The organism is Variovorax sp. 05L425 (genome assembly GCF_056397705.1).
On the sequence record NZ_JBFTNY010000029.1, the window covers coordinates 1 to 57,553 of the forward strand.

Genomic DNA, 57,553 nt, shown 5'->3' on the forward strand with positions numbered 1-57,553 from the left:
CCGCCGAAGCGCGCAGCCTCAGGCGGATCAGGGCCGCGTGTGTCTGAGCGAAGCGAGTTTCACGCGGACCCCGCCTGAGGCGAGCACTGCAGGGAAGCCCGAAGGGCCGGCGCAGCGGGGTCGCACAGCCCGCACCGCATACCGGGCGGCCCCCCACCGGAACAACTCACCATCAAGCCTCGCGCCGCACCGCCGCGGGCTGCGCGTCCTGCACGGGCAAGGTCAACACCACGTGCTTCTCGCGCGACCGCGCCAGCACCGGCGCAAGCGCAACCCCCGTGTGCGTGCCCAGCCGCACCACTTCTTCCGGCGGTGCGGCAGCCACCACACGCCCACCGGAATTGCCACCTTCGGGACCGAGATCGATCAGCCAATCAGCTTCGGCGATCACGTCCAGGTCATGCTCGATCACGACCACACTGTGACCGCCGTTCACCAACCGGTGCAGCACATGGATCAGCTTCTCCACATCCGCCATGTGCAACCCCACCGTCGGCTCGTCGAGCACATACAGCGTATGCGGCGCCTTGTTGCCGCGCCGCGTGACATCGTCCCGAACCTTGCTGAGTTCGGTCACCAGCTTGATACGCTGCGCCTCTCCTCCGGAGAGCGTCGGTGAAGGCTGACCCAGGGTGAGATAGCCCAGCCCCACATCCTTGAGCAACTGCAGCGGATGGCTGATGTTGGGCATCGACGCGAAGAACTCGACCGCCTCATCCACCTCCATCTGCAACACATCGCCAATGCTCTTTCCGCGCCAGCTCACCGCCAGCGTCTCGGGATTGAAGCGCGCGCCATGGCAGACCTCGCACGGCACCTTCACGTCCGGAAGGAAGCTCATCTCGATGGTGCGCACGCCCGCGCCGTCGCAGCCGGGGCAGCGGCCCTCGCCCGTGTTGAAGCTGAAGCGCGCCGGCCCGTAGCCGCGCGCCTTGGCTTCGAGCGTGTCGGCAAACAGCTTGCGGATCGTGTCCCAGAAGCCAATGTAGGTCGCCGGGCAACTGCGCGGCGTCTTGCCGATGGGCGTCTGGTCGACCTCCAGCACGCGGTCGATCGTCTCGTAGCCTTCGACCGCACTGCACCCGGCCCAGGCAGGGTGCTTGCCGGCGGCGTCAGCATCGCGGCCCGCCTTGGTCATGCGTTGAACCACCACCGCATACACGTTGGCCAGCAGCACGTCACGCGCCAGCGTCGACTTGCCGGAGCCGCTGACGCCAGTCACCGCCACAAGCCGATGCAAGGGCAATGACACCGTCACGTCCTGCAGGTTGTGAAGATCGGCGCCGCCCACCGTGAGCCAGCCCGGCGCTCCCGGTTCAGGCGCAGGCACCGGACGCCGCGCCTGCAAAGGATGCTTGATCGCATCGCGCAGATAGCGGCCCGTCTGTGAATCGATCGCACCCTGAATATCGGAAACCGTGCCCTCCGCCACCAGTCGCCCGCCGCGCTTGCCCGCGCTCGGACCGATGTCGATGATGTGATCGGCACGGCGGATGGTGTCCTCGTCATGCTCCACCACCACCAGCGTGTTGCCCTTGTCGCCCAGCTTGTGGAGCGCGTCCAGCAGGATCTGGTTGTCCCGCGCATGCAGGCCAATGGTCGGTTCGTCCAGCACGTAGCAGACGCCTTGCAGGTTGCTGCCGAGTTGCGCGGCAAGTCGAATGCGCTGGGCCTCGCCACCGCTCAGGGTCGGCGCGCCACGGTCCAGCGTGAGATAGCCCAGCCCAACCTCTTCGAGGAATTCGAGACGACTCTTGATCTCGGGCACAAGGTCGCGCGCGATCTCGGCTTCGCGGCCAACCAACCGCAAGCCTTCGAACCACACGCGGATGTCGCTCACGCTCATGCGCGCCAGTTCGGTGATGCCGATGCCGCCGTTGCCGCCCGCATCCGATGTCCCGAAACTCACGGCGCGCGCCGTCGCATTGAGCCGCGTGCCTTGGCAGGTCGGGCACACCACGTCGCCGACATCCTCGGCCTCCGGCTCGGCGAAGGTCTGCTCGCGCCCCTTCTGGTCATCGGCCATCACCGAATCGTCGTAGACCTTGCGCTGCTCCTTCGTGAGCTTGACGCCGGTGCCCACGCAGTCGGGACACCAGCCATGCTTGCTGTTGTACGAGAACAGGCGCGGATCGAGCTCCGCATAGCTGGTGCTGCACACCGGGCACGCGCGCAGCGTCGAGAACACATGCGCACGCCCGATGCCGACGGTCGGCGCGCCGGCCATCATCGCGCCGCGCAGACCGGTGAGATCGCTCAGCACATGCACCACGCCCTTGCCGTGTTCCAGCGCGCGCGTCAGCGCTTGCCTCAGCTCGGTTTCCTGCGCGGGCAGCACATCGAGGCTCGCCACCGGCAGCTCGATGCTGTGCTCCTTGAAGCGATCGATGCGCGGGAAATTCGTCGTCGGCAAGAACTCGCCGTCGACCCGCAGGTGGGTGTAGCCGCGCGGCCGCGCCCAGTCGGCCAGTTCGGTGTAGACACCCTTGCGGTTGCTTACCAGCGGCGCCAGCAGGCCGATGTGCTGGCCCTTGAAGTTCTTCAGAAGTTGCGCCGCGATGCTGTCGGGCGTCTGCGGCTGAACGGCAGCGCCTTCGTGGATGCAATGCTGGATACCGAGCTTGACGTACAGCAGCCGCAGGAAATGCCACACCTCGGTGGTCGTGCCCACCGTGCTCTTGCGGCCACCGCGCGACAGCCGCTGTTCGATCGCAACGGTCGGCGGAATGCCGTACACCGCATCCACTTCCGGCCGGCCGGCCGGCTGCACGATGCTGCGCGCATAGGCGTTCAGAGATTCGAGGTAACGCCGCTGCCCCTCATTGAAAAGGATGTCGAAGGCCAGGGTGGACTTGCCCGAGCCGCTCACGCCGGTCACCACGCTGAACTTGCCGCGCGGGATGTCGACCGAAAGATGCTTGAGGTTGTGCTCGCGCGCATTGACGATCTGGATCGCGTCGCGCCCCGCCGTCGGTTGCGCACGTGCAGCGTAGGACCGCGCCGCGCGTTCCGCCACCTTGTAGGCACCGGGGCCGATTGCGAGTTCGTAGTCCGCCAACGCTGCGCCGGTGAGGGACGCGCGGTTCTCGCGCACCTGCTCCGGCGTGCCGACAGCCACGATCTGCCCGCCACCCTCCCCGCCTTCGGGGCCCAGGTCGATCAGCCAGTCGCTGGCGCGGATCACGTCGAGGTTGTGCTCGATCACGACGAGCGAATGCCCGGCATCGAGCAGCTTGCGCAACGCGCGCATCAGCCGCGCAATGTCGTCGAAGTGCAGGCCGGTGGTCGGTTCGTCGAAGAGGAACAGCGTGCCCTTGCGCGCCAGCGGTTGCTTGCTGGCGCTGCCGTTCTTTGCCGCCTCGGCCAGGAAGCCCGCCAGCTTGAGGCGCTGCGCCTCGCCGCCGCTGAGCGTGGGCACCGGCTGGCCGAGCTTCACGTAGTCGAGCCCCACGTCGACGATGGGTTGCAGCATGCGCAGCACGTCGCGATCGGCCTCGAAAGCCGCTGTAGCTTCGGCGACAGTGAGGTCGAGCACGTCCGCCACGTTGACGCTGCGGCCCGCGCGCTCGATCTTCACTTCGAGAATCTCGGGGCGATAACGCTTGCCGTCGCAATCGGGGCAGCGCAGGTAGACGTCGGAGAGAAACTGCATCTCGACGTGCTCGAAACCCGAGCCGCCGCAGGTCGGGCAACGCCCGTCACCGCTGTTGAAGCTGAACTTGGACGCGGTGTAGCCACGCTGCCGCGACAGCGCAGCCGTGGCGAAGATTTCGCGAATCGCGTCCCACGCGCCCACGTAGCTCGCAGGATTGGAACGCGCGGTCTTGCCGATCGGCGACTGGTCGACGAAGACCACATCGCTCAGGTGATCGGCGCCCAGCAGACGGTCATGCGCGCCCGGCGATTCAGTCGCCCTGCCGAAATGCCGCATCAGCGCCGGTGCGAGCACATCCTGCACCAGCGTCGACTTGCCCGATCCGCTCACGCCGGTGATGCACACCAGCCGCGACAGCGGCAACTCGACCGTCACGTTCTGCAGGTTGTGCTCGCGCACGCCTTCCAGGATGAGGCGCGGCGTGTTCTCGCTCACCATGCGGCGGAAACCCATGCCGATCTGCTTGCGTCCGCCGAGGTACTGGCCGGTCAGCGTCTCGGCGTCGCGCAGCGCGTCGGTGCTGCCGTCGAACACCACCTGTCCGCCGCGCACGCCGGGGCCGGGGCCCATGTCGATCACGCGGTCGGCGGCCAGCATGACGGCCGGGTCGTGCTCGACCACCACCAGCGTGTTGCCCGCGTCGCGCAAGCGCAGCATGGCTTCGGTGATGCGGTTCATGTCGCGCGGATGCAGCCCGATACTGGGCTCGTCGAGCACGAAGAGTGTGTTGACCAGCGACGTGCCGAGCGCGGTCGTGAGGTTGATGCGCTGCACCTCGCCGCCGCTCAGCGTGCGGCTTTGCCGGTCGAGCGTGAGATAGCCGATGCCGACATCGTGCAGGTAGCGCAGCCGCGTCGTGATCTCTTCGAACAGCAGCTTGAGCGCCTGCACATCGCCTTCGTTCGCGGTGGCTCCGCTGCCGTGGCTCTCGATCCCGTCGAAGAAGCGCCGCAGCCGCTCGATGGGCAGCAGCATCAGGTCGTGCAGGCAGAGGCCGGGCAGCGCTTCCAGCTGCTCCCGCGACCATTTGGCGCCCACCGGCATGAAGCGCTTCGCCGGGTCGAGCACGGCGTCGGCATCCTGCTTGCTGCCGATGCGCCACAGCAGGCTTTCGAGCTTGAGCCGCGCGCCCGCGCAGGTCGGACATGGCGTGTAGCTGCGGTACTTCGACAAGAGCACGCGGATGTGCATCTTGTAGGCCTTGCTCTCCAGGTAGGCGAAGAAGCGGCGCACGCCATACCACTGCTTGTTCCAGTTGCCTTCCTTGTAGTTGGGGGTGCCTTCGATCACCCAATGCTTCTGCTCGTCGGTCAGCTTGTTCCACGGCGTGTCGCGTGGAATGCCGGCGACTTCGGCGTGGCGCATGAGGTCGTCCTGTGCTTCTTTCCAGGCGGGGGTCTGGATGGTCTTGATCGCACCGGCGCGCAGCGTGAGCTTGTCGTTCGGGATCACGAGGCCGAGATCGACACCGATCACCCGGCCGAAGCCACGGCAGGTCTCGCACGCGCCCACTGCGGAGTTGAAAGAGAATTTCGACGGGATCGGGTCGGTGTAGCGGATGTCGCTCTCGGGGCAATGCAGGCCGGTCGAGAACTTCCAGATGTCCGGGTCCGCACCCTCTTCCGCCGACAGCGCGTAGACCGTCAGCCGTCCGCTGCCGCGCTTGAGCGCCACCTCGATCGCTTCCACCACGCGCGCCCTTTCGGCGCCGGCCACGCGGAAGCGATCGGCCACCACGTCGAGCACCTTGCGCGGCCCGGTCGGTGTCGCGACGTCCCGCTCGGCCTGCACCCGCGTGAAGCCGCTGGCGGACAGCCATTGCGTCACTTCGTCCGCGCTGGTGCCGGCCGGCAGTTCGACCGGAAAAGTCAGCACCACGCGCGGATCGCCCGCTGCGGTGGCGCGCGAGACCAGTTCGACGTAGATCGAATCAGGTGAATCGTGCCGCACCGGCAACGCGGTCTGACGGTCGAAAAGCTGCGCCGCGCGCGCGAAGAGCAGCTTCAGGTGGTCGTTGAGTTCCGTCATCGTGCCGACGGTCGAGCGCGAGGAACGCACCGGATTCGTCTGGTCGATCGCAATGGCGGGCGGCACGCCTTCGACCTTGTCGACGGCCGGCTTGTCCATGCGGTCGAGGAACTGCCGCGCGTAGGCCGAGAAAGTCTCCACGTAGCGGCGCTGGCCCTCGGCGTAAAGCGTGTCGAACACCAGGCTCGACTTGCCCGAACCGCTCGGGCCGGTGACCACCGTCATCTCGCCGGTGCGGATGTCGAGGTCGAGATTCTGGAGATTGTGCTGACGTGCACCGCGAATCCGGATGGAGCCCTGTGTCATGAATGCCTTGCGGGATAGGGCAGACATTCTAGGAAGACCGGCCAACTTGCGTTGGCCCCGGCGCATGGTTGTCGGCTTTGCAGGGGATTACGAGGCGGACTCCCCGCAATCGGCGTTTACGCGTGGATACATTGGCCGGAAAGGCTCAAGTTGCGCCGGGTTGTCGGTCGCGCGACCACCGCATCCTTGGCGGTTCAGACGCCCAGATGGCGCTGCAGAATCGCGGGTTGGGCCTTCAGATCCTGCGCGGAGCCTTCATAGGCCATGTGGCCGTTGTTGATGATGTACACGCGCTGGGCGAGGGCGAGCGTGGCGGCGAGGTTCTGCTCGACGAGGACGATGGTCTGCCCCGCAGCGGCAAGTTCCCGGCAGGCCTCCATGAGATCGCGCACGATGACCGGGGCCAAACCTTCGAACGGCTCATCCAGCAGGATGATCTTCGGATCGCGGATCAGGGCTCGCCCGATGGCGAGCATCTGCTGCTCCCCGCCGGAGAGATCGGTGCCGCGGCTTTCCCGCCTTTCCTTCAGGCGCGGAAACATCTCGTAGATGCGCGCGAGCGGCCAGCGGCCCTTTGCCGTCAATCCCGCAAGGATGAGGTTTTCCTCGACGTTCAAGCTACCGAAGATCCGTCGCTCTTCATGCACGAGCTGCATGCCGCAGCGCGCGATGGCGTGGCTCTTCCGGCCTGCGAGCTCGATACCGTCGAGCTTCACCGAGCCCGCGCGCGGCGTGACGACACCCATCAGGCTCTTGAGGGTGGTGCTCTTGCCAGCGCCATTGCGCCCGAGCAAGGCGACGACCTCGTTCTTCTCGACGCGAAGCGCCACGTCGAAGAGGATGTGCGAATCCCCGTAGTAGCTGTTGAGGCCGTGGACTTCGAGAAGACTCACTGAAGAACCCCTGCGCTGCGCTCTACGGACCCACCACCCTGAGGAGCGATCCTCCGGCTCATGCTGCAACCGCCTCGTGGACACCGCCCAGATAGGCCTCCTGGACCCGCCCATTGCCCTTGACCTCTTCGGGCGTGCCCTCGACGAGCAGTTTGCCTTCCTGCAAGACGGTGATGCGCTCGGCAAGCTCGAACAGCGCATCCATGTCGTGATCGATGATCACCAGCGTGCGGCCCTTGGCGATCGACTTGAGCAGCGACACGGTCTCGAGGCGCTCGCTCGGACTCATGCCTGCAAGCGGCTCGTCGAGAAGCAGCAGACTGGGTGAGGAGGCGAGCGCCAGCCCGATCTCCAGCCGGCGTTTCTCGCCGTAGGCGAGCTGTGAAACCGAGGCATCCGCGCGGCCTTCGAGCCTGATCAGGCGCAGCGTGCGCTCGACCTGTTCCTGCAGGCCTTGCACCTTCCCGACGGGGCGCAGCAGATCCAGCTTGAACTTCCCGCGCAGCTCGGCGAGCGCGGCGATCGTCACGTTCTCGCGCACGGTGAGGCGATTGAACAGCTGATTGACCTGGTAGCTCTTCGTCAAGCCGAGTTGGCATACCTCGGTCACGCGCATGCCCGTGATGTCGCGCCCTTCGAACATGATCCGGCCAGCGGTGGGCGGCACTTCGCAGGTGAGCATCTTGAAGAAGGTCGATTTGCCGGCGCCATTCGGACCGATGATTCCACGCAGCTCGCCGGCATTCACGGTGAAGTCGATTCCCTCGTTGGCGATCACGCCGCCGTAGTGCTTGGTCAGACCTATCACTTGCAATACGGGACCGGAGTGGGCCGCATCGGCGTGATGCGTGGCATGCTCCGCCGCATCGGCGGGATCGGCGTTCGATGGGAGCGACGTTTCAATCATCGGCGCGTGAGCCTCCGCGGCGCGGCCACCGGTCGCCCTCCGGTACACCTCCCGCAGTCCGCCAATGATCCCTTGGCGCAGGAAGCACACCAGAAGAACAAAGACCAGGCCCAGCACGAGTTTCCATGCGGCGCCGAGGTTCAACGTGGCTTGCAGGAAGTCCTGCAGGAACAGCCACACGGCAGCGCCCACGAGCGGACCGATCAAGGTGCCGCTCCCGCCGATGGCCGTCTGGATGATGAGCTGGCCGGAAGTGGCGAACATGAAAGCGTCGGGCGGCATGAAGCCTTGCAGCGCACCGAGCAGACCACCCGCAAACCCTGCGTATGCGGCCGCGATGACGAAGGCCGTGAGCTTGTATGCCTGCACGTTGTGCCCGACTGCTGCCGCGCGCAGGGGGTTCTCGCGGATCGCCGCGAGAACGGCGCCGACCGGTGAGCGCACGATGCGCAGCGCCAGCACGAGACCGACGAAGTAGCAGAACGCGAGGAACGGGTACAGCGACCAGCCCGAGGTGAAGTTCAAGGTCGTGAAGCCGAGATCGATGCTCGGCGTCGGTACACCAGGCAGGCCGTTCTCACCGCCGGTCCAGTCGGCAAGCGGGTTGAATTCCACGAAGAAAAAGATCTCCCCGATCGCCACCGTGATCATCGCGAAGTAGATGCCCGTGCGCCGCAAGGCGAGCATGCCGACGAGCCATCCGACGATCGCTGCTACCACCATGCCGATCACGAGCGCCGTGATCACATGTGGAAACCCCGCGCGCGTGAGCAGGTAGGCTGCGACGAAGCCGCCCGTGCCATAGAACGCCGATTGCCCGAACGACAGCAGGCCTGTGAAACCGAAGAGGATGTCGAAGCCAAGCCCGAACAGACCCCACACCAGGATGCGGTTGACCGTGTTCGGCGCGGCGTTGAGGTACGGAAGGACAAAGGGAGCGGCGATGAGGCAAGCCGCCGCCAGAAGCAGGAACCGGAGGCGGCGGATGCGGGCCATCACACGCGCCCCTGAACGCCGAGCAGGCCCCGGGGACGCACGAGCAGCACGAGCGTCATCGCGACAAACAGCATCACGTACGCGTAACCCGGATTGACCATCGATGTGAGGCTGATGATCTGGCCCGCGATGAGCCCGCCGAGCACTGCCCCCGGAAAGGAGCCGACCCCGCCAATGACGACAACCACAAAGGTTTGCACGAGGATCGCTTCGCCCACTTCCGGCGTCAGCGAGACCACGGGCGCATTGACGATGCCGGCGAAACCCGCGGCCATCGCGCCGATGCCGAAGACGACCATGAAGACGCGATAGACGTTGATGCCGAGCGAGTCGACCATCACGGCGTCGTCGATGCCGGCGCGCACGATCATCCCGAGGCGCGTGCGATAGAGCAGCACGTAGAGTGCGAGCAGCGCGAGGGCGCAGATGCCGACCACCGCCAGGCGGTACGTGGGATACATCATCACGCCGAGCGAAGTGATGCCGGTGAGCGCAAGCGGAGGCGGCACGGTGAGCGACTGGCTGGAAAAGATGAGCCGCACGGCTTCCACCAGGCAGATCGACAGGCCGAAGGTCACCAGCAGTTGATCCTCATCGGGCCGAGCGTAGAAGTGGCGGATGATCACGCGCTCCATCACGAGGCCAAGCAGTCCGACAGCCAAGGTGCCGGCCGCAAGTGCCACGAGAAAGGAGCCCGTGGCCTGGAACGCCGCATAGCCCGCGTAGCCACCCAACATGAACATCGCGCCGTGCGCGAGATTCAGCACGCCAAGCGTCCCGTAGATGATGGTGAGGCCCGAACTGATCAGCGCCAGCAGGGCCCCCAGGGCGAGCCCGTTGAAAAGCTGTGAGAGGAAGTTCGTCCAGGTGATCACTGATCAGCTGTATGAGCCAAGGTTGCAACCGAAGGCGTCGGGCTTCTGCATCAGCCCCGCGCCCGGCACCACTTCAACGACTTCCCAGAAATCTTCCTTGTTGCGCATCGCGCTGGGCTTCTTGCCGCGCACGATGACCACCGGTCGCACCAACTGGTGGTCTTCGGGCCGCCAGCTCACCTCGCCCACCAAAGACTGAAGCTTGCGCGGGGTTTCGTACGACTTGATGACATCCGGCGGGTAGAACGTGCCTGCATGCTCCACGGCCTCGGCCCACAGGGCGAACTCCATGTACGCGTTCTCGGCGCCCCACTCGGGCTTGTAGCCGTACTTCTTCTCGAACTCCTGCACGAACATCTTGGCGAGCGGGTACTTGTCTTCGAGCGTCCACCAGAAGTCCGTCGCGGCGAAGACGCCTTCCGTCGTTTCGGCGCCGACCTCGCGAGCCAAGAAAGGGATTTGGTAGGGAATCACCAATTTCATCTTCGGCAGGAGTCCGAATTGCTTCGCCTGCTGAGTGGAGAGCACCGCGTCGTGGCCCCAGTTCACGTTGATGAGGAATTCGGCGCCGGAGTTGGCGATGTTCGTGAGATAGGAGCTGTAGTCGGGCGCGCCGAGCGGCGAGACCTGATTGGTCACCATCTGCCACCCGCCGTTCTCGGTGAGAAAGTCGTTCACCGATTTCGTGACCGTGTGGCCGTACGTGTAGTCCGGCGTCATGAAGGCGGCCTTCTTGTTCTTGCCGTAAGCCTTGAGCAGCGCTGGCCCGATGGCGTTGGCGGCAGTCTCACCGTAGAAGTTCTGGCGCACGCCGTAGCGCACGCAGTCCTTGCCGGTGGTGTCATTCGAGCCCGAGATGCCGCAGACGAAAAGCACCTTCTCGCGCTGCGCCAGCTTGTTGAGTGCGACCGCCACGGCGCTGGAGGTGCCGCCGGTGATCATGATGGCCTTGTTCTCGGTGATGAAGCGCTGCTGCGCCTGCACCGCGTCGTTCGGCTTGGCGGCAGAGTCTGCAACGCCGTAGACAAGCTTCTTGCCCAACACACCTTTTGTTGTCTTGGGCGAAATGGCCTTGATGAGCGGGTGACCCGCGTTGATATGTTCGATGGCGAGCTGATAGCCCTTCAATTCGTCCTCGCCCTGCAGGGCGTAGGTGCCCGTGCGCGGGACGCTGATGCCGATGAACACGGAGTCGCCCGACGTACCCGCGGGCCACGTGCCGATGGGTGCCTTGTCGTCCGCCCATGCGGTTTCAATGACTCCGGGTAAAGCGACCAAACCGGCAGCGGCCGCGCCGATGCGGACGAATTCCCGCCGGCTCGGCGAGAAGGGGGGGGCTTTCTTGTCGTACTGCATTGCGATCTCCTGCTGGTTGGGCCATGACCACGGAAGTCCGATTTGAATTTGGATCAAATGGACTTTGATCCAATGTATCTGAACGTGATATATCCGACGTCGGCGAATACCCTCACTGAAACATGCTCCACAGTCGTGCCGACAGAAAGGGCCTCGTACCGCAACAGTACGAAGCCCCTTTGTTGAACCGGGGGCCGAAACCCTCGTGGAGCGCCGATCAATCGTTGGCGTAAATATCCACGTCCTTCGTCTCGCGGATGAAGATCGTGCCCACGACCAGCGTCACGGCGGCGATGATGATCGGATACCACAGGCCGTTGTACATGTTGCCCGTGCTGGCCACGATCGCGAACGCAGTGGTCGGCAGCAGGCCGCCGAACCAGCCGTTGCCGATGTGGTACGGCAGGCTCATCGAGGTGTAGCGGATGCGTGTCGGGAACAGTTCGACCAGCATCGCGGCGATCGGGCCGTAGACCATCGTCACCAGCAGCACCAGCCAGAACAGCAGCGCGACGGTCAGGACCTTGTTCATCTTCGCCGGGTCGGCCTTGCTCGGGTAGCCGGCGGCCTTGAGCCCGTCGGCGACCGACTTCTTGAACGCTGCGATTTCCTTGCTCGATGCCTCATCGAATTTGTGGTTGACCACGTTGCCGGCCGGCGCGGTGATCGCCACCTCGCCGATCTTGACCACGGCGGGCGAGCCGGCGGGGCCATCGATGCGCTCGTAGCTCACCGAGTTCTGCACCAGGAAGCGCTTGGCAATGTCGCAGGAACTGCTGAAATCAATCTCACGCGCCACGGGATTACCCTGGAATGAGCAGGACCGCGGATCTGCAGTCACCGTCACGCCGGCGGTGGCCTGTGCCCTCGCCAGGTCAGGGTTGGCGGCTTCGGTCAGCATCTTGAAGACCGGGAAGTAGGTCACGACGGCCAGCAGGCAGCCGGCCATGATGATCGGCTTGCGGCCGATCTTGTCGGAGAGCGCGCCGAACACGACGAAGAAGGGCGTGCCGATCAGCAGTGCGAGGCCGATCATCAGGTTCGCGGTGGTGCCGTCGACCTTGAGCTGCTGCGTCAGGAAGAAGAGCGCGTAGAACTGGCCCGAATACCAGACCACCGCCTGGCCGGCCGTCAGGCCGATCAGCGCCAGGATCACGATCTTCAGGTTCTTCCACTGGCCGAAGGATTCGGCCAGCGGCGCCTTCGAGGTCTTGCCCTCGGCCTTCATCTTCTGGAACGCCGGCGACTCCGACAGCGACAGCCGGATCCAGACCGACACGGCGAGCAGTGCAATCGACACCAGGAACGGAATGCGCCATGCCCAATCGGCGAAGGCGGCCTCGCCCACGCCTTCACGCACGCCGAGGATGACCACCAGGCTCAGGAACAGGCCGAGCGTGGCGGTGGTCTGAATCCACGAGGTGTAGGCGCCGCGCTTGCCGTGCGGCGAGTGCTCGGCCACATAGGTGGCGGCACCGCCGTACTCGCCGCCGAGCGCGAGGCCCTGCAGCATGCGCAACGCGATGAGGATCACGGGTGCCGCGACGCCGATGGTGGCGTAGCTGGGCAACAGACCGACGATGAAGGTCGACAGGCCCATGATCAGGATGGTGACCAGGAAGGTGTACTTGCGGCCGATCATGTCGCCGAGCCGGCCGAACACGATGGCGCCGAAGGGACGCACCAGGAAGCCCGCCGCAAAGGCCAGCAGCGCAAAGATGAAGGCCGCGCCCGCTTCGAGACCGCTGAAGAACTGCTTGGCGATGATCGCCGCGAGCGAGCCATAGAGATAGAAGTCGTACCACTCGAACACCGTGCCCAGCGAGGAGGCGAAGATGACCTTCTTCTCCTCGGCGGTCATCGGTCGGGGGGCGCTGTGCGGCGCTCCCCTTGAATCTAGTGTGGCTGACATGTCGTCTCCTTCGTATGAAATGCGCCCACGGCGTGGGACGTGACGCATTCTTGGAGAGCCGACTGACCCGAGCCTGTCGCGAAACTGAATGCTCGCTGACGACTTAAGGTGAAACCCGCTCTTCGCGTTTCAGCCTGTAAAAAGCTCGCCCCCAGGTTGGCTCACTTCGTGTAGCCGCCCACCCCCTACCGGGGGCAATACCAGCGGCCCGGCGGAGCCGGTTCCGCGGTATTTCTGGAATGGGATTATTTGCGCAGCAGCGAAGGGCGCTGGTCCGCGCTGATCCACTCAGGACCGTCGAACCATGCGTCGCCTGCGAGGTAAGAGCGGAGCATCCCGAGGCCGTCGAAGCCCCAGAACAGGCGATCGTCGACTTCGTAGGCCGGCACACCGAAGACGCCCCGCGCGATGGCCTCGTCGGTGTTCGCCTTGAGTTGCGCCTTCACTTCGTCGCTGCCCATGTCGCGCACCTGCTTGAGTTGCGCGGCGAGCGTCGCGAGACGCGCCGCATCGCCGGCCTCCTCGCCGGTGCACCACACGTTGCGCAAGATCGTCTCGGCCACGTGGCGGTTGATGTCGCCGTCCGTCGTCGTCGAGAGCGCGAGCCGCAGATGCGGCAGCGGGTTGTAGGGATGCGATGCGGGCATCTGTATCGGAATGCCGTTCGCTCGCGCCAGCCACAGGACGTGGCGGTAGGTCCAGGCGCGCTTCGCCGGGATCTCCGCCGGGCCCAGCTGGCCGTGGTGCTTCAGCAGCGCGCCGAGCAGCACCGGCCGGTAGGCCACGCTGTAGCTCACGCCTTCGAGGGCCCGCGGCAACTGCTCGAAGGCGAGGTAAGCATAGGGCGAGAGAAAGTCCAGATGGAAGGTGATGTGCTTCAAGGCTTGTCTCCGGCGGCGACGAGGAACCCGGCCTCCGCGCGCAGTTCGATCGCGCGCCATACCCGGCGCTTCTCGGCATCGTCCATGCGGCTCCATGCGGCGATCTCCGCGATGGTGCGCAGACAGCCTTCGCAGAAGCCGCTGCAGGGGTCCATGCGGCAGATTGAAATGCACGGCGACGGCACGTCGCTCGCCGTTTCGCGCGCGGCGATGGCTCGATGGGCGAGCGACGACGCGGCGTCAGCGGTCACACCACATCCGCGACCGGCGCACCGGTCAGGCCTTCGAGATCCTGAGGACGCAAGCGCACCACCGCATGCGGATGTCCGGCCGCTGCCCAGATGTCCTCGAAGCGAAAGAGTTCGCGGTCGATCAACATCACCGGCGGGGTGGCATGCGCGAAGGGCGAGACGCCGCCGATCGAGAAACCGGTGCGCGACTTGACGAACTCGGCATCCGCACGGCCGAGCTTGCCGACCAGCGCCTCGACCTTCTTCTCGTCCACGCGCTTGTCGCCCGAAGTCACGACCAGCACCGCGACGTCGTCGGTCTTGCGGCGAAAGACAATGCTCTTCGCGATCTGTCCGACGTCGATGCCCAACGCATCGGCCGCCTGCTGTGCAGTGCGCGCCGCATCGTCGAGCATCTGCGGCGCGTGGGGATGGCCCCTGTCCTGCAGATGGCGTGCGACACGTTGCACGCCATCAGGCAGTGAAGTCAATTCAGCACCACACATCATCCAGCCCTCTTCGCGAGGATGGCCTTCGACGCGCGCGAGTTCGGCGCACGGCCCAGCGCATCGCTGATGTAGACGCCCGCATCGATCAGGCGGTCGAGATCGATGCCCGTCTCGATGCCCATGCCGTGCAGCATGTAGACCACGTCCTCCGTGGCAACGTTGCCCGTCGCGCCCTTCGCATAGGGACAGCCGCCGAGGCCGGCCGACGAAGCGTCGAACTGCCACACGCCCAACTCAAGGCTCGCGAGCGTGTTGCCGAGCGCCTGACCGTAGGTGTCGTGGTAATGCCCAGAGATGTCGTCGACGCTGTAGTGCTTCAACGTCGCCTCCAGTGCCCGCTGCACCTTGAGCGGTGTGCCCACGCCGATGGTGTCGGCCACGCCGATATGCTGCACACCGATCCCCTTCATGAGCCCGGCGAGCATCTCCACGCGCGACGGCGCGATCTCGCCCTCATAGGGGCATCCGACCGAGCACGACATCGACCCGCGCACGTAGATGCCGTTGGCACGCGCCGCCTCGACCACCGGCCGGAAGCGCTCGATGCTCTCGGCGATGGAGCAGTTGATGTTGCGCTGGCTGAAGGCCTCGCTCGCGGCGCCGAACACCACGATCTCGTCGGGCCACTCCTCTCGCGGCGCGGCGATGGCCGCCTCGAAGCCTTTCAGGTTGGGTGTCAGCACCGAATAGCGCACGCCGGCCTTGCGCTGGATGCCATGCATGACCTCGGCGTTGTCCGCCATCTGCGGCACCCACTTGGGCGATACGAAGCTGGTGACCTCGATGTCCTTCAGCCCCGCGTCCTGCAGGCGATGGACGAGGCCGATCTTGATCTCGGCCGGCACGGGCTGCTTCTCGTTCTGGAGGCCGTCGCGCGGGCCGACGTCGACGATCTTGACTCGGGTGGGGAGTTTCATGGCAGTTGTCTTTGGATCTCTAAAAGGCAAGGGCGAGTCAGTATCCGCGTTGGACATCGACCACGCCGGCAACAGGCTCTCCGCGCTCGATCGCCCGGATCTTTCCGGCGATCTGCGTGATCGAGGCTTCGCGCTCGGTGCGCGCGGAACAGTGCGGCGTCACCGTGATCTTCGGGTGCCGCGAGAAGGGATGGTCGGCGGCCAGCGGCTCGACTTCGAACACGTCGAGCGTCGCGCCTGCGAGCTGCCCGCTGTCGATCAACGGAATCAGGTCGGCTTCCACCAGATGCCCGCCGCGCGCCACGTTGATCACATAGCCGCCGGGCTGGCCGCCATTGAGCTTCGACAGCGTCTCGCGGTTCAGGATGCCTCGCGTCGCGGCCGTCAGCGGCAGCAGGTTCACCAGCACGCGACTCGCGCCCAGGAAGTCATCGAAAGCCTCCTCGCCGGCAAAACAGCGAATACCGTCGATGTCCTTGGCGGAACGGCTCCACCCATTGACCGGGAACTCGAACTGCGCGACAGCCTTGCCAACACGCTCGCCCAGCACGCCGAGCCCCATGATCCCGACCGCGAAATCCTTGCGCTCGCGCGGCTTGCGGTAGCTCCAGCGCCCCGCGCGCGACTCGGCCTCATAGGCGTCGAATTCGCGGAAGTGCCGGATCAACGCATGGCAGACGTACTCCGCCATCTGCACCGACATCCCCGCATCGTCGAGCCGAACCACCTGCGTCTGCGGCGGCACCTTGAGCTTGAGCAGCGCGTCCACGCCCGCGCCGATGTTGAACAGCCCCCGCAACCCCGGCTGGTCATCCAGCAGCGCCTGCGGCGGCGCCCAGACCACCGCGTGATCGGCAGGCGCCGCCCCCGGCGCCCAGTTCTCGACTTCCGCCCCCGGCAAGGCGGCACGAAGTCCATCGATCCACGGTTCAGGCCGGTTGTCGGTCAAGCTAACGATGATTCGCATAAGTCAAAAATGGAATTCAGAACACGGCGACAAAGTGCTCCCATTGTCCCGCCTGCAGCCGCCCCTCTTCCCCTTCGTGAAACACCGCGGAACCGGCTCCGCCGGGCCGCCGGTGTTGCCCCCTGCAAGGGGGTGGGCGGCTACACGAAGTGAGCCAACCTGGGGGTTAGTCATAAAGTACGGCGGCGATCTTCGGATCGCCGATGTTCGTCTTGTCGTACCAGAAGAACCCCGTATCAACCACCTTCGGCACCGGCTCGCCCTTGATCGCCTTCACGGCCATCTCCACGGTCTTGTAGCCCATGCCCACAGGGTTCTGCGTGATGGCGCCGGCCATGCTGCCGTCGAGGATCGCGTTCTTCTGCTGCTTGCCGGAGTCGTAGCCGACGATCACGACCTTGCCGTTGCGCTTCATCTCCTTCACGCCGTTGACCACGCCGATGGCCGACCCCTCGTTGGCGCCGAAGATGCCCTTGAGGTTCGGGTAGGCCTGCAGGATCGACTTGGTGATCTCGGTCGACTTCAGCTGATCGCCGCCGCCGTATTGCACGCTCACGATCTTGATGTTCGGGTAGTTCGACTTCATGCGGTTCACGAAGCCGTCGCGCCGGTCGATGCCGGTGCGGCTGGTCTGGTCGTGCACCACGAGCGCCACTTCGCCGGACTTGCCGATCAGGTCGGCCATCTTGTCGGCGGCGAGCGCCGCAGCGGCCTTGTTGTCGGTCGCGGTGGTCGTCAGGGGGATGTCGCTGTCCACGCCCGAGTCGAAGGCGATGACCGGGATCTTCGCCGCCTGCGCCTTCTTCAGCAGCGGAATGGCGGCCTGGCTGTCGAGTGCGGCGAAGCCGATGGCCTGCGGTTTCTTGGCCAGCGCGGCGGCGAGCATGTCGATCTGCTTGTCGACCATCGACTCCGACTCGGGCCCCTCGAAACTGATCTTCACCTTCAGGTCCTTCGCGGCCTGCTCGGCGCCCGACTTCACGGCCTGCCAGAACTGATGCTGGAAGCCCTTGGACACCAGCGGGATATAGATCTCCTGCGACTGCTGCGCATTGGCAATACCCGACAGGCCGATGAGGGCCGCGCCGAGGGTGGTCGTGACTGCTCTTCTCTGGATCATGCGAAGTCTCCTGTGGTTGTGAAATCGAATCGACTACTGCTTGCTGGCGCTGCGACGGCGCAGGATGTCTGCATACACGGCGAGGATGATGATCACGCCGGTCACCACGGTCTGCCACTCCTGCGCGACCGAGAGGATGCGCAGGCCGTTGGTGAGCACGCTCATGATGAAGGCGCCGATGATCGTGCCGACGATCGTCCCGGTGCCGCCGCTGAGAGAGGTGCCGCCGATGACCACCGCCGCAATCGCATCCAGTTCATAGCCCTGCCCCAACGCAGGCTGCGCGGAATTCAGGCGCGACGCGATCAGCAGACCCGCAATGCCGCAGATGCCGCCGCTGACCGTGTAGACCAGGATCTTCCAAAATTCAGTGTTGACACCCGACAGGCGCACCGCCTCTTCGTTGCTGCCAAGCGCGAAGGTGTAGCGCCCCAGGATGGTCTTGTTGAGCACGATGCTCGCAACCACGGCCACGAGAAAGAGGATCAGCACCGCATTCGGAATCGGCAGCGCCGGAATGAAATAGCCGATCAGCGAGTCCTGCGAGATCGCCGTGAAGTCCGGTGTGTCGTTGAAGTAGATCGGCTTGGTGCCCGAGATCACGAGGGACAGCCCCTTGAGCAGCATCATCATGCCCAGCGTCGCGATGAAGGGCGGGATCTTGAGCTTGGCAATCAGCATGCCCGAAACGAATCCGGACAACGCGCCGAAGAAGATCGCCGCCGCGATGCCGAGCGCGAGCGGCATGCCCATGTAGGTGAGCACCACGCCGGCCATCACGGCGCAGAAGGTCATCAGCGTGCCCACCGAGAGGTCGATGCCCGCGGTGATGATGACGAAGGTGCAGGCAATGGCCAGCACGCCGTTCACCGCGGTCGATTGCAGGATGCCCACCAGGTTGTCGGTTTGCAGGAACTGCGACGACGCGAGGCTGAAGAACACCATCAACGCGATCAGGCTGGCAAAGGCGAGCAGCTTCTGTCGCGTGGCCGGACGAAAGAGCCGCGCCTTCAGCGAGAAGCCCGGTGCGGCGGCGGTGCTGGTGCTGCCGGCGGTAGGTGTCGTCAAGGCGCGTCTCCGGTTGTGGCGGCTTCGCGCCGGGTGGCGAGCTGCATGATCTTTTCCTGCGAGGCCTCGCGGCCGGCGAGCTCGCCGGTGATGCGGCCTTCGCACATCACGAGCACCCGGTGGCTCACGCGCAAGATCTCGGGCAGCTCCGAAGAGATCATGACGATCGCCTTTCCGCGCGCGGCCAGCGCATTCAGCAGGCGATAGATTTCCGCCTTGGCACCGACATCGATGCCGCGCGTGGGCTCGTCGAAGAAGAGCACGCTGCAGTCGCGCAACAGCCATTTGGCGATCACGATCTTCTGCTGGTTGCCGCCCGACAGCAGCCGCACCGGCTGGCGTACCGAGGGCGTCTTGATGTTGAGCTGCTTGACGTAGCTTTCGCCGGCGGCCTCGATGGCGGCCTGGTCGATGAAGACCCCCATCGACAGGAATCGCTTCATGCTCGGCAGCGCGATGTTGGTTTCCACGTCCATGCCGGTGGCGAGACCGAAATGCTTGCGGTCCTCGGAGAGATAGCCGATGCCGTGCGACACGGCGTCCTCCGGCGACTTGATCGACACCTTCCGGCCTTGAAGCCAGATCTCGCCCGAGTCGACGGTGTCGGCACCAAACACCGCGCGCGCCAGTTCGGTGCGGCCCGCGCCCATGAGGCCGGCGAAACCCAGGATCTCGCCCTTGCGCAGCACGAAGCTGGCATCGCGCACCATCGCGCCACGGTTGATGCCCCTGGCCTCGAGCACGATCTCGTTGCGCGATGTGTCCGGGAAATCGTTCTCGACTTCGGCAAGCTGGCGTCCCACCATCATGGCGATGAGCGAGTCCATCGCCGTGTCGGCCATCGGCACCGTGGCGATGTACTGGCCGTCGCGCATCACGGTCACGCGGTCGGCGATGCGCTTGAACTCGTCCATCTTGTGCGAGATGTAGACGATCGCCACGCCCTGCGATTTCAGCTGGCCGATGATGCGAAACAGGTCGGCCACTTCCTCGTTGTTCAACGCGGCAGTGGGCTCGTCCATGATGAGCACGCGCGAGTTGTGCGACAGCGCCTTCGCAATCTCGACCATCTGCTGTTTGGCCACCGTGAGTTCGCCCACGGGCGTGTCCGGGTCGAGCCGCAGGTTCATGCGCTCGAAGATGCGCCGCGCCTCGACACGCATCGCCTGCTCGTCGATGAAGACACCGAAGCGCCTGCGCGGCTCGCGGCCGATGAAGATGTTCTGTGCGGCGCTCAGATGGTTCATCAGGTTCAGCTCCTGATGAATGATCCCGATGCCCAGGGCCTGCGCAGCGCGCGGGCTCTCGATGTCGACGGGCTGGCCGTCGAAGGTCACCTCGCCGGCGTCCTTGCGGTAGACGCCCGCGAGCACCTTCATCAAAGTGGACTTGCCCGCGCCGTTCTCGCCCATCAGCGCATGCACCTCGCCGGGCAGCAGGTCGAACTGCGCCCTGTCGAGCGCACGCACGCCGGCGAAGGATTTGGTCAGATCACGGATGGTGACGATGGGTTGCGGCATACGATCTCAACCGGTCGTCCGACGACTCTGCCATAGGCCCGAATTGGCCTGACCAGAACAAACCCTTGCTGATCTGCCACCGGGGAATCCGTGCGCCTTGCCTCAGGCGGCGAGAGTCAGCAGTTCCGCGCCTTCGGCGACCTGGTCGCCGGGTGCGTAGAGCAGTTCCTGGACCGTGCCATCGGCGGGCGCGGCGATCGTGTGCTCCATCTTCATGGCCTCCATGACGGCGAGCGGCTGGCCGCGCGTCACCTTGTCGCCAGCCTTGACGGCGAAGGAGACGACCTTGCCGGGCATCGGCGCGGTGAGGCGGCCGCCTTCGGCATGCGTCTCGCCCGCATGCGCCAGTCGATCGACGGTTGTGATGCGTGTCGCGCCGTCCGCCGCGAAGACGTACGCGGTCGATTCGTCTTCATAGACGTTCAACGTGTGGCGGTGGCCGGCGAATTGCAGTTCGATCTCGCCCGAAGGGAAGCTGCCGATTTCGAGGAGTCCCGACACGTCGCCGACGCGCAGCGACAGCGCGCCGTCGTGCAGATAGCGCAACTCGGCGCTCTGCGTTTCGCCGCGGAACTCGAATTCGAAGGGTCGCACCGCGACGCCGTGCAACTGCCAGCCGTCGCGGCGGCTGAACGGATCGGCGGTCGCGGTCGCGGATTCGGCCAGCAACGTGCGCGCGATCGACGCAGCGGCAGCGAGCGGGAGCCCCAGCGGCTCCTGGTCGAAAAGCACCGCGCGCTCGCGTTCGATCAGTGCCGTATCGAGCCTCGCGTTCGCGAATGAATCGGTGCGCAGGATGCCACGCAGGAACTGCACGTTGGTCGCAACGCCCACGATGTGCGTCTGCGCCAGCGCGAGGTCGAGCCGCGCGAGCGCCTCGTCGCGCGTAGCGCCATGCACGATGAGCTTGGCGATCATCGAGTCGTAGAAGGGCGAGATCACGCCGCCTTCGCGCACGCCGTCATCGATGCGCACCCGGCTGCGCTGGAACGCCGTGGCCTGCGGCTTGCGGTAGACGTGAAGCGTGCCGGTGGCGGGCAGGAAGTTGTTGTCCGGGTTCTCGGCGCAGATGCGCGCTTCGATGGCATGGCCGTGGATCTGAAGTTGGTCCTGCTTCAATGGCAATGCTTCACCCGAAGCCACGCGGAGTTGCCATTCAACGAGGTCGAGCCCGGTGATCGCTTCCGTCACCGGATGCTCCACCTGCAGCCGCGTGTTCATCTCCATGAAGAAGAAATTCATCTCCCCTTCGCCGCGCTGCTCGACGATGAATTCCACCGTGCCAGCGCCCACGTAGCTCACGGCACGCGCCGCAGCCACGGCCGCCTCGCCCATCTGCTTGCGCATCGCCTCGGTCATTCCCGGCGCAGGCGCTTCTTCCAGCACCTTCTGGTGGCGACGCTGCACCGAGCAATCGCGCTCGAACAGGTAGACGTAGTTGCCTTTCGTATCGCCGAAGACCTGGATCTCGATGTGACGCGGACGCTGCACGTATTTTTCGATCAGCACCGCGTCATCGCCGAAGCTGTTGATCGCCTCCCGCTGGCACGACGCCAGCGCCGCCGCGAAGTCTCCGGCTTTCTCGACCACGCGCATGCCCTTGCCGCCGCCGCCCGCGCTGGCCTTGATGAGCACGGGGTAGCCGATGCGATCGGCTTCGCGCTGCAGCAGCGCCGGATTCTGGTCGCTGCCGTGATAGCCCGGGACCAGCGGCACGCGGGCCTTTTCCATCAGTTGCTTGGACTCGGCCTTCAGGCCCATCGCCTTGATGGCCGAAGGCGGCGGGCCGATGAAGACCAGGCCGGCATCGGCGCAGGCTTGTGCGAACTCTTCGTTCTCGCTCAGAAAGCCATAGCCGGGATGCACTGCCTCGGCGCCCGTGGCCTTGGCGGCTTCGAGGATCTTTTCCCAGCGCAGGTAGCTGTCCTTGGGTGCGCTGCCGCCGAGGTGGACCGATTCGTCGCAGGCGCGCACATGGTTGGCATGCGCGTCGGCGTCGGAATAGACGGCCACCGTGCGGATCGCCATGCGGCGGGCCGTCGCTGCAACTCTGCATGCGATCTCGCCGCGGTTGGCGATCAGGATCTTCTTAAACATGGTGCGTCTCCGCGGTGAAATCGCCTCGGCACGCTGCGCGTGCCATGCGATGTGGCTTCGCCGCTGCGCCGCTTCGCGACTGGTCACCACGATTGGCAATCAGGATCTTCTTAAACATTCGATGAGTCTCCGGGAGGATTCTTCTTGAGTTGGAACGCGGGCACCACGCCGGGATCGGCACGGCCGCTGAAGATGCGGGCCACGCGGCTGAAAAGCGATTTGAGGAAGCGCCAGCTCTTTCGGATCAGCCAGACGCTGAGCACGAGCACGGCAATGAAGAGCACGCCGAACACCAGGGGATGAGCCACCGCCAGCCACAGCGCTGCGGGCACCATGCCGTCCTCGACCAGAGAGGCGCCGACATTGGTGAAGGGTTCCGGCGACGTATTGATGGCGGCGCGCGTCGTCGCCTTGGCCGCATGCGCGGTGGCCGCAAAGCCGCCGCCAAGCAGCGCTGCGACCAGCGCCATCGCCGTATGGTCCGCGCCGAAAACGCCGGCTGCCAGCGCGGCGCCGGCCGGGATGCGGATCGCCGTGTGAACCATGTCCCAGATCGAATCGAGCCCGGGAATCTTGTCGGCGAAGAATTCGACGAACACCATGAACCCGCTCGCCGCGATGACGACCGGATGCGCCAGCAACTGCAGCCCTTGCGGCAGCGGCAGCCAGCCGAGGTAGCCGGCAAGCCCTGTCAGCAGCACGACCAGGTAGAGCCGCACACCGCTGGCCCAGCCCAATGCGGCGGCGAGCGCCAGCAGTTGGGGCATGTCAAGGGTGTCCATCTTGCGTGGCCTGTTTCAGCCGACGAGCCAGGAGGGCTTGCGCTTCTGCAGGAAGGCCTGGACACCTTCGCGGCCTTCCTCGCTGGCGCGGATGTCGGCAATGCCCTGCACAGTCCTGGCGATCAGTGCATCGTCGATCTCTCGGCCCGCAACATCGGCGATCAGCGTCTTGCAGGCACGCACCGCCGCCGGGCTGGCGCTGGTGAGCGCCTTGACGATCTCCGCGACCTTGGCGTCGAGCGCATCGGCGGCGACCACCTCGTGCACGAAGCCGATGCGATGCGCTTCTGCAGCGGTAAAACGCTCGGCCGTCAGGAACCAGCGCTGCGCGGCGCGCGTGCCCATCGCGCGCAGCACATAGGGGCTGATGGTCGCGGGGATCAGCCCGATCTTGACTTCGCTGAGGCAATACCAGGCCGTGTCGACGCTGACCGCGATGTCGCACGCGGCGACCAGGCCCATGCCGCCCGCATAGACATCGCCTTGCACGCGCGCGATCACCGGCTTCGGGCTCTCGTGGATCGTGCGCAGCATCGCCGCAAGACCGGCCGCGTCGGTCGTGTTTTCCTCGTGCGTGAAATCGGCCGCGCGGCGCATCCAGTTGAGATTCGCACCGGCGCAGAACGCGGGCCCGTTGGCGCCGAGCACGATCACTCGCACATCGGGCGCCGCGCTCGCCTGCGCAAAGGCAACGCCGAGTTCGCGGATGACGACGTCGTCGAAGGCATTGCGCAACTCGGGCCGGTTGAGCCAGATGCGCGCGACGGCGCCTTCGATGGCGAGTTCGAGGGTGGTGAACGATGTGCTCATGATGGGGAACGAGCTTCCTGTTGCAGCAGATAAACCCAGTCCAGCTCCGGTCCGGGATGGACCATTGCCGTCAGCGCGGCCGTCAACTGGCCGCGATGGTGGGTTGCGTGGTTGAAGACATGGCCGAGTGCCGGTGCGAAGGGAATCTGCACCTGCTCACCGTTGTTTCGGGTGTACGCCAACTCGCCGTCGAAGCGGTCCGGCGCCAGCGTTGCGAGCCATGGGCTCCAACGCGTCACGGCTTCGCCGAGTTGCTTGCAGACTTCGGCGCGATCGGTGTGCAATTCGGTGTCGAGCGCGACGCGCAGCGACTTTCCCTCGGCGAAGCGGGAGAACCAGATGTTGTCGGTCAGCAGCAAATGATTGACGGTGCGATGCACGGAGCGAAAGAACAGCCCGCAGTCCCGATACCAGTCGTCGTCGGACAGGCCGTGGAGGTTCGTCCCGATCAGCCTGTGGGTGGCCCAGACGTGATATCGCCCCAGGCTTGCGAAGTAGTTCGGCAGCGTCATGGTCGTTACCTCACATGCGGAAGATGCCGAACTTCGGCTCGGGGATCGGCGCGTTGCGCGCGGCGGCCAGGCCCAGCGCCAGCACGCGGCGCGTGTCGGCCGGGTCGATGATGCCGTCGTCCCACAGTCGCGCGGTCGCGTAGTAGGGATGGCCCTGGGCCTCGTACTGGTTGCGGATTGGCGCCTTGAAGGCCTCTTCTTCCTCGGCGCTCCACTGCCCGCCCTTGCCCTCGATGCCGTCGCGCTTGACAGTGGCGAGCACGCTCGCGGCCTGCTCGCCGCCCATCACGCTGATGCGCGCGTTGGGCCACATCCAGAGAAAGCGCGGCGAGTAGGCCCGGCCGCACATGCCGTAGTTGCCCGCGCCGAAGCTGCCGCCGATGATGATGGTGAACTTCGGCACGCTGGCCGTGGCCACGGCCGTCACCATCTTGGCGCCGTGGCGCGCAATGCCTTCGTTCTCGTACTTGCGGCCCACCATGAAGCCGGTGATGTTCTGCAGGAACACGAGCGGGATCTTGCGCTGGCAGCACAGCTCGATGAAGTGCGCGCCCTTCTGTGCCGATTCGGAGAACAGGATGCCGTTGTTGGCCACGATGCCCACCGGCATGCCCTCGATCTCGGCGAAGCCGCAGACCAGCGTGCTGCCGAAGCGAGACTTGAACTCGTGGAACTCGCTGCCGTCGACGATGCGCGCGATGATCTCGCGCACGTCGAAGGGCTTGCGTGTGTCGACCGGGATGACGCCGTAGAGCTCTTCGGTCGCGAATGCGGGCGGCCGCGGCGTTGCGCTTGCAGAGGCCTTCGCGTCGTTGGCACGAGCGCCTGCGTTGAGATTCGCGACCGCCGTGCGTGCCAGCGCCAGGGCGTGCAGGTCGTTCTGCGCCAGATGATCAGCCACGCCCGACAGCCGCGTGTGCACATCGCCACCGCCGAGGTCTTCCGCCGTGACGACTTCGCCCGTCGCGGCCTTCACGAGCGGCGGGCCGCCCAAGAAGATCGTGCCCTGGTTCTTGACGATGATGCTTTCGTCGCTCATCGCCGGCACATAGGCACCGCCTGCCGTGCAGGAGCCCATCACCACCGCGATCTGCGCGATGCCCTGCGCGCTCATGTTCGCCTGGTTGTAGAAGATGCGGCCGAAGTGATCGCGGTCCGGAAAGACCTCGTCCTGGTTCGGCAGGTTGGCGCCGCCCGAGTCGACGAGGTAGATGCAGGGCAGGCGGTTCTGCTCGGCGATCTCCTGCGCGCGCAGATGCTTCTTGACGGTCATCGGGTAGTAGGTGCCGCCCTTCACCGTCGCGTCGTTGCACACGATCATGCAGTCGACGCCGCTGACGCGGCCGATGCCGGCGATGAGGCCCGCACCGGGCGCCGCGCCGTGGTACATCGCGTGCGCCGCGAGCGGCGCCACTTCGAGAAAAGGCGTGCCGGGGTCGAGCAGTTGCGCGACGCGATCGCGCGGCAGCAATTTGCCGCGCGCCGTGTGCTTGTTGCGTGCGGCCTCGCCGCCGCCGGCTTCGACCTTGGCGAACTGTTCGCGCAGGTCATCGACCAGCGCGCGCATGGCCGTTGCATTGGCCTGGAAGTCGGTCGAGCGCGCGTTGAGTTTCGTATCCAGCTTCATGCAGTCTTGTCCTCATCCAAGCCCAGGCGGCTCTTCATCGCGTCGCGAATCTTGAATTTCTGAATCTTGCCGGTGACGGTCATCGGGAACTCGGTGACGAATTCGATGTACCTCGGCACCTTGTAGTGCGCGATCTGACCTTTGCAGAAGTCGCGGATCTCGTCGGCATTCACGGTCTGCCCCGGCTTGGCGATGACCCAGGCGCAGAGCTCTTCGCCGTATTTCTTGTCGGGCAGGCCCACCACCTGCACGTCCTGCACCTTCGGATGGCGGTAGAGGAACTCCTCGATCTCGCGCGGGTAGATGTTCTCGCCGCCACGAATCACGAGATCCTTGATGCGGCCGACGATGTTGACGTAGCCCTCGGCATCCATCGTGGCGAGGTCGCCGGTGTGCATCCAGCCTTCGCTGTCGATGGCTTCGCGCGTCTTCTCTTCGTCTTCCCAGTAGCCGTGCATGACCGAGTAGCCGCGCGTGCAGAACTCGCCCGACTGGCCGCGCTCGACGAGCTCGCCCGTGGCGGGGTCGATGATCTTGATTTCGAGATGCGGCTGCACCGTGCCCACGGTCGACACGCGCTTTTCGAGCGGCGTGTCGGTCGAGCTCTGGCAGCTCACCGGGCTCGTCTCGGTCATGCCGTAGGCGATCGTGATTTCGCGCAGGTGCATCTGCTCGACCACGCGCTTCATGACTTCGGTCGGGCACGGCGAGCCGGCCATGATGCCGGTGCGCAGTGTCGAGAAGTCGAACTCCTTGAAACGGGGATGGTCCAGTTCCGCGATGAACATCGTGGGCACGCCATGCACGCCGGTGCACTTCTCGTCTTGCACCGTCTGCATCACGGTCAGCGGGTCGAAGCCGTCATTCGGATAGACGATGGTCGAGCCGTGCGTGATGCACGCCAGGTTGCCCAGCACCATGCCGAAGCAGTGATAGAGCGGCACCGGGATGCACAAGCGGTCGGCCGGCGAGAGCTTCATGCATTCGCCGATGAAGAAGCCGTTGTTCAGGATGTTGCGGTGCGTCAGCGTCGCCCCCTTGGGGAAGCCCGTGGTGCCGCTGGTGAACTGGATGTTGATCGGATCGGTCGCCTTCAATGTCTTCGCGACAGTGGCGACCTGCGGGTCGTCGGCCGATCCACTGGCCAGCAAGGCAGAGAAGCGCAACAGCCCCGGCAGCTCGCCGCTATCGGCGTCGGAGTCGATCCACGCCACCGTGCGCAGATGCGGCAGGCGCGCGGCATTCAAGGCACCAGGCTTGGCGCTCGCGAGTTCGGGCGCCAGTTCGCGCAACATCCCGACGTAGTCGCTGGTCTTGAAGGTCTTCATCGTGACCAGCGCCTTGCACGCCACCTTGTTGAGCGCGTATTCGAGCTCCGAGGTGCGATAGGCCGGATTGATGTTGACCAGGATGATCCCGACCTTCGCCGTGGCAAGCTGCATCAGCACCCAGGGCGCGTTGTTGTGCGACCAGATGCCGACGCGATCGCCGGACGCCAGGCCCAGCTTCAGCAAGGCGCTGGCGAGCCGGTTGGCTTCGCGCTGCAGTTCGAGGTAGCTGTAGCGCTTTTTCTCGTGGGCGCTGACCAGCGCTTCGCGGTTGCCCTGTCGCGCGGCCATGTCATCGAAGAAGTCGCCGATGGTCTGCTCGATCAGCGGGATGTCGGTGGCGCCTTGCGCCATGCTGCGCGTCAGGGTCATGGCAGCTCCTTCAGGCTGTTTCCGAAAACAACTCGCGGCCGATCAGCATGCGCCGGATTTCCGACGTTCCCGCGCCGATCTCGTAGAGCTTGGCATCGCGCCACAAGCGCTCGACCGGAAAGTCCTTGGTGTAGCCGACACCGCCGAGCGCCTGGATCGCCTCGCCGGCCATCCACGTGGCCTTCTCCGCCGAGTAGAGGATGGCGCCGGCCGCGTCCTTGCGGAAGGTGCGCGCGTGGTCGTTGCGGTCGCAGGCCTTGCCGACCGCGTAGACGTAGGCGCGCGTGGCCTGCCAGGTCGAATACATGTCGGCGAGCTTGCCCTGCATCAGCTGGAATTCGCCGATGCTCTGGCCGAACTGCTTGCGCTCGTGGACGAAGGGCAGCACGGCATCCATGCAGGCCGCCATGATGCCCAGCGGGCCGCCGGAGAGCACGGCACGCTCGTAGTCGAGCCCGCTCATCAGCACCTTGGCGCCCTGGCCTTCGCCGCCCAGCACGTTTTCCTCGGGCACTTCGCAGTTGTCGAAGAACAGCGGGAAGGTGTTGGAGCCGCGCATGCCGAGCTTGTCGAGCTTGGTGCCGGCCGAGAAGCCCTTGAAGCCCTTCTCGACGATGAAGGCCGTCATGCCGCGCGCGCCCATCTCGGGCTCGGTCTTGGCGTAGATCACCAGCGTGTCGGCGTCGCCGCCGTTGGTGATCCACATCTTGCCGCCGTTGAGCACGTAGCGATCGCCCTTTTTCTCGGCGCGCAGCTTCATGCTGACGACATCGGAGCCCGCGTTGGGCTCGCTCATGGCCAGCGCGCCCACGTGTTCGCCGCTCACCAGCTTGGGCAGGTATTTTTTCTTCTGCGTGTCGCTGCCGTTGCGGTGGATCTGGTTGACGCACAGGTTGGAATGCGCGCCGTACGAAAGGCCCACCGAGGCGGAGGCCCGCGAGACTTCTTCCATCGCCACGATGTGCGCGAGGTAGCCGAGTTCGGTGCCGCCGTATTCCTCTTTCACCGTCATGCCGTGCAGGCCGAGGTCGCCGAGCTTCTTCCAGAGATCGTGCGGAAAGAGGTTGTCGCGATCGATGTCGGCGGCGCGCGGCGCGATTTCCTCGGCGGAAAAGTGCTGGATGGCGTCGCGCAGGGAATCGATGGTTTCGCCCAGGTCGAAGTTCAGGCCGGGATCGTGCATGGGTTGTCTCCTCAGAAGCATCAGCCGCGCGAGATGTTTGTGCGCGGAAAAGCCGCAGCTTACGCCGTGTGTCGTTGCAATTGGCGCCACAATGGTTGCAAATCACGCCACCGACTTCGGCCTCTCCCATGTCCTCATCCCCCTTCCGGAACGCTGGCCGTGCGGCCACGCCGATGGCCTTCGTGAGAGCCATTGTGCTGGGCTACGAGCGCTACGGCATGGACCCCGCGGGCGCCTTGGCGGAGGCACAGATTGCGCCGCATGAGGTGGAAAATCCGCAGGCCAGGGTGACGGCGGTGCAGTTCGAGGCGCTCTCCGGCCACGCGATGCAGGAACTCGACGATGAAGCGCTCGGCTGGTTCTCGCGTCGGCTGCCCTGGGGCACCTACGGCATGCTGTGCCGCGCATCGATCGGGTCGCCCGACCTCGGCGTGGCGATCAAGCGCTGGTGCCGGCACCTCCGGCTGCTGACGGAGGACATCACCCTGGACTTGCACGTGAGCGACGGCACGGCGACGGTGTCGATCACCGAGCATCGGGCGCTGGGCGTGTTCCGGGAGTTCTGCCTCGTATCCAACCTGCGCTTCCTGCATGGCTACGCCTGCTGGGCCGTCGACTCCCGGGTTTCGTTGAGCTCCGCCTCGTTCTCCTTCGAGGCGCCGCCCCATCGCGATGCCTATCCGCTCATGTTCGGCGGCGAATTGCACTTCGGCGCCGACCGCACGAGCTACAGCTTCGATGCACGCTACCTGGCGCTTCCCCTGCAGCGCGACGAGCGGGCGCTCCGGGTCATGCTGCGGCGCGCCTTGCCGCTCACGGTGCTGCAATACCGCCGCGACCGGCTGCTCGGACAGCGCGTGCGCGAACTCTTGCGAAAGCGGGGCGGCGAAGCCGCCACCGCCGACGCCATCGCCGGCCTGCTGAACCTGTCCAGCCGCACCCTGCACCGGCAGTTGCTGGAGGAAGGCGTGTCGCTGCAGACACTGAAGGACGAGGTCCGGCACGAATTGGCTGCGGAACAGTTGCGCCGCACCGAGCGGCCCATCAAGCAGATCGCGCTCGCAGTGGGATTCCGCAATGAGAAAAGCTTTTCTCGTGCATTCCGGGCGTGGGCTGGTGTCACGCCAGGGGCTTTCAGGCGCCGCGACCTGCCGAACGGAAAGCCGGCGACCGGCGCTTGAAGCCCGTAATTCCGGTATGCGAAAAGCCAAAAGTAACGGGATGTCAATCTGTGAACAAATACTCGCCCTGCGCCTGCATGACCATGCATGCCCCGGGAACCCGACAATGGCGCCCCTACGATGCCCGGATGCAGAACTTTCCCGACACCGACAGCGACGACTTTGCGGACCTCATGGACTTCATCGCGACGTCCGGCCGCACGCGCAACGGTGCCTTCGTGACCGAGAACGCCGAAAAACTGGTCAATCAGATGTGGGCCGGCCGCGCGCAGGCCATGACCCAATCCCTCGTCGCCGTGGCCAACGCCGCGATGCACGCCAATCGCTGAAGCCTCCTTTTCGCGGAGCTTCGGCCCCTCCCCCTCTTTCTCCGCCCCCGACCTTCAATTGCCGTTGACGCCCAGCGACTGCCTGAGCGCCTGGAAGTCCGGTGAGCGCTGCAGCGCGCTGCGGCCCGCCGCGATCAGCCGGGTGACTTCCTCATCGCTGATCGAGAACGCCGTCGGAATCTGAAGGAGCCGCAATCGCAGTTCGCCGTCGGCGGCATCGCGCAGATTCACCTGCACCACGTGAATCTCGGCATCGGGCGCGAAAGCGTCGGTGCGGTCGGCGCTGCGGACCTTCAGGTCTTCGCGCCATTGGCGGGCGGTGTCGAGCAGGAATTCCTGCGTCTCCAGGGTCGCGCGCGCGCCGGCACCGAACAAGAGCGTGTCAGCGACTTGCCTGACGCCCGGCAGCCTGTCGCTCCGGTCGATGTTGTTGGCGGGATCGCGCGCCGAGTTGACGCTGATGACCACCAATTTGCGCACGCTGCCGGGCGGAATGCCGACTTCCTCGAAGCTCTGGCGCAGTCCGCCTCCGACCAGCGCACGGTCGAGCAGCCTGCGCACGGCCAGGTTGTCCGCGACGCCGCCGTCCACGAGGTGGATGAAGGGACGACTTTCCCCATCGAGGTAGCTGTTCGCCTGCATGCGAAACATTCGGGCCCGATAGTTGCCGCCCGAGCGTGCAGCGAGCCGCGGCACGATGCCCCTGTTGCGGCAATCCAGTGCGTAGTTCTTCAGCGTCATCGGGCTCAGCAGGATCGGCACTGCCGACGAGGCCGCGACTGCGAATGACAGCGGAACAGTCTGCAGGTCGGAACAGATCAGCTCGAACTGGTCGGCCGTGAACTCGAAGGGCGTGCCCAGCGACATGTCGGTGGCGGCGATCACGAGTTGCGGATGTCGCGGATTGCGCTCCACGTCGGCGTAGGTCTTGCCCTCGTAGATCTCGTCGAGCCGTCGCGCCAGGAGGTGGGTGCGGCCGTACCACGGCGAGGTGAGGTCGTAGAGGCTGCCCGGGCGCAACGCTTGCAAGATCAGGCTGTTCTGAAAATTCTGCCGCAGGAAATCCTGCTCGAAATTCGGCAGCTTCTCGGCGCCGAAGGCCGCGTAATAAGCGGCCAGGATGCTGCCGCCCGACACCCCGCTGATGACGTCGGTGGCGTCGAGCAGGTCTGTGTTGCGGCCGTTCCAGTGGAACCTGGTGTTGTGGAGTTCTTCGAGCACCCCATACCCGAAAGCGGCGGCCCGGGCGCCGCCGCCGGACAGGGTGACAGCCACCAGGATGGTCGGATCCCGACCCGTGGCCCCGGCCACGATGCTGCTCGCCGGTGGATTGTCCGGAAGCGGCTCGTTGAGCCATGGCCTCAGCGACGAACAGCCCGCGACACACGCGATGATCAGGAGACCGCAGACTGCGCGCAGACTCCGCATGCGGCGCCTCAGGCTGGCACGGAGCGCCAGTCGGCGAGCAGCGACGGCAACTGCGCCATGTCGGTGAACACATGCGCGACGCCGACCGCGCGCAGCGCCTCCGGCCCGCTGTGGCCGAGATCGCTCGGGCTGTAGCCGAAGACGGTCGCGCCCGCAGCGACGCCCGCCGTGGCCCCGGTCACGGTGTCCTCCACCACGGCACAGCGCGTGGGGTCCACGCCCAGCGCCGCGGAAGCAGCCAGGTAGACGTCGGGCGCCGGCTTGGACCGGGGCGTTTCGTGGCCGCTGAAGATGCGGCCCTTGAAGCAATCGAGGATGCCGATCTTCTCGAGCTGCAGTTCGACCTTGAACCGATCGGCGCCCGATGCGCAGGCAATGCGGCCGTCCATCGCGGCATGCAATGCACGCGCCGCCTGCGCCGCGCCGGGAATCGCGACCAGGTCACGTTCCAGCGCTTCGTTGCGGCGCAGGCGGAAGCCGTCCAGCCAGTCGGGCGTGATCGCAAAGCCGGTCTGCGCCTCGATCAGCGCGGCCTCGTCCTTGACCGCCTTGCCGGTGAAGATCCGCATCGATTCCTCGACGCTCAATGCCCAGCCCAGTTCGCCGAGCATTTCGGCGAGGACGCGGTTGGTGATGGGTTCGGAGTCGACGAGGACGCCGTCACAGTCAAAGAGGACGGCGTCGAAGGGGATGGAATTCATGGGGGGCCATCCTATCAACGAACCCCCGTACGGTCATTCCGCCTTGCTGTGTATCGGTATGTACATCTCGCCGCCCGCGGCCTTGAACTCGGCCGACTTGCCGGCCATGCCGTCGTCCACCGCCCGCGCCTCGTCGATACCCTTCTGCGCCGCATATTCGCGGACTTCCTGGGTGATCTTCATCGAGCAGAATTTGGGGCCGCACATCGAGCAGAAGTGGGCGACCTTGCTGCTGTCCTTCGGCAGCGTCTCGTCGTGGAATTCGCGCGCGGTGTCGGGGTCGAGGCCGAGGTTGAATTGGTCCTGCCAGCGGAAGTCGAAGCGGGCCTGGGAGAGCGCGTCGTCGCGCGCCCGCGCGCCCGGATGGCCCTTGGCCACGTCCGCGGCGTGCGCCGCGATCTTGTACGCAATGATCCCCTGCTTCACATCGTCGCGGTCGGGCAGCCCGAGATGCTCCTTGGGCGTGACGTAGCACAGCATCGCGGTGCCGAACCAGCCGATCATCGCGGCACCGATCGCACTGGCGATGTGGTCGTAGCCGGGCGCGATGTCGATGGTCAGCGGGCCGAGCGTGTAGAACGGCGCTTCATGGCAGTGCTTGAGCTGCTCGTCCATGTTGGCCTGGATGAGATGCATCGGCACGTGGCCCGGGCCTTCGATCATGGTCTGCACGTCGTGCTTCCACGCGATCTGCGTGAGCTCGCCGAGCGTGCGCAGTTCGGCGAACTGGGCTTCGTCGTTCGCATCCGATGCGCATCCCGGGCGCAGGCCGTCGCCGAGCGAGAAGCTCACGTCGTAGGCCTTCATGATGTCGCAGATGTCTTCGAAGTGCGTGTAGAGGAAGCTTTCCTTGTGGTGCGCGATGCACCACTTGGCCATGATCGATCCGCCGCGCGAGACGATGCCGGTGCGGCGGTCCGCCGTGAGGTGGATGAAGGGCAGGCGCAGCCCCGCATGGATGGTGAAGTAGTCGACGCCCTGCTCGGCCTGCTCGATGAGCGTGTCGCGGTAGATCTCCCAGGTGAGGTCTTCGGCGACGCCGCCGACCTTCTCGAGCGCCTGGTAGATGGGCACCGTGCCGATCGGGACCGGGCTGTTGCGCACGATCCAGTCGCGCGTGGTGTGGATGTTGCGGCCGGTGGAAAGATCCATCACGTTATCCGCGCCCCAGCGGATGGCCCAGACGAGCTTCTCGACCTCTTCCTCGATGCTGGAGGTCACGGCCGAATTGCCGATGTTGGCGTTGATCTTGACCTTGAAGTTGCGGCCGATGCCCATCGGCTCGACTTCGGGGTGGTTGATGTTGGCCGGGATGATGGCGCGGCCGCGTGCGACTTCGTCGCGCACGAACTCGGTCGTGATGATCTTCGGGATGCTCGCACCCATCGGGTTGCCGGCCAGGCGCTTTTCGCGCGCGGCGTCGGCGAGATATTCGGCCATCCACTCGCGGCGGCCGTTCTCGCGGAGGGCCACGTATTCCATCTCGGGCGTGACGATGCCGCGGCGTGCGTAGTGCATCTGCGTGACGTTGCCGCCCGCCTTGGCGCGGCGCGGCGTGCGCTGCAGTGCGGCGGCGCCGGCGCGCAGTTCGGCGATGCGCTGGGCATCGCGGTCGGCGTTGGTGGCGCCATCGTCGAGCGCCAGGTGCAGGCGGCCTTCGTAACTTTCGGTGTCGCTGCGTTCGGCGATCCACGCGTCACGCACGCCGGGAAGGCCGCGTCGCACGTCGATGTCGGCGGCTGGATCGGTGTAGGGGCCGGAAGTGTCGTAAAGCGATACGCGCTCGCCGTTGGTGAGCAGCACTTCGCGCACAGGCACGCGCAGATCGGACCGGCTGCCGGTGATCACGCGCTTGGTCGAAGCAGGAAAGGGCTCACGCGTGAGCGTGAGGAGGGAGGCGAACTTGTCGACGGCATTCATGCGGGGCACTCCTGGTTGTGGGACAACGGGTGCTCCGCGATCGCTCCGGGCGGTATCGGTCCATGGAAGACGGACGGGATACCGTGGAGTCGCAGCTCTTCTTACGCTGGTATGAACCAGATCAAGTTCGCGGGTTCGGCCGCTTGGCCATCTCAGTACGCATCTGCGTGCACCCCGGAGCGGGGACGATTCTAGGCCCAGCCCGGGACGGGGATCAAGCAGGATTGACGACGGCCATCGGCGCATCGGCCAACAGAGCCCCTTCGCCGGACTGCGCTGCCCACGCATCCAGGCCGCCAGTGAGCACGCGCACACGGGTCATTCCGGCGGTCCGCAGCACCCGCGCTGCCGCGATGGCGGAGCCGTCGTCGGGGCAGTCGCAGAAGACGACAAGCTCGCGTCCGTCCGTGAATGCATCGAGCCGCTTCGGAAGCTGCTTGAGCGCAATGCCGAGGGCGCCGGGAATGGCGCGATCGTCGAGCGCGCGTGCCTCGTCGGAACGCACGTCGATCAGCGTGAGCCCCGCGCCCGCCGTCAGCGCCGCGCGCAGCGCCGCGACTTCGATGCGCTCGATGTCATCGGAGCGCAAGGCCATGCGACGTTTCTGATAGCGCCACAGCACGAATGCGGCAAGCAGCAGCGCGCAGATCACCGTCGCCGCCACGCCGATGCTGGAAAGCACCGACAACACATCCTGGATGGCGGCGTGGAACACGCGGCCGATCAGCAGGAAGCCCAGCGTCCAGATCAACGCGGCCACGGTCTCGTAGGACAGGAACCGGGTGTTCGACATCCCCAGCGCACCCGCCATCGGCGGCGCAACCACTGACACCCCCGGCACGAACTTCGCCGCGATCAACGACCAGCCGCCCCAGCGACCGATGATGGATTCGCTTTGCCTGACGCACGAGTCAGGCGACAGCGAAATGCGGCACAACAGCCGCATGACGCGATAGCCCCAGCGCCGCCCGGCGATGAACCAGACGCCATCGCCCAGGATGTTGCCGAGCACTGCAGCCACCGTCACCGCCAGGAAAGAGACCTGCCCGCCGACCGTGAGGCCGCCGGCGACGATCAGGAAAGGCACCGCCGGCACCGGCGCACCCAGGCGCGTCGCCAGGGTGGCGACGAACACCAGGGCGGGGCCCTGACTGGCGAGGAGCGCGACGAATTCGTTCATGGCGGGAATATGGCGTTGATCTCAATCGATGGCGGGCCGCTATTGCGCAGGTTTCGCTGCGGCCGGGGCAGGCGCCGCAGCGGGTGCGCCGCGCAGGTCGACGTCGGAAAAATAGGAAATCCCGTGAGCCTTGGTGTTGTCCGCGTCGGCTTGAATCGCGACGCCCACCACGTCCGGCAGCAAATCGCCCGCCTCGCCGCCGAAGGCTCGCTTGTAGTCGGCCTGCAGGTTGCGGCGCTCGGTCAGCCAGCCGCCTGCCTTGTCGGTCGCGCCCGATTCGATCACGTCCATGCGAATGCGCTTGGTGAAGGCGTTGTCGAATTCGCTGCCCTTGCTTTCCTTGACGTCCCAGACGTAGCACAGGGTTTCGGTGGGCACCGCTTCGCCGGTCGAGCCTTTCGCCAGCGCCAGCTTGGTGCGCTCGCCCACCGACAGCCGGTCAGACGGGAAGTCGAAGAAGACACAGATCTTGGCCGCGCCGTCGTCGCCGCCCTTGGTGCGCAGATCGGCACCTTCCACGAATTCCTCGACCTTCCAGCGCCAGGCGAGCGTGGCCTCGTCATTGAGCTGAACCCGCGTGGGATGGACCAGGTTGCCGTAGGACTTGTCGGCATCGACCTTGAGCACCTTCTGGCCATCGAGCTGCGTGATCTCGAACTTCGTCGGCGCCTTGTTGGGCAAGGTCGTGAAGCGCCACGGCGCGGGCGCCTGCGGACCCGGCGCGGTCGAGAACGGCGTCAACACGCCCTCGGCGCGCGCGGCCGAGGCCGCCATGCAGAGCAGCGCGGCCGCAGCAGGCAGCGCCGCCGCGGTGATCGAATGCCGTCCGCGTCCAAACCGGAATCTCGTGTTGTCCATGGCTGGCCTCTATGGCTGGTGGTTGGGAAATGGGCGCCATGCGCCCGCCGACACGGAGTGTGATCCAGGCGCGCCGCAAGATAAATACCCCATCGGGAATCGCTCTGTCTCCCGCCAGCACACAATCGCCCGGCGCTACGTCATCGATAGCACCATCCGCAGGCGCTACGCCAGCGCCGGCTTCATCGACCCGATCGGTCAGCCCAGGTCGCCGTCGACGTAGAACCAGCGATCGTGGGCCCCGTCGATTTCGCGGACGAAGCGGCTGCGCTCGTGCAGCCGGGTCGCCACGCCGGCGCTGCTGCGCTGGCGGGCGACGAATTCGACCTCCGCATGGTCGGCGTCGAGCACCGAGCGCGAGCGCACATCGAGGCCAAGCCATTTGACGCCCACCTCGAAACTGACCGTTGCCGGACGCGTCGAGGGGTGCCAGGTCGCAAGCAGGTAGTCGGCGCGCTCGCGGACGAAGGCCGTGTAGCGCGAGCGCATGAGCGATTCGGCGTCGGGGGCCGGCGTATTGTCGAAATCGTCGACGTAGCGACCGCAGCACTGGCCGTAGACGAGCGGCAGCTCCCTCCGGTCGCGGCGCCCGCAGGGACAGGGAATACGGGCAGGGTCGGGTGCGGGCATGGGGGATGTTGGCGAGGGGTTCAGCGCGTATTGTGCAGACCCCCGCATAAACCCTTAGGCCAACGCGCGCTGAATCAGCAGCTTCTGGATGTCCGAAGTGCCTTCATAGATCTGGCACACACGCACGTCGCGGTAGATGCGCTCGAGCGGAAAGTCGTTGACGTAGCCGTAGCCGCCCAGCGTCTGGATCGCCGCGCTGCACACGCGCTCGGCCATCTCGCTCGCGAAGAGCTTGGCCATCGCTGCCTCCTTGAGACATGGCCGGCCGGCATCGCGCAGGCTCGCGGCATGCCAGATCAGCTGGCGCGCCGCTTCGATCTGCGTGGCGCAATCGGCCAGCCGGAAGCCCACCGCTTGCTGGTCGAAGATCGCGCCGCCGAAAGCCTGGCGCTCCTTGGCGTAGGCAACGGCCACGTCGAAAGCGCTGCGCGCCATGCCCACGCTCTGGGCGGCGATGCCGATGCGGCCGCCTTCCAATGCACCGAGGGCGATCTTGTAGCCTTCGCCTTCCTGTCCGATCAGGTTCTCGGCCGGAATGCGGCAGCCGTCGAAGTTGATCTGCGCGGTGTCGCTCGAGTGCTGGCCGAGCTTGTCTTCAAGGCGCGCGACGTTGTAGCCCGGCGCGTCGGTCGGCACGATGAAGGCGCTCATGCCGCGCTTTCCCGCGGCCTTGTCGGTGACCGCGATCACGATCGCGACCTGCCCGTTCTTGCCGCTGGTGATGAACTGCTTGACGCCGTCGATCACCCAGCCTTCGCGGTCCTTGCGCCCCGTGGTGCGCAGCGACGATGCATCGCTGCCGGCCTGCGGCTCGGTCAGACAGAACGCACCGAGCATCTGACCTCGCGCCAGCGGCTGCAGCCACTTCTTCTTCTGCTGCGCGTTGCCGTAGCGCATGAGGATGGCATTGACCGGGCAGTTGGTGACGCTGATCGCGGTGCTGGTGCCGCCGTCGCCGGCAGCGATTTCTTCCAGCACCAGCGCAAGCGTCAGGTAGTCGAGCCCCGCGCCGCCGTCTTCTTCCGGCACGCAGATGCCGTAGGCGCCGAGTGCCGCCAGGCCGGTGTGCGCCTCCTTCGGAAAGCTGTGCTCGCGGTCCCAGCGCGGCGCATTGGGCCAGAGTTCGGCTTGTGCGAATTCGCGCACGGCGTCGCGAATCGCTTCCTGGTCAGTGGTTAGCAGCATGTCTTCAGAGGAGTTCGATCGCCACCGCGGTGCCTTCGCCACCGCCGATGCACAGCGTCGCGACGCCGCGCTTCTTGCCACGCTGCTGCAGCGCATGGATCAGCGTGACCATGACGCGCGCGCCGCTCGCACCGATCGGATGACCGAGCGCGCAGGCGCCGCCGTGCACGTTGACGATCTCGTGCGGCACCGAGAGCTCATGCATCAGCGCCATGGGCACCACGGCGAAGGCCTCGTTGACTTCCCAGAGATCGACGTCCTTCACGCCCCAGCCGGTCTTCTTGAAGAGCTTGGCGACTGCGCCGACCGGTGCGGTCGAGAACCACTCCGGCTGCTGCGCATGCGTGGCATGGCCGACGAGTCGCGCGATGGGCTTCGCGCCGTACTTCTTCGCGGTGCTCTCGGTCATCATCACCAGCGCGGCGGCGCCGTCGTTGATCGACGAGCTCGATGCGGCGGTGATGGTGCCGCCATCCTTCTTGAAGGCGGGCTTGAGCGTCGGGATCTTGTCGAGCTTGACCTTGCCAGGGCCTTCGTCGATGTCGATCACCGTCTCGCCGCCACGGCCCTTCACCGTCACTGCCGCGATCTCGGCCTTGAACGCGCCCGACGACGTCGCAGCCTTGGCGCGCTCGACGCTGGCAATGGCGAAAGCATCCTGCTGCTCGCGCGTGAACTTGTACTTGGCCGCGCAGTCCTCGCCGAAGGTGCCCATCGAACGGCCCGGCTGGTAGGCGTCTTCGAGGCCGTCGAGCATCATGTGGTCGAAGATGCGGTCATGGCCCATGCGATAGCCGCCACGGCCCTTGAGCATGAGGTAGGGCGCGTTGGTCATGCTCTCCATGCCGCCGGCGACCATGACTTCGTGCGTGCCCGCGAGCAGCATGTCGTGCGCGAGCATCGCCGCCTTCATCGCGGATCCGCACATCTTGCTGAGCGTCACCGCGCCAGCGCTGTCGGGCAAACCGCCCTTGTAGGCCGCCTGGCGTGCCGGCGCCTGGCCCTGGCCCGCCATGAGGCAATTGCCGAACAGCACCTCGCCGACGCTGTCGGCCGAGATGCCTGCGCGCTCGACAGCGGCCTTGATGGCGACGCCGCCGAGGTCATGCGCCGCGAGAGAAGAAAAGTCGCCCTGGAAGCCGCCCATTGGGGTACGGGCTGCGCCGACGATCACGATCGATTCGCTCATGGAGATGCTCCTTCAGTGGTCTTGAAAAGTTGTCAGAAATAGGGGTTGTGACTGTCGTGACGAAAGCGGTGTGCCTCGTCATAGGGAAACACGTCCAGCATGTGGCCCGCCTGGATGCGCTGCTTGTGGCTCTGCCAGAAGGCCGCGTCGAGCAGGTCGGCGTGGTGTGCCATGAAGGCTTCACGCACACTTGCGTTGCCGAGCAGGAAAGGCCCGAAGGTCTCCGGAAAGACATCCTTGGGGCCGACCGAATACCAGACCTCGCCGCTCATCTCTTCCTCTTCGTTGTGCGGTGTCGGCACCTTGCGGAAGTTGCAGTCGGTGAGGTATTCGATCTCGTCGTAGTCGTAGAACACGACCTTGCCGCCACGCGTGACGCCGAAGTTCTTGAACAGCATGTCGCCCGGAAAGATGTTGGCGGCCACCATGTCCTTGATCGCATTGCCGTACTCGATCACCGCATGCTCGAGTTGCTTGCTCGCGCGATGGGCGTGATCGGGGTGATCGAGCTGGTCGAATGCCTCCTGCAGGTAGATGTTGAGCGGAATCATGCGGCGCTCGATGTAGACGTGCTTGACCACGACTTCCATCTCCCCATTCCCGTCGCGGTCGCCGATCTCGAGCTGGCTGGGCGCGAACTTCCTGATCTCCTCGATCAGTTCGGGCTCGAAACGGTCCATCGGAAAGCCCACGTCGCTGTACTCCAGCGTGTCGGCCATGCGCCCCACCCGGTCGTGCTGCTTCACCAGCATGTACTTGCTCTTGATCTGCTCGCGCGTGGTGTCCTTCTGGGGCGGAAAGAAGTCCTTGATGAGCTTGAACACGTACGGAAAGGACGGCAGGTCGAACACCAGCATCACCATGCCCTTGATGCCCGGCGCGCTGCGAAACTTGTCGGTCGAATAGTTCAGGTGATAGAGAAAGTCGCGGTAGAAAAGCGTCTTGCCCTGCTTGGCGAGTCCCAGCGCGTTGTAGATCTCGGCGCGCGGCTTCCTGGGCATCAGTGATCGCAGGAATTGCACGTACGCGGAAGGCACTTCCATGTCGACCATGAAATACGCGCGCGCGAAGCTGAAGAGCATCTGCAGGTCTTCTTCGCCGAAGAGCGTTGCATCGACGTAGAACTTGCCTTTTGCGTCGTGCAGGATCGGCAGCGAAAAGGCCAACTCGGTGAACCCGTTGATGATCTTGCCGACCACGTACGCACCCTTGTTCCGATAGAACAGCCCCGACAGCACCTGCACCTGGAAATTGGCACGCAGCTTGACCTGGTGATAGCGCCCGAGGATCGTGGCCGCCACGCGCTCCGCATCGCGGCGCATGTTGGCGTAGCCGCCTTGCAGCGCGTAGTCCTCCAGGATGCACTCGATCGTATCGGCCAGCGTTTCCTGCGCCGGGTAGTACGCACGGTAGGTCGGCGCCCCGCGCGGCTCGAGGTACTCCGTGCTGATGGCTGGCCGCACGAAGATGAAGTCGTTCTGGAAGTACGCCCGATGCAGGATCTTGGTGGTCACCGAGTTGAAGAAGGTCTCGGCCAACTCCGGCTGGTGGTGTTCGACCAGAAGGCCGATGAAGTGCAGCTTGACCTGGTGCCAGACGTCCATCGGCTGCTCGCCCGCCTTGAATTCCTTCTCGAGCCGCGCCACCGCTTCGTTCACGCGCAGGTCGTAGAACTCGATGCGCTCCCGCTGCGCGCGCTGTTGCCCATGCCAGTCCGCGGTCTCGAAACGATGCTTGGCACGCGCCGATTCGGCCCGAAAGAGCCTGTAGTGCCGGTCGAAGCCGTCGCGCATCGCCTTGGCGATGTCGTAGGCAAGCGGCGAATCGAGGCGCTGCGGGAACATGTCTTCCGGCGACTACTTGATGTATTCGGAAGGGGATGCTTCGGCCGGCTTGCTCCACTTGTAGCGGATGCGCTGCACCGCGGCGCGGTACTGGTTCTCGATCGGCTTGCTGCCGTCGACCGTGATCTCGAGGTCCTGGATGAGACCGTCGTGCACGCCGAACGCCCAGCCGTGGATGGTGACGGCCTGGCCGCGGCTCCATGCGTCGACCATCACCGTGCTGACAGACACGTTGACCACCTGCTCGGCGACGTTCAGTTCGCACAGCGCATTGGCGCGGGACGCTTCGGGCAGCGTCTCCAGCATCACGCGATGCCGGTCGCGCACGTCCTGGATGTGACGCAGCCAGTTGTCGGCAATGCCGATGCGCGCGCCTTCGAGCGCCGCCTGCACGCCCGAGCAGCCGTAGTGGCCGACCACCATGATGTGCTTCACCTTCAGGCGCTCGACGGCGAACTGGATCGCCGACAGCGCGTTGAGGTCGGAGTGCACCACGATGTTCGCGACATTGCGATGCACGAACACCTCGCCCGGCTCCAGGCCGGTGATCTGGTTGGCCGGCACGCGGCTGTCGGAGCAGCCGATCCACATGTAGCGCGGGGTCTGCTGCTTCACCAGGCTGGTGAAGAAGCCGGGCCGGTCGCGCTCCATGCGCGCGGACCATGAACGGTTGTGGGCGAACAGGTCGTCGAGGTTGTCGGGTGCGTTTTCCATGATCGATTTCGAATGAATTGAATGTTTTGAATGGTGGGACGGGGTGTTCAACGCGCCTTCGGCTTGGCGGCGCGCGCGAGCGCGGCACGCGCCTGCTTTTCCTGCTCGCGGATCTCGTCGATATTGGCCTGCACTTCGGCCAACTGCGCTTCCAACTGCTCGCGATGGGTGCCGAGCACGCCCAGGAAGCGCTGCAACTGCAACGCCGTGTCGCGCGGACTGTCGTACATGTCGAGGATTTCCTTCACCTCCGTCAGCTTCAATCCGAGACGCTTGGCACGCAAGGTGAGCGTCAGGCGGGTGCGGTCGCGCGGGGTATAGATACGCTGCAGGCCCGCTCGCCGAGGCGCGAGCAAGCCCATGTCCTCATAGAAGCGGATCGCCCGCGTGGTGAGGTCGAACTCCTTGGCGAGCTCGCTGATGGTGAAGGTTTGCGACTGCATGAGAATGGCGGAAAACGGTTGTGACAGCAGGTTGAAGCGGCACTGCCTACAATGGTGGCTCCTTGCCATGACGTTTACGTTAACGTCAATCGTACATGAACCTCCTCGAACGCGAACTCCATTACCCCCACGGCGACACATTGCCGGCCCCCGGGGAGGCGCTTGAAGTCGCTCCCGGCGTGCGCTGGATCCGCATGGCGCTGCCCTTCGCACTCGATCACATCAACCTCTGGCTGCTGCGCGACACGATCGACGGCGTCGAGGGCTGGACGGTGGTCGACTGCTGCATTTCCCACGAGGCGTCGCGAAAGCAGTGGGAACAGATCTTCGAAACACAGCTGCAGGGCCTGCCGATCCTGCGCGTGATCGTGACCCACATGCACCCCGACCACATCGGCCTGGCCGACTGGCTGTGCAAGCGCTGGAATGCGCCGCTGTGGATCAGCTCGACCGACTACCACGTCGCGCGCGTGCTCACCTCCGCCGGCGACACGCTGGCCGGCGGCGACGCGGCCGCGGACTTCTTCGCAACGCATGGTCTCACCGACCCGGAAGCGATCGCCAAGATTCGCGCACGCAGCAACTACTACGCCAACATGGTGCCCGCGGTGCCCGAGAACTTCGTCCGCATGATGGACGGCGACGTCATCCGGATCGGCGGCCGCGGCTGGCGTTGCATCAGCGGCTATGGCCACGCGCCTGAGCACATTGCGCTGTACTGCGAGGAACTCAACGCCTTGCTCGGTGGCGACATGATGCTGCCGCGCATTTCGACGAACGTGAGCGTGCATGCCGGCGAGCCCGAGGCCAATCCGCTGCGGCTCTTCCTCGACAGCATCGAGCGCTTCAAGACCTTGCCGGCGGACACGCTGGGCCTGCCATCGCACGGCAAGCCGTTCACCGGCATCCACCGTCGCGTCGAGCAGCTCAAGGAGCACCATCGCGACCGACTCGCCGAACTGCTCGAAGCCTGCATTGCCAAACCCCACAGCGGCGCCGACGGCCTGCCGATCCTCTTCAAGCGCGCGCTCGACCTGCACCAGATGACCTTCGCAATGGGCGAGACGGTCGCCCACCTGCATCTGCTGTGGTTCTCGGGCCAGGTGCAGCGCCGGCGCGGCGAGGACGGGATCTACCGGTTCGGCGCGTTCGCATGAACACCCTGGGCCAACTGCGCACGGGCCAGTTGGCCGGGTCGCGGCGGCTGAAACTCAGCTGCGGTCTCTCGGAATTTCCGCGCGAAATCTTCGATCTGGCGGACACGCTGGAAGTGCTGGACCTTTCGGGCAATGCACTCACCGCCCTGCCCGACGACCTGCATCGGCTGCACGGCCTGCGGGTGCTGTTCTGCTCCGACAACCGATTCACCGCGCTTCCGGAAGCCCTCGGCCGGTGCCCTCGACTCAGCATGGTCGCGTTTCGCTCGAACGACATCCGCGACGTGCCGGCGGCCTCGCTGCCGGCTGAATTGCGCTGGCTGATCCTGACGAACAACCAGATCGAAGCATTGCCTCCCGAACTCGGCCGCTGCACGCAGTTGCAGAAGCTGTTGCTCGCCGGCAATCGCCTGCGCGCCCTGCCGCCCGAGATGGCGGCCTGTCGCGCGCTGGAGTTGGTACGGATCTCCGCCAACGAGCTCGACGCCCTGCCCGCGTGGCTGCTCTCGCTGCCGCGCCTCTCATGGCTCGCTTTCGCGGGCAATCCCTTCGACGAAGGGCCGGAAGCGACGGTGCTCGAAGCGCACCCGACCGCATCGATCGAGTGGCGCCAGCTCTCGATGCAGCACAAGCTGGGCGAAGGCGCTTCCGGCGTGATCCATCAGGCGGAATGGCGTCAGCCGGATGGCAGCGCGCGACCGGTTGCAGTGAAGCTCTTCAAGGGCGCGGTGACCAGCGACGGCTGGCCCCACAGCGAGATGGCCGCCTGCATCGCGGCCGGCACGCATCCCAACCTGATCGCGGTGCTCGGCCGCGTTCAAGACCACCCCGAGGCGACACCCGGCCTCGTGTTGAAGCTGGTGGATGCCGGTTTCAGCAATCTGGCCGGTCCGCCCAGCTTTGCGTCGTGCACGCGCGACGTCTACGCAGACGGCGCGCGTTGGTCTGTTCCCACTGCCCTGCGCATGGCCAGCGGCATCGCGTCCGTCGTGGCCCAACTGCATGCGCGCGGCATCCTCCATGGCGACCTGTACGCCCACAACATCCTGTGGAACGGCGAGGGCGATGCCATGCTGGGTGATTTCGGCGCGGCATCCTTCCTGCCGGGTGACGACAACGCGCGAGCCGATGCGCTGCAACGTATCGAGGCGCGCGCCTTCGGCTGTCTGCTCGAAGAGTTGCTGGCGCATTGCGTACCCACAACGCCGGACGAGGACGCCACCGTCGCACTCCTTGCCGACCTTCAATCGCGCTGCATGGACACCGAGGTCATGGCGCGCCCGGCCTTTTCCAAAATGGCTGCCGCCCTGGCCGTCGCCGGGCCGACCGGCCACTGAGCGCGCGCTCGCGATGCACACCTTGCCGTTGCCCATGCGAGACGGCGTCGGCCCAAGTTGCGTCGCCCTTCCGACCGGCGACTGGCCGACGATCGCGGCTTTCCTGCTGCAGCGCTTCGCGGCGATTCCGCGTGCGACATGGGAAGCCCGCATCCAGGCCGGCGAGGTGGTCGACGAACACGGCGCGCTCGTCACCGAGACGCGGCCCTACGAGCCCCGGCTGCGCGTCTACTACTACCGCAGCCTCGAAGCGGAGCCCCGCATCCCGTTCGAAGAGCGCATCCTGTTCCAGGACGAGCACCTCCTGGCCGTCGACAAGCCTCATTTCCTGCCCGTCACGCCGGTCGGCAAGTACGTGCAGGAAAGCCTGCTCGTGCGCCTGAAACGCAAGCTGGGCATCGAGGATCTCGCACCCCTTCACCGCATCGACCGCGAAACGGCCGGGATCGTGCTGTTCTCGGTGCGGCGCGCGACCCGTGGCGCCTACAGCGCGCTGTTCGCCGATCGGGCGATCACCAAACAGTACGAAGCGATCGTGCACCCGACCGGCGACCGCATGCCGCCGGCCGTGCATCGCAGCCGCCTTGCGCCGGACGATCATTTCATGCGCATGAGAGAGATCCCGGGCGAGCCCAACGCCGAGACCCGCATCGAGGTGCTGGAAACTGGTGACGTCTGGGCGCACCTTGGCCTCTCGCCCGTCACAGGACGCAGGCACCAGTTGCGCGTGCATTGCGCCGCGCTCGGCATGCCGATCCTGAACGACGCCATCTATCCCGTGTTGCTCCCCGAGGGCAGCGACGATTTCGACCGGCCCTTGCAACTGCTGGCCAAGGCGCTTCGCTTTCGCGACCCGGTCAACGGCGTCGAGCGCAGCTTCACGAGCCCCCGATCGCTCGCACTGCCGCTGGCGCCAATGTGACGCCACTCGGCGACACGGCGCACTAAGCTTGCGGAAGGCGGCTGCCTTGCGAGGCAGCTTCAGAGCGGCGCCCGCGCCGGAAATCCAGGAGACACGCTACATGGACACGACCCAACTTTTCTCGCTCAAAGGCCGCACTGCCCTCATCACCGGCGGCTCGCGCGGCATCGGCCGCATGATCGCCGAAGGCTTCCTGGCGCAAGGCGCCCGCGTCTACATCTCGGCCCGCAAGGCCGACGCCTGCAATCAGACCGCCAAGGAACTCTCAGCCTTCGGCCATTGCGTTTCGCTGCCGGCCGACGTGTCCACGCTCGAAGGCGCGCAAGCCCTGGTCGACGCCTATGCCAAGCACGAAGGCTCGCTCGACATCCTGGTCAACAACGCGGGCGCCGCATGGGGCGCGCCGTACGACGAGTTCCCCGAAAGCGGTTGGGACAAGGTCGTCGACCTCAACCTGAAGACGCCCTTCTTCCTGACCAAGGCGCTGACGCCGATGCTCAGGAAGGCCGCGACGGACCATCTCGCCAAGGTGATCAACATTGCGTCCATCGACGGCATCTCGGTGAATCCGCAGGAGACATACTCGTATGCGGCGAGCAAGGCGGGACTGATCCAGCTCACGCGCCGGATGGCGCTGCGTCTGGCGCAGGATCGCATCGTGGTCAGCGCCATCGCTCCGGGCGCCTTCGCATCCAGCATGAACAAGGATGCGCGCGACCATGGCGATGAAGTCAAAGCGCGGATTCCGGCGGGCCGGATCGGCGAACCGGAAGACATGGCGGGTGCGGCGATCTACCTGGCCTCGCGTGCGGGGGACTATGTGATGGGGTCGACGCTGATCGTGGATGGCGGGGTGACGCACGCGCGCTGAGGGGTTGTCGGTGGGCCGCCTGGGTCGTCGGCTCCTAGAGTTCCATCACCATTTCGTGCCAAGCCATTCCGCCGTGCTCGGAATCCGAAGGCTTGACATAGCGGTATCCGAGCCGCGTGTACAACTCGACATGCTGGTCCTTGCACATCAGGTGGATGGCCTTCTTGCCCATCCGCCTCATTTGCTCGACGAAAGTACGCATCATCGACGTCGAATATCCCTTGCTCTGATGGGCAGGGTCGATCACCACCGACATGATCACCACGTGAGGCGCCTGTGCGTCGTGCCCGATCAGTTCCTTGAAGGATTCGTCGGACATCACGACTTCGTGCGCGCATCCACTATTGATGAAACCGATAACTTCCCCCGCCAGTTCCATGATCAGAAAGCCCTGGGGGTATTGCGCGATTCGCGTGGCGATCTTCTCCCGCGTGGCAGCTTCGTCCCCTTCGTAGGCCGAGCTTTCGATTTGATAGCAGCGCATGGTGTCCGAAGGAACAGCCTGCCGGAAGATGGGTGTCGTCATGGGCGGTCCTGGTCCGACCTCCGTTTGCGCAGCTCTGCGGCGCACAACGCTTATTGCTTGCCGACGCACGCGTCGCGATAGGCAAACAGTGCCGGAGCTCCCCCTGTGTGCAGGAACACCACCGGGCTGTCACCTTCGATGCGGCCACGGGCAATGCCGTCGAGCAGGCCGGCCATCGCCTTGCCGGTGTAGACGGGATCCAATAGCAGCCCTTCTGTTGCTGCCGCAAGACGCACCGCGTCCATGCCGCCGCGATTGGGCTCTCCGTAGCGTGGCGCGAAGTACTCGTCCCACAGATCGATACGCAACGCTGCCGGCACCTCGACGTTGAGCAACTCGCTCGTGCGATCGACAAGGCTCGCCACCTTCGGGCGCTGTTCGGTGTCGGTTCGCGATACGGTGACCCCAATCACGGCAGTCGAAGGCATCGTGTACGCAAGCGCCAACGCCATGCCCGCATGCGTACCCGCGCTTGCGGACGCGAGAACGACGGCCGAAGCGTCCAACCCCAAGGTGCGAATCTGCTGCGCCAGCTCGATGCCGGCCCGCACGTAGCCCAGCGCGCCGAGCGCATTGGAACCACCGATGGGAATCACGTACGGGCGGCGGCCTTCGTCACTCAGACGGCGCGCCGCGTCACGCAGTTGCCTGTCCGCATCGTCGAGGCGGTCGACTTCCTGCACGCGAACGCGGAACAGATCCATGAGAAGCCGATTTCCATTCTGCAAGTAGTCATCGCGGGCAGTATCGATCGGATTTTCGAGCAGGGCCATGCACTCCATCCCGAGGTGCGCCGCGACCGCCGCCGTCTGCCGTACATGATTCGACTGCACGGCCCCGGCGGTCACGAGCACGTCCGCCTTTTGGCGGATCGCGTCGGCGACAAGGTATTCGAGCTTGCGCAGCTTGTTGCCACCCATGGCCAGCGGCGTGAAATCGTCACGCTTGACGTAGATGTCACGGCCCACATGGGCAGAGAGACGTCGCAGGCGCTGCAGCGGCGTCGGTGCGTCGATCAATCTCAAGCGGTCGACGGCGTCGAGCTTGGCAGTGAGTAAATTCGTTTCCATGCCTGTTCAATTCCTTCACGCGTTCAGCCGGTCGACGACGGATGCTCAGCGCGTCGACGGCAGCGCGACGCGCCTTTCGACGTGTACCTGAAGCCGCGACAGCAGCGTGCTCAACACCCAGTAGATTGCTGCGGCCGCGAGGTATAGCGGAAGCGGACGGAATGTTGCTGCGATGATTTCCTGCGTCGAACGCAGCAGCTCCGTCACGGTAATGACGGAGACGAGCGACGTATCCTTGATCAGGCTGATCAGCGTATTCCCAAGGCTCGGAACGGCGAGACGCAGCGCTTGCGGACAGACGATGTAGCGCAGGGTCTGAATGTGGGTGAGGCCGAGGCTGTGCGAAGCCGCCCACTGGCCGGGGCCGATACCAAGGATCGCGCCGCGCATGCTCTCGGACAGATACGCGCCGGCGTTGAGGGTCAGCGTGAGAATACCGGCCGACGTCGGTTCGAGTGCAATGCCGATGTCGGGCAGTCCGTAGTAGATGACGAACATCTGCACGAGCAATGGCGTGCCGCGCATCAGGCTGACATAGCCTTGCGCGACCGCGGATAGCACCCGGTTATTCCCGATGCGCGTGATTGCGACCACGAGGCCGAGGAGCAACCCCAGCACCATCGATGCGACTGCGAATTTCATCGTGAGCACTGCTCCCGTCGCGAGGACCGGGAGCGAGCGTACGACCAGATGGAACGCTTCCATGAATGGACTCCAGACCATTGCAGGACACGTCGGCGGCGGAATGCCCGCCGACGCGCCCGCGAATCGGGGACGCTACTACGTGTTGGGGGTCGTGACGTCGATGCCGAACCACTGCATCGAGATCTTCTTCAGCGTGCCATCCTGGCGCAGCGAGTCGAGCGCGTCGTCTAGCGCCTTTGCGAACTTCGGATTGCCCTTGCGGAACGGGATGCCCATCTGCGTCTCGCCGCCCTTGATCGTCGCGCCCGTCCGCAGCGGCAGATTCGATTGCTTGATCAGATACGGCAGCATCAGCCGGTCATCCATGCTGACGTCGTTGCGGCCCGCCGCGAGGTCGCGCAGCTTTTCGGGTGCGCCAGGGTACGTCTTCACCTCGACGCCCTGCAGCGTTTTCGCGAGATCGGCGAAGTTGGTGCCGAGCGTGACGCCGATCCGTTTGCCCTGCAACGCGCCCGGCGCGCCATAGTCGTTCTTGTCGTCCGCGCGCTGGATCAGTTGCGCGGCGGAGTAGGTGTACGGCTTGCTGAAGTCGAGGGCTTCCTTGCGCGCTGGCGTGATCCCGACCTGGTTGACGATCACGTCGAACTTGCCGGCTTGCAGGCCGGCAAGGATCCCGCTCCATTCGGTCGTGATGAACTGCGGTTTCACGCCGAGCCGTGCGGCGACCGCTTTCGCCACATCGACGTCGTAGCCCACGAGCTCGCCTTCGCTATTGCGGGAGTCAAACGGTGGATACGTACCTTCCAGTGCGATCTTCAAGACACCGGCCTGCTTGACCGTATCGAGGAGATCCTCTGCGTGTGCGGACGCGACACCGCCGGCCAGCAGCATGGCGGCGATCGCTGAAAAGAACAACGGCTTGCGTACTTTCATCTCTGTTTGTCTCCATTGGTTAGGCTCGCCCTCGGGCGGCTGCAATTGTGCAGCAGACTGGGCAACGAAGCTTCGCGGTCAGATCACGCTGCGCCCCGACGAACTGGGCCAGTTGAAGGCAGGCTTACTGGCAAAGCCGAGGACCATCTCGCCGTGCTGTCCAAGCAGGCCACCAAGGCGACCATCGCATTGCTCGCCACGGAACGTGTGCCGGCTCAAGCCGTTTGAAGCGCATTCACCAGCGCGGGACCGGCTCTTCCTTGAGTTGTTTGCGCAGCACCTCGTAATCGGGCACCACGCTTTCGACGGTTCCCCAGAAGCGCGGGCTGTGGTCCATCACGCGCAGATGGCTCAGTTCGTGCGCGACGACGTAATCGATCACCGGCATCCGGAAATGCACCAGCCGCCAGTGCAGCCGGATGGCGCCGTCGGCACTCGCACTGCCCCAGCGCGTAGACGCGTTCGACAACGAGAGCTTGTTCCACCGCACGCCGAGGCGCGGCGCGAAGTGGTCGAGCCGCTCGATGAAGAGGCGCCGCGCCTGCCGCATGAGCCACGCTTGCGCGGCATCGCGGATCTGCGCAGGTGTCGCGTTGTTGGCAAGGGCTATGCGGAGCGTGCGCGGCCCATCGTCCGCTACCGCGTCGAGCACCGCGCCGATGCCGTCGAACGCATGATGCGGATCGAGCCGCACCACCACCTGCTCGCCCAGGAAGGGAAAGGTGACACCGTCCTTCCACTCGATGCGCGCCGCTTCGAGGCGCTCCTGGCGCTGCTGGGTTTCGGCCAGCTTGCGCAGGATCCAGTCGGATTTCTCGACCACCGCGGCGTCGACGTCACGCAATGCCACCCAGCGCGGCGCACGCACCGACAAGCCCTCGGCGCCCACCACGAAGCCAATGGTGCGACGCTTGCCGCGTGTGAACTCGAACGCCACGCGTGCATTGCCCAGCAGCAACTCGCGCGAGGCGCGGGGATGAACGAACTGCGCGGGGCTCAGCGCGTCGGCCAGCGGAATAGGGGGCCGCTGAGGGCCGGGCGCCGGTGCGTCGACCTGAGGTGCGCGCGGCGGCTCGACGGCGGGAACGTCGAAGAGATCCAGCGTGAACTGCAACAGAGCGCGCATGTCGGGATCAGCCAGGATCAGACCGTGGTCGACGCCGCCACGGGTACGGGGGCATAGGCCTCCGGATCGAGCCGGCGCATTTCGCCTTCGATCCAGGCCTCGACCTCGCGCATCAACTCGTCGGGACGCCGTCCAACGCTCGAGATGGCCGGCCCGATCGACACATCGACCACACCGGGACGCTTGATGAATGCCTTGCGCGGCCAGACCTTGGCCGAGGTCACGGCGACGGGGATCACGGGCACGCCGGTCTCGCAGGCCAGCCGCGTTCCGCCGGTCTTGTAGTTGCCCTTCTGGCCGCGCGGAATGCGCGTTCCCTCCGGGAACATGATGATCCAGATGCCCTGTTCGAGGAGCTTGCGTCCCTGCGCGACGACCTTGTTAAAGGCCTGCTTGTGCTGGCTACGGTCGATATGGATCATGTCGAGTCGCGCCATGGCCCAGCCGAAGAAGGGCACGTAGATCAGCTCCTTCTTGAACACGAAGGCCAGCGGGTGTGGCATCAGCGTGGGCATCAGGAAGGTCTCATAGGTCGACTGGTGCTTGACCAGGAGCACGGCGCCTGCCAGCTTGTCGGTCGGCAGGTTCTCCATGCCGGTGACGCGGGCGCGGATGCCGAGCAGCAAGCGCGCGCCGCCGATGGCCCAGTTGAGCCAGCGCACGGCCATCCAGTACAGCGGGATACCGCGCTTCCAGAGCGAGCTGACGCACATGATGATTCCCCAGGGAATCACGGTGACTAGCATCCACAGTGCGTGGATCACGGATCGGATCAGGGACATCAGATGGCCAGCTTCAGGGCGGCTTTTTCTTCGCGGTCCAGCAGGAAATCGACAAAGGCCGGGAGATCTTCGTGGACGCGGGTGTTGGATGGATATTCGGGCGGCAACGGCACGCCGCGGCAGGCGGCGCCCATGCCGGTCAGCAGCAGGTGCGGCTCGCACCCTGCGGCCGCGCCGGCCTGAAGGTCGCGCAAGCTGTCGCCGGCGGTCGGCACCTGGGCCAGGTCGACGCCGTAGCGCTCGCCGATCTGGTGGAACAGCCCCGGCTTGGGCTTGCGGCACTCGCAGTTCTCGTCGGGGCTGTGCGGGCAATAGAACACCGCGTCCACGCGCCCCCCGACGGCCGCGAGCATCTTGTGCATCTTGGCGTGCATCGCGTTGAGCGACACGACGTCGAACAGCCCGCGCCCAAGGCCGGACTGGTTCGACGCGATCACGACGTGCCAGCCTGCGTGGTTGAGTCGAGCGACCGCTTCAAGCGCGCCGGGCAACGGCGTCCATTCGATGTCGCTCTTCACGAAGTCCTCGCGATGCACATTGAGGCTGCCATTGCGATCGAGGATGACGAGTTTCATGATGTTCCGCTTCAGGCCGCGAGCCGCTCGAGCTGCGCCACGCGGTTCATCGCACCGTGCAGCAGCATCAAGAGGCCGAGGCGGTTGAGCCGCAGGTCGGATTGTTCGGCATTCACCATCACACCGTCGAAGAAGGCGTCGACCGGATCGCGCAGTGCGGCCAGGGTCTGCAGCGACGCGGTGTAGTCGCCCTGGTCGAACTGGGCATTGGCCGTCGGCACCACGCGCTGCATCGCGGCGTGCAATGCCTTTTCGGCTGGCTCCTGAAGGAGCAGTTCGCTCACGTGGGCATCGGCTTCGGGCGACTTCTTGAGGATGTTGCCGATACGCTTGTTGGCGGCGGCCAGCGCGGGCGCTTCGGGCAGTGCGGCAAAGGCGCGCACGGCGGCGAGCAGCTTCGGCACTTCGCCGAGGCGCTGGGGGCGCGGTGCGAGCACGGCTTCGACCTCCTGCGCGCTGGCGCCCTGCTCGCGCAGGCTGCCGGCGAGGCGGTCGTAGATGAAGGCTTCGAGCGCGTCGGTCGGATCGATCAGCGCAATATCTCCGGCTTTCGGGCCGCCGAACGCGGCAAAGGCTTCGGTCAACACGACGCGGAGTTCGAGCGCCAAACCGCGTTCGGTCAGCATCCGGATCACGCCCAAGGCATGGCGGCGCAGCGCGAAGGGGTCGCGGTCGCCGGTCGGCAGGTTGCCGATGCCGAACATGCCGACCAGAGTTTCGAGCTTGTCGGCCAGCGCGACGACCACGCCGACCATGTTGCGCGGCAACTCGTCGCCGGCGAAGCGCGGCCTGTAGTGGTCTTCAATGGCATCGGCCACTGCGGCATCGAGACCGTCGTGCAGCGCGTAGTAGCGTCCCATGATCCCCTGCAGTTCCGGAAACTCGCCGACCATGTCGGTCACCAGATCGGCCTTGGCCAACTGCGCGGCCTGGGTGGCTTGCCGCGCCAGCGTGGCGTCGCCGAGGCGTTCCGCGAGAGCGCGCGCGATGCGCATCACGCGCTCCACACGTTCGCCCTGCGTGCCGAGCTTGTTGTGATAGACCACCTTGGCCAGCGACTCGACGCGCGAGGCCAGCGACTTCTTGCGGTCCTGGTCAAAGAAGAACTTGGCGTCGGCCAGGCGCGGGCGCACCACGCGCTCGTTGCCGCCGATCACTGCGCTCGCATCATCGGGGCGGATGTTGCTGACAACCAGGAACTTGTTGGTCAGGCGGCCCGAGGCATCGAGCAGCGGGAAGTACTTCTGGTTGGCCTTCATCGTGAGGATGAGGCACTCCTGCGGCACATCGAGGAACTCGCGCTCGAACTCGCACACCAGCACATTCGGCCGTTCGACCAGCGCAGTGACTTCGTCGAGCAGCGCGTCGTCGTGAATCGGCTGCGTGCCGCCACCGACCTTTACCGCCGCTTCGGCGAGCTGACGCGCGATCTCGAAACGACGTGCCTCGAAGCCCGGGATGACGGCGCCGTCATCCATCAACTGTTCGGCGTAGCTGTTGGCATCGCGCAGTGCGATCGGATCGACGGTCGCTTCGAACCGGTGGCCGTGGGTTTCACGTCCGGCCTTCAACCCCAGCGCCTCGACCGGCACGACGGCGTCGCCATGCAGCGCCACCAGACCGTGCGCCGGACGCACGAAGCTCACACTGGTCCAGCCAGGGAGCTCGCAGCTGGTTTCGAGCTGATAGCTCATGACCTTCGGGATCGGCAGCTTGGCGATGGCCTCGGCCAGTGCCTTCTGCAGGCCCTCGGCGAGGCTCGCGCCCTTGGCGGTGCTCTCGAAGAAGAGCGCTTCCGCCTTGCCATCCATGGCACGGCGGAGTTCGGGCACGGCGCTCGCGTCGGCGCCGAGCGCTGCGAGCCGCTTGAGAAGCGCGGGCGTGGCATTTCCCGCCGCATCGAGGCCCACCGCGACGGGCATGAGCTTCTGCGAAACCGCCTTGTCTGCCGCCTGCGAGAGGACGTTTGTCAAGTGCGCCGCAAGCCGCCGCGGCGACGCGTAGGCCGTGAGCACCGAACCGGCATCGGCCAGGCCTGCAGCCACCAGTTGATCGCGCAGCACGGTCGCGAAGGCATCGCCCAGTTTCCTCAGCGCCTTGGGGGGAAGTTCCTCGACGAAGAGTTCGACGAGCAGGTTGTTCTTTGTGGTCATCGCTCAGGCCGCCTTCTTCGAGATCTGTGCGACCCACTCGCGCGGCGCCATGGGGAACCCGAGCCGCTCGCGGCTTTCGTAGTAGCTCTGCGCGACGCTGCGCGCGAGATTGCGGATGCGGCCGATGTAGGCCGCGCGTTCGGTCACGCTGATCGCGCCGCGCGCGTCCAGCAGGTTGAAGCTATGGGCTGCCTTGAGCACCTGCTCGTACGCCGGCAGCGCGAGCTTCTGTTCCATCAGGTGCTTAGCCTGCTTCTCGTGCGCAGCGAAGGCGGTGAAGAGGAAGTCGGCATCGCTGTGCTCGAAGTTGTAGGTCGACTGCTCGACCTCGTTCTGCTTGTAGACATCGCCGTAGCTGAGGCCGTCGGTCCAGGTCAGGTTGTAGACGTTGTCCACGCCCTGCAGGTACATCGCGAGGCGTTCGAGCCCGTAGGTGATCTCGCCGGTGATCGGCCGGCAGTCGATGCCGCCGACCTGCTGGAAGTAGGTGAACTGCGTCACCTCCATGCCGTTGAGCCAGACCTCCCAGCCCAGCCCCCAGGCGCCGAGCGTGGGGTTCTCCCAATCGTCCTCGACGAAGCGGATGTCGTTCTTCTTGAGGTCGAAGCCCAGGGCTTCGAGCGAGCCCAGGTACAACTCCAGGATGTTGCTTGGCGCCGGCTTCAGCACCACCTGGTATTGGTAGTAGTGCTGAAGACGGTTCGGGTTCTCGCCATAGCGGCCGTCCTTGGGCCGGCGGCTCGGCTGCACATAGGCGGCCTTCCAGGGCTCCGGCCCGAGCGCGCGAAGAAAGGTGGCGGTATGCGAAGTGCCCGCGCCGACCTCCATGTCGTACGGCTGGAGCAGCGCGCAACCCTGGTCGGCCCAATAGGCCTGGAGCTTGAGAATGATTTGTTGGAAAGTCAGCATGGTGAGCCCAATGGCCGGCCGGAGAAGTACCCCGGCCCGACGAACGGGCCATTTTAGGGTTGCCAGCCCCTCCGAACGCATGGCGGCCAGGCGTTCCAACGAGATGCCAGAAATACCGCGGATCCGGCTCCGCCGGTCCGCCGGTATTGCCCCCTGCAAGGGGGTGGGCGGCTACACGAAGTGAGCCAACCTGGGGGTGTATCAATACTCCCAGAAGATCCGCTGCAGCTCCTTGGTGTCGCTCGTCTTGGTCAGGGCGACCATCGCAAGAATCCGGGCCTTCCCCGGACGCAGGTCGTGCGCCACGACCCAGTCGTACTTGTCGTCGGGCTGCTCGGCATTGCGGATCACGAAGCCGTCCGGCACGCGCGAGCTGCGGATCACGATGATGCCGTCGCTGCGCACCTTCTGCAGGTTGGCCACGTTGCGGTCCGCCACCGATCCATTGCCGGTGCCGGCATAGACCAGGGCCTTGATACCGCTCTTGGCCAATGCGTCGACGGCCGTCGTCGGCACGTTCTGGTAGCCATAGGCGATGTCGACCGCCGGCAGCGCGGTGATCTGGTCGATGTCGAACTCCGACTGCATCGTGTGGCGCTTCACCGGCGCGCGGAACCAGTAGTTGCGGCCCTCGACGATCATCCCCAGCGCACCCCATTGGCTCTTGAACGCTTCGGTCTTGATGTTGACTGTCTTGTTGACGTCGCGCCCGGTGTGAATCTCGTCGTTCATCACCACAAGCACGCCTTTGCCGGCGGCATCCTTGCTGGCCGCGACATTCACTGCGTCGAACAGGTTCAACGCGCCATCGGCCGACAGGGCGGTGCCGGGACGCATCGACCCGACCACGACGATGGGCTTGGGCGTATGCACCGTGAGTGTCAGGAAGAAGGCCGTTTCCTCGATCGTGTCGGTGCCGTGCGTGATCACGATCCCGTCGACGTCGGCCTGCTTCGACAGCGCGGAGACGCGCTTGGCGAGAGTCAGCAGGTTGTCGTTGGTCAGGCTTTCGGACGCGATCTGGAACACCTGTTCGCCGCGCACGTTGGCCACCTTGGAGAGCTCGGGCAAGCCGGCGAGAAGCTTGTCAACGGGCACCTTGGCAGCCGCGTAGGTGGCGCTGTTGACAGCCGATGCACCGGCGCCGGCGATGGTGCCGCCGGTCGCAAGGACGACGACGTTGGGCAAGGCCGTCTGCGCATGCGCGATGGCGCTGGCAGCGAGCAGCGCAGCCGCGCCCGCGAAAGCACGAAATCGGGAGGCGAAGTACATAGGAGCTCCTTTTGATGGTTGTGCTGTGAAGCGGCGAGACGATATCGAAACCGCGCCCCAACGGCACACTCGCTCGATGCCAAGCACGCATGCCGTCATGCGGGCGTCACGAAGCATGCGACGGGGACCGGATTCGGGCAAGCGCTACCATCAACGGCGACATCTCTCGATTCAAGCGATGACGACCGACTCCTCCATTTCCGTGACCGACCAGATGCCGGCGCCGAACGGCCCGCTGTCGCGGGCACGGGCGCGGGCACGTCCGGGGCGCGAACGCATCATGGCGGCGATCCGCGCGGCGGCCATCGCCGAATTCAGCCTGCACGGGCTCAAGGGCACGTCAACGCAGGCGATCGCGGCGCGCGCCGGGCTGACCAAGCCCCAACTGCACTACTACATCCCCGGCAAGGAAGAGTTGTACGAAGAGCTGCTGATGCAGGTCCTGCACGACTGGAAAGTGGTCTTCTCCTTCGAGGACCGTTCGGGCGACCCCGGTGCGGTGCTGGGCGACTACATCCGCAAGAAGCTCGACCACGCCTTCGACAACCCGGAAATCTCGCGCATCTTCACGCGCGAGGTGCTCGACGGCGGCCACAACCTGGAGCGCTACTGGCCCAACGCACGGGCCTGGACGCAGAAGAAAGTAGACATCATCAACGGCTGGATCGCGCGCGGGCTGATGCGGCCGCTGGATGCGCGGCTGCTCCTGATGCACATCTGGGCCATGACCCAGAGCTATGCCGACTACGCGCTGCAGACGCGCGTCATGCTGGGCCTGCCGTCCGACGCGCAGATCGACCGCGAGCCGATCGCGCGCGAACT

Annotated in this window: 49 protein-coding genes and 1 riboswitch (1 of these 50 cut by a window edge); of the genes, 7 read left to right on the forward strand and 42 right to left on the reverse strand. The window is 65.5% G+C overall.

Annotated features, from left to right (window positions below; all coding sequences use genetic code 11):
- Positions 1-172 precede the first annotated feature (172 nt).
- From uvrA to AC1DN9_RS25625, 21 genes are all read right to left on the reverse strand, one after another.
- Entirely contained in the window at positions 173-5,989 is a 5,817-nt protein-coding gene (gene uvrA, locus AC1DN9_RS25525) for an excinuclease ABC subunit UvrA (RefSeq protein ID WP_478104660.1), read from the reverse strand.
- 194 nt (positions 5,990-6,183) lie between these two features.
- Entirely contained in the window at positions 6,184-6,882 is a 699-nt protein-coding gene (locus AC1DN9_RS25530) for an ABC transporter ATP-binding protein (RefSeq protein ID WP_478104661.1), read from the reverse strand.
- Between the two features lie 58 nt (positions 6,883-6,940).
- Positions 6,941-8,785, reverse strand: coding sequence for a branched-chain amino acid ABC transporter ATP-binding protein/permease (locus tag AC1DN9_RS25535; RefSeq protein WP_478104662.1), 1,845 nt, complete (start codon positions 8,783-8,785; stop codon positions 6,941-6,943).
- Positions 8,785-9,660 (reverse strand): branched-chain amino acid ABC transporter permease, encoded by an 876-nt coding sequence (locus tag AC1DN9_RS25540; protein WP_478104663.1) that lies wholly within the window; start codon positions 9,658-9,660, stop codon positions 8,785-8,787. Before AC1DN9_RS25540 ends, AC1DN9_RS25535 begins: the two co-directional genes overlap by 1 nt.
- Positions 9,661-9,663: 3 nt before the next feature.
- Positions 9,664-11,016, reverse strand: a complete 1,353-nt coding sequence (locus AC1DN9_RS25545) for a substrate-binding protein (protein WP_478104665.1) — start codon at positions 11,014-11,016, stop codon at positions 9,664-9,666.
- A gap of 217 nt (positions 11,017-11,233) precedes the next feature.
- Positions 11,234-12,928 carry an MFS transporter gene (locus AC1DN9_RS25550; protein ID WP_478104666.1) on the reverse strand — a complete coding sequence of 565 codons (1,695 nt, stop codon included), beginning with the start codon at positions 12,926-12,928 and terminating at the stop codon, positions 11,234-11,236.
- 245 nt (positions 12,929-13,173) lie between these two features.
- Entirely contained in the window at positions 13,174-13,809 is a 636-nt protein-coding gene (locus AC1DN9_RS25555) for a 2-hydroxychromene-2-carboxylate isomerase (RefSeq protein WP_478104667.1), read from the reverse strand.
- A complete protein-coding gene (locus tag AC1DN9_RS25560) occupies positions 13,806-14,060 on the reverse strand; it encodes a DUF1289 domain-containing protein (RefSeq protein ID WP_478104669.1) in 255 nt (84 codons plus the stop codon). Before AC1DN9_RS25560 ends, AC1DN9_RS25555 begins: the two co-directional genes overlap by 4 nt.
- Positions 14,057-14,545 (reverse strand): YbaK/EbsC family protein, encoded by a 489-nt coding sequence (locus tag AC1DN9_RS25565; protein ID WP_478104753.1) that lies wholly within the window; start codon positions 14,543-14,545, stop codon positions 14,057-14,059. The genes AC1DN9_RS25560 and AC1DN9_RS25565 overlap by 4 nt, the downstream gene beginning before the upstream one ends.
- Positions 14,545-15,465, reverse strand: coding sequence for a hydroxymethylglutaryl-CoA lyase (locus AC1DN9_RS25570; protein WP_478104670.1), 921 nt, complete (start codon positions 15,463-15,465; stop codon positions 14,545-14,547). Before AC1DN9_RS25570 ends, AC1DN9_RS25565 begins: the two co-directional genes overlap by 1 nt.
- 37 nt (positions 15,466-15,502) lie before the next feature.
- Positions 15,503-16,432: a 2-hydroxyacid dehydrogenase gene (locus AC1DN9_RS25575; RefSeq protein WP_478104671.1), complete on the reverse strand. Its 930-nt coding sequence runs from the start codon at positions 16,430-16,432 to the stop codon at positions 15,503-15,505.
- A 166-nt stretch (positions 16,433-16,598) separates the two neighbouring features.
- Positions 16,599-17,552 carry a substrate-binding domain-containing protein gene (locus tag AC1DN9_RS25580; RefSeq protein ID WP_478104673.1) on the reverse strand — a complete coding sequence of 318 codons (954 nt, stop codon included), beginning with the start codon at positions 17,550-17,552 and terminating at the stop codon, positions 16,599-16,601.
- Positions 17,553-17,585: 33 nt separating this feature from the next.
- Entirely contained in the window at positions 17,586-18,620 is a 1,035-nt protein-coding gene (locus AC1DN9_RS25585) for an ABC transporter permease (RefSeq protein WP_478104674.1), read from the reverse strand.
- Positions 18,617-20,140, reverse strand: coding sequence for a sugar ABC transporter ATP-binding protein (locus AC1DN9_RS25590; RefSeq protein ID WP_478104675.1), 1,524 nt, complete (start codon positions 20,138-20,140; stop codon positions 18,617-18,619). The genes AC1DN9_RS25585 and AC1DN9_RS25590 overlap by 4 nt, the downstream gene beginning before the upstream one ends.
- Positions 20,141-20,242: 102 nt before the next feature.
- Positions 20,243-22,237, reverse strand: coding sequence for an acetyl/propionyl/methylcrotonyl-CoA carboxylase subunit alpha (locus tag AC1DN9_RS25595; protein ID WP_478104677.1), 1,995 nt, complete (start codon positions 22,235-22,237; stop codon positions 20,243-20,245).
- Positions 22,238-22,347: 110 nt separating this feature from the next.
- Positions 22,348-23,019 (reverse strand): DUF4126 domain-containing protein, encoded by a 672-nt coding sequence (locus tag AC1DN9_RS25600; protein WP_478104679.1) that lies wholly within the window; start codon positions 23,017-23,019, stop codon positions 22,348-22,350.
- Positions 23,020-23,034: 15 nt separating this feature from the next.
- On the reverse strand, positions 23,035-23,829 hold the full coding sequence (locus AC1DN9_RS25605) for an enoyl-CoA hydratase/isomerase family protein (protein WP_478104681.1): 795 nt from the start codon (positions 23,827-23,829) through the stop codon (positions 23,035-23,037).
- Positions 23,826-24,341, reverse strand: coding sequence for a DinB family protein (locus tag AC1DN9_RS25610; RefSeq protein WP_478104683.1), 516 nt, complete (start codon positions 24,339-24,341; stop codon positions 23,826-23,828). The genes AC1DN9_RS25605 and AC1DN9_RS25610 overlap by 4 nt, the downstream gene beginning before the upstream one ends.
- Positions 24,342-24,351: 10 nt before the next feature.
- On the reverse strand, positions 24,352-25,968 hold the full coding sequence (locus AC1DN9_RS25615; protein WP_478104684.1) for a carboxyl transferase domain-containing protein: 1,617 nt from the start codon (positions 25,966-25,968) through the stop codon (positions 24,352-24,354).
- Positions 25,965-27,668, reverse strand: a complete 1,704-nt coding sequence (locus AC1DN9_RS25620) for an AMP-binding protein (protein WP_478104685.1) — start codon at positions 27,666-27,668, stop codon at positions 25,965-25,967. The genes AC1DN9_RS25615 and AC1DN9_RS25620 overlap by 4 nt, the downstream gene beginning before the upstream one ends.
- A 10-nt stretch (positions 27,669-27,678) precedes the next feature.
- On the reverse strand, positions 27,679-28,851 hold the full coding sequence (locus tag AC1DN9_RS25625; RefSeq protein WP_478104687.1) for an isovaleryl-CoA dehydrogenase: 1,173 nt from the start codon (positions 28,849-28,851) through the stop codon (positions 27,679-27,681).
- 128 nt (positions 28,852-28,979) lie between these two features.
- Between AC1DN9_RS25625 and AC1DN9_RS25630 the strand changes: the two genes are divergently transcribed.
- Complete coding sequence (locus tag AC1DN9_RS25630; RefSeq protein WP_478104688.1) at positions 28,980-30,032, forward strand: AraC family transcriptional regulator; 1,053 nt, start codon at positions 28,980-28,982, stop codon at positions 30,030-30,032.
- Between the two features lie 128 nt (positions 30,033-30,160).
- Entirely contained in the window at positions 30,161-30,361 is a 201-nt protein-coding gene (locus tag AC1DN9_RS25635) for a hypothetical protein (protein ID WP_478104689.1), read from the forward strand.
- Between the two features lie 54 nt (positions 30,362-30,415).
- Here the strand turns inward: AC1DN9_RS25635 and AC1DN9_RS25640 are convergent, their stop codons facing one another.
- From AC1DN9_RS25640 to AC1DN9_RS25690, 11 genes are all read right to left on the reverse strand, one after another.
- Complete coding sequence (locus AC1DN9_RS25640; protein WP_478104690.1) at positions 30,416-31,789, reverse strand: patatin-like phospholipase family protein; 1,374 nt, start codon at positions 31,787-31,789, stop codon at positions 30,416-30,418.
- Positions 31,790-31,797: 8 nt separating this feature from the next.
- Positions 31,798-32,490: an HAD family hydrolase gene (locus AC1DN9_RS25645; RefSeq protein ID WP_478104692.1), complete on the reverse strand. Its 693-nt coding sequence runs from the start codon at positions 32,488-32,490 to the stop codon at positions 31,798-31,800.
- A 33-nt stretch (positions 32,491-32,523) separates the two neighbouring features.
- Positions 32,524-34,410, reverse strand: a complete 1,887-nt coding sequence (thiC, locus tag AC1DN9_RS25650; RefSeq protein WP_478104694.1) for a phosphomethylpyrimidine synthase ThiC — start codon at positions 34,408-34,410, stop codon at positions 32,524-32,526.
- Between the two features lie 81 nt (positions 34,411-34,491).
- A riboswitch (TPP riboswitch) is annotated at positions 34,492-34,597 on the reverse strand.
- Between the two features lie 27 nt (positions 34,598-34,624).
- Positions 34,625-35,590, reverse strand: coding sequence for a VTT domain-containing protein (locus tag AC1DN9_RS25655; RefSeq protein ID WP_478104696.1), 966 nt, complete (start codon positions 35,588-35,590; stop codon positions 34,625-34,627).
- A gap of 39 nt (positions 35,591-35,629) precedes the next feature.
- Positions 35,630-36,448, reverse strand: a complete 819-nt coding sequence (locus AC1DN9_RS25660) for a DUF3047 domain-containing protein (RefSeq protein WP_478104697.1) — start codon at positions 36,446-36,448, stop codon at positions 35,630-35,632.
- Between the two features lie 198 nt (positions 36,449-36,646).
- Positions 36,647-37,078 carry a YchJ family protein gene (locus AC1DN9_RS25665; RefSeq protein ID WP_478104698.1) on the reverse strand — a complete coding sequence of 144 codons (432 nt, stop codon included), beginning with the start codon at positions 37,076-37,078 and terminating at the stop codon, positions 36,647-36,649.
- A gap of 54 nt (positions 37,079-37,132) precedes the next feature.
- Positions 37,133-38,263: an acyl-CoA dehydrogenase family protein gene (locus tag AC1DN9_RS25670; protein WP_478104699.1), complete on the reverse strand. Its 1,131-nt coding sequence runs from the start codon at positions 38,261-38,263 to the stop codon at positions 37,133-37,135.
- 4 nt (positions 38,264-38,267) lie between these two features.
- Positions 38,268-39,452, reverse strand: a complete 1,185-nt coding sequence (locus AC1DN9_RS25675) for an acetyl-CoA C-acyltransferase (protein ID WP_478104701.1) — start codon at positions 39,450-39,452, stop codon at positions 38,268-38,270.
- 32 nt (positions 39,453-39,484) lie between these two features.
- Positions 39,485-41,296, reverse strand: coding sequence for a bifunctional isocitrate dehydrogenase kinase/phosphatase (aceK, locus tag AC1DN9_RS25680; protein WP_478104702.1), 1,812 nt, complete (start codon positions 41,294-41,296; stop codon positions 39,485-39,487).
- Between the two features lie 12 nt (positions 41,297-41,308).
- Positions 41,309-42,010: a carbonate dehydratase gene (gene can, locus AC1DN9_RS25685; RefSeq protein WP_478104703.1), complete on the reverse strand. Its 702-nt coding sequence runs from the start codon at positions 42,008-42,010 to the stop codon at positions 41,309-41,311.
- A gap of 47 nt (positions 42,011-42,057) precedes the next feature.
- On the reverse strand, positions 42,058-42,453 hold the full coding sequence (locus AC1DN9_RS25690) for a MerR family transcriptional regulator (RefSeq protein WP_478104705.1): 396 nt from the start codon (positions 42,451-42,453) through the stop codon (positions 42,058-42,060).
- 95 nt (positions 42,454-42,548) lie between these two features.
- Between AC1DN9_RS25690 and AC1DN9_RS25695 the strand changes: the two genes are divergently transcribed.
- The 4 genes from AC1DN9_RS25695 to AC1DN9_RS25710 all read left to right on the forward strand — a co-directional run bounded on the left by AC1DN9_RS25695 (position 42,549) and on the right by AC1DN9_RS25710 (position 46,740).
- Positions 42,549-43,610, forward strand: a complete 1,062-nt coding sequence (locus AC1DN9_RS25695) for an MBL fold metallo-hydrolase (protein ID WP_478104706.1) — start codon at positions 42,549-42,551, stop codon at positions 43,608-43,610.
- The gene (locus AC1DN9_RS25700) at positions 43,607-44,947 is read left to right on the forward strand and encodes a leucine-rich repeat-containing protein kinase family protein (RefSeq protein WP_478104708.1); all 1,341 of its coding nucleotides are present in this window, start codon (positions 43,607-43,609) and stop codon (positions 44,945-44,947) included. Before AC1DN9_RS25695 ends, AC1DN9_RS25700 begins: the two co-directional genes overlap by 4 nt.
- Positions 44,948-44,960: 13 nt before the next feature.
- A complete protein-coding gene (locus AC1DN9_RS25705) occupies positions 44,961-45,869 on the forward strand; it encodes a pseudouridine synthase (protein ID WP_478104709.1) in 909 nt (302 codons plus the stop codon).
- A 100-nt stretch (positions 45,870-45,969) separates the two neighbouring features.
- Positions 45,970-46,740: an SDR family oxidoreductase gene (locus AC1DN9_RS25710; RefSeq protein ID WP_478104710.1), complete on the forward strand. Its 771-nt coding sequence runs from the start codon at positions 45,970-45,972 to the stop codon at positions 46,738-46,740.
- 34 nt (positions 46,741-46,774) lie between these two features.
- Here AC1DN9_RS25710 and AC1DN9_RS25715 read toward each other — a convergent pair whose 3' ends face one another.
- From AC1DN9_RS25715 to AC1DN9_RS25760, 10 genes are all read right to left on the reverse strand, one after another.
- Positions 46,775-47,266, reverse strand: coding sequence for a GNAT family N-acetyltransferase (locus AC1DN9_RS25715; RefSeq protein ID WP_478104712.1), 492 nt, complete (start codon positions 47,264-47,266; stop codon positions 46,775-46,777).
- A gap of 50 nt (positions 47,267-47,316) precedes the next feature.
- Positions 47,317-48,336 carry a D-cysteine desulfhydrase gene (locus AC1DN9_RS25720; protein ID WP_478104713.1) on the reverse strand — a complete coding sequence of 340 codons (1,020 nt, stop codon included), beginning with the start codon at positions 48,334-48,336 and terminating at the stop codon, positions 47,317-47,319.
- Between the two features lie 45 nt (positions 48,337-48,381).
- A complete protein-coding gene (locus tag AC1DN9_RS25725) occupies positions 48,382-49,041 on the reverse strand; it encodes an amino acid ABC transporter permease (RefSeq protein WP_478104714.1) in 660 nt (219 codons plus the stop codon).
- Between the two features lie 75 nt (positions 49,042-49,116).
- Positions 49,117-49,914 (reverse strand): transporter substrate-binding domain-containing protein, encoded by a 798-nt coding sequence (locus AC1DN9_RS25730; protein WP_478104715.1) that lies wholly within the window; start codon positions 49,912-49,914, stop codon positions 49,117-49,119.
- A gap of 235 nt (positions 49,915-50,149) precedes the next feature.
- Complete coding sequence (locus AC1DN9_RS25735) at positions 50,150-51,040, reverse strand: M48 family metallopeptidase (protein ID WP_478104717.1); 891 nt, start codon at positions 51,038-51,040, stop codon at positions 50,150-50,152.
- 17 nt (positions 51,041-51,057) lie between these two features.
- Entirely contained in the window at positions 51,058-51,822 is a 765-nt protein-coding gene (locus AC1DN9_RS25740) for a lysophospholipid acyltransferase family protein (RefSeq protein WP_478104719.1), read from the reverse strand.
- Positions 51,822-52,397 (reverse strand): D-glycero-beta-D-manno-heptose 1,7-bisphosphate 7-phosphatase, encoded by a 576-nt coding sequence (gmhB, locus tag AC1DN9_RS25745; protein ID WP_478104721.1) that lies wholly within the window; start codon positions 52,395-52,397, stop codon positions 51,822-51,824. The genes AC1DN9_RS25740 and gmhB overlap by 1 nt, the downstream gene beginning before the upstream one ends.
- Before the next feature lie 11 nt (positions 52,398-52,408).
- Positions 52,409-54,550, reverse strand: coding sequence for a glycine--tRNA ligase subunit beta (gene glyS, locus AC1DN9_RS25750; protein WP_478104722.1), 2,142 nt, complete (start codon positions 54,548-54,550; stop codon positions 52,409-52,411).
- A gap of 3 nt (positions 54,551-54,553) precedes the next feature.
- Positions 54,554-55,459, reverse strand: coding sequence for a glycine--tRNA ligase subunit alpha (glyQ, locus tag AC1DN9_RS25755; protein ID WP_478104724.1), 906 nt, complete (start codon positions 55,457-55,459; stop codon positions 54,554-54,556).
- Positions 55,460-55,660: 201 nt separating this feature from the next.
- On the reverse strand, positions 55,661-56,731 hold the full coding sequence (locus AC1DN9_RS25760) for an asparaginase (RefSeq protein ID WP_478104725.1): 1,071 nt from the start codon (positions 56,729-56,731) through the stop codon (positions 55,661-55,663).
- Between the two features lie 178 nt (positions 56,732-56,909).
- On the opposite strand from AC1DN9_RS25760, the gene AC1DN9_RS25765 reads away from it, so the two are divergent.
- Positions 56,910-57,553, forward strand: the 5' portion of a protein-coding gene (locus AC1DN9_RS25765; RefSeq protein ID WP_478104726.1) for a TetR family transcriptional regulator C-terminal domain-containing protein. It continues 43 nt past the right edge of the window; 644 of the gene's 687 nt are visible here — the first part of the coding sequence; it begins with the start codon at positions 56,910-56,912; its stop codon lies off the right edge, out of view.

Bases quoted from the DNA above. Each gene is read 5' to 3' on its own strand.
- uvrA (WP_478104660.1), bottom strand. From the start codon at position 5,989: ATGACACAGGGCTCCATCCGGATTCGCGGTGCACGTCAGCACAATCTC.
- AC1DN9_RS25535 (WP_478104662.1), bottom strand. From the start codon at position 8,785: ATGGCCCGCATCCGCCGCCTCCGGTTCCTGCTTCTGGCGGCGGCTTGC.
- AC1DN9_RS25545 (WP_478104665.1), bottom strand. From the start codon at position 11,016: ATGCAGTACGACAAGAAAGCCCCCCCCTTCTCGCCGAGCCGGCGGGAA.
- AC1DN9_RS25550 (WP_478104666.1), bottom strand. From the start codon at position 12,928: ATGTCAGCCACACTAGATTCAAGGGGAGCGCCGCACAGCGCCCCCCGA.
- AC1DN9_RS25565 (WP_478104753.1), bottom strand. From the start codon at position 14,545: ATGTGTGGTGCTGAATTGACTTCACTGCCTGATGGCGTGCAACGTGTC.
- AC1DN9_RS25570 (WP_478104670.1), bottom strand. From the start codon at position 15,465: ATGAAACTCCCCACCCGAGTCAAGATCGTCGACGTCGGCCCGCGCGAC.
- AC1DN9_RS25575 (WP_478104671.1), bottom strand. From the start codon at position 16,432: ATGCGAATCATCGTTAGCTTGACCGACAACCGGCCTGAACCGTGGATC.
- AC1DN9_RS25580 (WP_478104673.1), bottom strand. From the start codon at position 17,552: ATGATCCAGAGAAGAGCAGTCACGACCACCCTCGGCGCGGCCCTCATC.
- AC1DN9_RS25590 (WP_478104675.1), bottom strand. From the start codon at position 20,140: ATGCCGCAACCCATCGTCACCATCCGTGATCTGACCAAATCCTTCGCC.
- AC1DN9_RS25595 (WP_478104677.1), bottom strand. From the start codon at position 22,237: ATGTTTAAGAAGATCCTGATCGCCAACCGCGGCGAGATCGCATGCAGA.
- AC1DN9_RS25600 (WP_478104679.1), bottom strand. From the start codon at position 23,019: ATGGACACCCTTGACATGCCCCAACTGCTGGCGCTCGCCGCCGCATTG.
- AC1DN9_RS25605 (WP_478104681.1), bottom strand. From the start codon at position 23,829: ATGAGCACATCGTTCACCACCCTCGAACTCGCCATCGAAGGCGCCGTC.
- AC1DN9_RS25610 (WP_478104683.1), bottom strand. From the start codon at position 24,341: ATGACGCTGCCGAACTACTTCGCAAGCCTGGGGCGATATCACGTCTGG.
- AC1DN9_RS25615 (WP_478104684.1), bottom strand. From the start codon at position 25,968: ATGAAGCTGGATACGAAACTCAACGCGCGCTCGACCGACTTCCAGGCC.
- AC1DN9_RS25620 (WP_478104685.1), bottom strand. From the start codon at position 27,668: ATGACCCTGACGCGCAGCATGGCGCAAGGCGCCACCGACATCCCGCTG.
- AC1DN9_RS25625 (WP_478104687.1), bottom strand. From the start codon at position 28,851: ATGCACGATCCCGGCCTGAACTTCGACCTGGGCGAAACCATCGATTCC.
- AC1DN9_RS25630 (WP_478104688.1), top strand. From the start codon at position 28,980: ATGTCCTCATCCCCCTTCCGGAACGCTGGCCGTGCGGCCACGCCGATG.
- AC1DN9_RS25635 (WP_478104689.1), top strand. From the start codon at position 30,161: ATGCAGAACTTTCCCGACACCGACAGCGACGACTTTGCGGACCTCATG.
- AC1DN9_RS25640 (WP_478104690.1), bottom strand. From the start codon at position 31,789: ATGCGGAGTCTGCGCGCAGTCTGCGGTCTCCTGATCATCGCGTGTGTC.
- AC1DN9_RS25645 (WP_478104692.1), bottom strand. From the start codon at position 32,490: ATGAATTCCATCCCCTTCGACGCCGTCCTCTTTGACTGTGACGGCGTC.
- thiC (WP_478104694.1), bottom strand. From the start codon at position 34,410: ATGAATGCCGTCGACAAGTTCGCCTCCCTCCTCACGCTCACGCGTGAG.
- AC1DN9_RS25655 (WP_478104696.1), bottom strand. From the start codon at position 35,590: ATGAACGAATTCGTCGCGCTCCTCGCCAGTCAGGGCCCCGCCCTGGTG.
- AC1DN9_RS25660 (WP_478104697.1), bottom strand. From the start codon at position 36,448: ATGGACAACACGAGATTCCGGTTTGGACGCGGACGGCATTCGATCACC.
- AC1DN9_RS25665 (WP_478104698.1), bottom strand. From the start codon at position 37,078: ATGCCCGCACCCGACCCTGCCCGTATTCCCTGTCCCTGCGGGCGCCGC.
- AC1DN9_RS25670 (WP_478104699.1), bottom strand. From the start codon at position 38,263: ATGCTGCTAACCACTGACCAGGAAGCGATTCGCGACGCCGTGCGCGAA.
- AC1DN9_RS25675 (WP_478104701.1), bottom strand. From the start codon at position 39,452: ATGAGCGAATCGATCGTGATCGTCGGCGCAGCCCGTACCCCAATGGGC.
- aceK (WP_478104702.1), bottom strand. From the start codon at position 41,296: ATGTTCCCGCAGCGCCTCGATTCGCCGCTTGCCTACGACATCGCCAAG.
- can (WP_478104703.1), bottom strand. From the start codon at position 42,010: ATGGAAAACGCACCCGACAACCTCGACGACCTGTTCGCCCACAACCGT.
- AC1DN9_RS25690 (WP_478104705.1), bottom strand. From the start codon at position 42,453: ATGCAGTCGCAAACCTTCACCATCAGCGAGCTCGCCAAGGAGTTCGAC.
- AC1DN9_RS25695 (WP_478104706.1), top strand. From the start codon at position 42,549: ATGAACCTCCTCGAACGCGAACTCCATTACCCCCACGGCGACACATTG.
- AC1DN9_RS25700 (WP_478104708.1), top strand. From the start codon at position 43,607: ATGAACACCCTGGGCCAACTGCGCACGGGCCAGTTGGCCGGGTCGCGG.
- AC1DN9_RS25705 (WP_478104709.1), top strand. From the start codon at position 44,961: ATGCACACCTTGCCGTTGCCCATGCGAGACGGCGTCGGCCCAAGTTGC.
- AC1DN9_RS25710 (WP_478104710.1), top strand. From the start codon at position 45,970: ATGGACACGACCCAACTTTTCTCGCTCAAAGGCCGCACTGCCCTCATC.
- AC1DN9_RS25715 (WP_478104712.1), bottom strand. From the start codon at position 47,266: ATGACGACACCCATCTTCCGGCAGGCTGTTCCTTCGGACACCATGCGC.
- AC1DN9_RS25720 (WP_478104713.1), bottom strand. From the start codon at position 48,336: ATGGAAACGAATTTACTCACTGCCAAGCTCGACGCCGTCGACCGCTTG.
- AC1DN9_RS25725 (WP_478104714.1), bottom strand. From the start codon at position 49,041: ATGGAAGCGTTCCATCTGGTCGTACGCTCGCTCCCGGTCCTCGCGACG.
- AC1DN9_RS25730 (WP_478104715.1), bottom strand. From the start codon at position 49,914: ATGAAAGTACGCAAGCCGTTGTTCTTTTCAGCGATCGCCGCCATGCTG.
- AC1DN9_RS25735 (WP_478104717.1), bottom strand. From the start codon at position 51,040: ATGCGCGCTCTGTTGCAGTTCACGCTGGATCTCTTCGACGTTCCCGCC.
- AC1DN9_RS25740 (WP_478104719.1), bottom strand. From the start codon at position 51,822: ATGTCCCTGATCCGATCCGTGATCCACGCACTGTGGATGCTAGTCACC.
- gmhB (WP_478104721.1), bottom strand. From the start codon at position 52,397: ATGAAACTCGTCATCCTCGATCGCAATGGCAGCCTCAATGTGCATCGC.
- glyS (WP_478104722.1), bottom strand. From the start codon at position 54,550: ATGACCACAAAGAACAACCTGCTCGTCGAACTCTTCGTCGAGGAACTT.
- glyQ (WP_478104724.1), bottom strand. From the start codon at position 55,459: ATGCTGACTTTCCAACAAATCATTCTCAAGCTCCAGGCCTATTGGGCC.
- AC1DN9_RS25760 (WP_478104725.1), bottom strand. From the start codon at position 56,731: ATGTACTTCGCCTCCCGATTTCGTGCTTTCGCGGGCGCGGCTGCGCTG.